Source organism: Streptomyces verrucosisporus (genome assembly GCF_017114865.1).
Lineage (GTDB): Bacteria > Actinomycetota > Actinomycetes > Streptomycetales > Streptomycetaceae > Streptomyces > Streptomyces fenghuangensis.
The window spans coordinates 1-57671 of record NZ_JADEYH010000029.1 but is presented as its reverse complement, the minus strand read 5'-3'; the positions used below and the strand labels follow the sequence as shown (position 1 = coordinate 57671).

Sequence of the window (57671 nt, the reverse complement as noted above, 5' to 3'; positions counted from 1 at the left end):
GAGTGGCTGATCAACCAGGGCTACCAGCCCGACTCCGGCGCCCACCCCCTGCGCGGCACCGTCCGCACCCACCTGGACGACCGCCTCGCCGATCTGATCCTCGACGGCGCGCTGCGCGCGGGCGACGCGGCGCGGGTGGGCATCGACGAACACGGCCTGACCTTCGAGGTCGCCGGCCGGCGCAGCTGAGGACGCCGTGGCCGGAGGACGGCGCAGGGCCGCCGCTCCGGCCACGGCGCCGGGCCGTCAGCGGCCGGTCACAGGGAGCGCTCCAGGCGCTCGGCCATCAGCCGGGTGAAGCGGGCCGGGTCGCCGGGCATGCCGCCCTCCGCCAGCAGCGCCATGCCGTGGACGAGTTCGGCCATGCCCTCCAGGTCCGGCGCGGAGGCGTTCTCCGCGTGCGCCTCGCGCAGGCCGGTGATCAGCGGGTGGCCGGGGTTGATCTCCAGGATGCGCTTGCCCTCGGGCACCTCCTGGCCCATGGCGCGGAACATGCTGCGCAGGCCGGGCGTCATGTCGTCGGCGTCCGAGACGACGCAGGCGGGCGAGACGGTCAGCCGGGAGGACAGCCGCACCTCCTTGACCTCGTCGCCGAGCCGCCCGGTCATCCACTCCAGCAGCCCGGCGTACTCCTCGCGCCGCCGCTCCCGCTCCGCCTCGGCCCGCTCCTTGTCATCCTCGGTGCCGAGCTCGGCCTCGCCCTTGGCGATGGAGAGCGGCTTCTTCCCCTGGAAGTCGGGCACCGCGTCGACCCACACCTCGTCGACCGGGTCGGTCAGGACGAGCACCTCAAGTCCCTTGTCCCGGAAGGCCTCCATGTGCGGCGAGCTCTCCACCGCGCTCCGGGACGGGCCGGTGAGGTAGTAGATGTGCTCCTGGCCCTCCTTCATCCGCTCCACGTACTCCTGGAGCGTCGTCGCCTTCTCCGCGTCGTGGGTGGAGTCGAAGGAGGAGGCCGCCAGGATCGCGTCGCGGTTGTCGGGGTCGTTGATCAGCCCCTCCTTGACGACCGCGCCGAACTCCCGCCAGAAGTCCGCGTACTTCTCCGGCCTGGCCGTCCTCATCTCCTTGAGGGTGGCCAGCACCTTCTTCGCCAGCCGCCGGCGCATCAGCTGGATGTGGCGGTCCTGCTGGAGGATCTCGCGGGAGATGTTCAGCGAGAGGTCCTGGGCGTCGACCACGCCCTTGACGAAGCGCAGGTAGGTCGGGACCAGCTCCTCGCACTCCTCCATGATCAGGACGCGCTTGACGTAGAGCTGCACGCCCCGCCGGTCCTGGGACAGGACGCCCTGCGGCGGCCGCGCGGGCAGGAAGAGCAGCGCCTGGTACTCGAAGGTGCCCTCCGCCTGGACGCGGATGGTCTCCAGCGGGTCGGTCCAGTCGTGGCTGATGTGCTTGTAGAGCTCGTGGTACTCCTCGTCGGAGACCTCGCCGCGGGGCCGGGCCCACAGGGCCTTGCGGGAGTTGATCGCCTCCGGCTCCGGCTTCCCGCCGTCCCCGCTCCCGCCGTCCGTGTCCTTCTCCGCCTCTTCGGCGCCCGCCTCGACCAGACGGATGGGCCAGGTGATGAAGTCGGAGTAGCGCTTGACGATCTCCCTGATCTTCCAGGGGGCCGTGTAGTCGAAGAGGCGGTCGTCGGTGTCCTCGGGCTTGAGCTTCAGGATGACGGAGGTGCCCTGGGGCGCGTCGCCGACCGTCTCGATCGTGTAGGTGCCCTCGCCGGTGGACGTCCAGCGGGTGCCCGAGGACTCCCCGGCGCGGCGGGTCAGCAGCGTGACCTCGTCGGCCACCATGAAGGCGGAGTAGAAGCCGACGCCGAACTGACCGATCAGCGCCTCCGCCGACGCCGGGTCACCCGCGTCCCCGGCCTTCTGGGCCTCCTCCAGCCTGCGGACGAACTCCGCGGTACCGGACTTGGCGATCGTCCCGATCAGCCCCACGACCTCCTCGCGCGACATCCCGATGCCGTTGTCGCGCACGGTCAGCGTGCGGGCGTCCTTGTCGGTCTCGATCTCGATGTGCAGGTCGGAGACATCGGCCCCCAGCGAGTCGTCGCGCAGCGCCTCGATGCGGAGCTTGTCGAGCGCGTCGGAGGAGTTGGAGACCAGCTCCCTCAGGAACACGTCCTTGTTCGAGTAGATCGAGTGAACCATCATCCGCAGGAGGCGGCTGGCCTCCACCTGGAACTCGAACGTCTCGGCCGTCATGGTCGTGGATTCCCCCACCAGTCGTCGTCCGTGCCCGGCCCCGTTCCCCGCGCCGCCGGGCGGCGCGGGGGCCTGCCGGGAAATGCCTTTCCCCGCGATGTTATGCCGGACGGGCCGCCGTCCCGGCGCGCACACCCGGGTTACGGCCCGCTCACACCGGCCAGGAGTCGGCCGGGTCGTCCAGCCAGGCCCGCTGCCCCCGCGGCGTGACGGTCGGACCGAACCGCTCGTACCCCGGCCTGCCCCGCTCCCGCCCCGGCGCCGTGCCGGTGTGCCGGCCGTCGTCCCACTGGGTGACGACGGGCACGTCGGCGTCGGCGTACCGGGCCCAGGCGTCCGGGTCCTGCGCCATCGACACGGCGACGCTGCGACCCGCTGCCATGTCGTAGGGCCAGATTAGCTCCGGCAGGAACGCCGACCTGGGCACGGCCGCGAAGGCCGGCGTCCAGTCCGAGGAGAGGACGCCGCCCGCCATGAGGGCGCGTGCCAGCTCCAGGCGGCCGGGTCGCTGCCCGGCCGTGCCGGTGCTTTCCGCGTCCCCCGCGTTCTGCGCGTTCTGCGCGTTCTGCGCGTTCTGCGCGTTCTCCACGCTCCCCGCGCTTTCGGTGTGCTCGGTGCTCATCGGCCGGTGACCGCCTTGGGCGGGTTGGGGACGCCGGGACCGCCGTCCGGGGTGGGCGGCTGGTGCGGGCCGGGGTACGGCTCCCCCGGCAGCTTGTCGCCGCCGCCGTCGCCGCTGCGCCGCGTCTGGTTCGTCATGTTCTCTCTCCTCGTTTTCGTGTGTTTCCGGGTCCGGCCCCGAAGGAGGCCGGGGGTCTATCGGGCGGGGATCTATGGGGCGGGGATCTATGGGGCGGGCGCGCGGTCCCGCTGCCGCAGGGCCTCCCACACCAGGGCGACGGCCCCGACTCCCCGGTCCTGTGGACCCTGCTGGACGAGTCAATCCTCCGGCGTCCCATCGGCGGACGCGGCGCGATCGCGGAACAGTTGGAGCACATCGCCGAGATGGGACGCAGCGGGCGAGTGCGCGTCCATGTGCTCCCCTTCTCCGCAGGTGCGCACGCACTGCTGGAAAGCATGGTCATCCTTATGCGGTTCACCGACGCCCCTCCGGTGGCCTACGTTGAAGGCCTGCGCACCGGGCGTGTCATGGATGGCCCGGACATGGTCGAGGCCTGCCAGTCGGCCTACGACCTCGCCCTGGGCGATGCCTTGTCGTCGGAGGATTCACTGGCCCTGCTGGAGACCGTGTCGGAGGAGTACAAGCGATGATCAACGAGCACAGCCTGACCTGGCGCAAGTCCAGCTACAGCGGGGCGAGCAACGGCGACTGCGTCGAGGTCGCCGAGGGGCTCCCCGGCGCGGTCCCCGTACGGAACAGCAAGAACCCGGGCGGCCCGGCGCTGGTCTTCCCGGCGCGGGCGTGGAGCGCGTTCACGGCGGGGATAAAGGGACGCGCGCGTCCCTGACTTCAAATCGCAGGCAGACGAACGCCGGGGGCGGGCCGATACGGCCCGCCCCCGGCCCGCGTCACTGCCCCATCCGCCCGTCGACGCACTCACGCAGCAGGTCCGCGTGCCCGCAGTGGCGGGCGTACTCCTCGACGCGGTGCACCGTCAGTTCCCGGACCGCGATCTCGTCCTTGCCCACGCGCTCGCCCAGGTCCGGGTACCGGGCCAGCGCGGCGTCGGTGGCGGCCTGTTCGCGTTCCAGGTCGGCGTACGCGGCGTCGACCACGGCCTGGTCCGCGACGGCTCCGTCGAAGTCCGCGTCCTTCTCGCCGTACAGCTTCGGCAGCGGCTCGCCGTCACCGATCCAGTTGCGCCAGTCCCGTTCCACCTCGGCGAGGTGTCGGAGCAGGCCGAGCAGCGACATCGTCGACGGCGGGACCGAGCGGCGGGCCAACTGCTCCGCGTTCAGCCCTTCGCACTTCATCCGCAGGGTGGTGCGGTAGTCCTCCAGGAACTCCCGCAGCGTCGCGAGCTCGCCCTCCGGGCCGGGGCCCTCTCTGTCGCGGGGGTCGTCGTCCGGGTCGGCCCACATGTCGGGGTGGACGGTCGCCTGGGTCCATCGCTCGGGTCTGTCGCTCATGCGCCCATGCTCGTCCGCGACAGCCCGCGCCCGCCACTGAGTTCCCCTGGAGTGGTGGCGTCGTGGCCTGCCCGCGGGTGCCGTTTCCGGCCCGCTTCCGGCGCTGTGTCTGTCCCTCACGCCGAAGACCCGCGGAACCGTGGGGACCGAGTTGCGCGAGCGGTATTGACGCCGCTCACCGGATCCGTACGATCCAGTTGCTCGGTACTTCGACCCTGGTTCGATATTACGAACAATCCAGGACCGCATCACTCCGGCATCCGGAAAGCCTCTGACGGGGCGGGCCGGAGTCGCTTGTCCAAGGATGACGAGGTCCCCATGCACGGACGTGGTCACGGGTGGTGATCACGAGCGTGGCCGTACCGGCCGGGCGTTCTCGCTCCGTGGCGCCGATCCGCCTCTGATCACGGACTCGCGACCATGCCCGTCGGCCCCGCCCACGAATGGCTTCCGCTCAGATTCCCAGGAAGGAATCCCCCATGGTTTCCATACGCAGTCGATTACCGCGTCTCCTCGCGGCCGCCGTACTGACGGTCACCGCCTGCGTCACCGCCTCCGCCTCCGCCTCCGCAGACTCAGTCGGCACGACCGCCGAGGCCGCGCCGGGCAGTCCGGCGCTCACTCCGCCGCTGGGCTGGAACAGCTGGAACAGCTTCGGATGCGGGATCACCGAGGCACAGGTCCGCCAGGCCGCCGACGCGATGGTGTCCTCGGGCATGCGCGACGCCGGCTATGAGTACGTGGTGGTCGACGACTGCTGGTTCGACCCGCAGCGTGACAGGAACGGCAACCTGCGGGCCAACCCGGCCAAGTTCCCCAGCGGGATGAAGGCGCTCGGGGACTACATCCACGGCAAGGGCCTGAAGTTCGGCATCTACCAGGCCCCCAACGAGAAGACGTGCGCCCAGGGCGTGGGCACCTACCCCGGCTCCACGGGCAGCAGGGGCCACGAGGCCCAGGACGCCGCCACGTTCGCCTCATGGGGCGTGGACTACCTCAAGTACGACTGGTGCTCCGGCAGCGGCACCCTCAGCGAGCAGATCGCGCGGTTCACCATCATGCGTGACGCCCTGCGCGCCACTGGCCGCCCGATCGTCTACAGCATCAACCCCAACAGCTTCCACGCCCCCACCGGCGACAAGTACGACTGGGGCGAGGTCGCCGACCTGTGGCGGACGACCGAGGACCTGCTCGACATCTGGCAGAACGGCAACACCAACAGCTACCCGATGGGCGTCGGCAACGTCCTCGACGTCACCGCCCCGCTCGCCGCGCAGTCGGGCCCGGGTCACTGGAACGACCCCGACATGCTGGTCGTCGGCCGCCCCGGCCTGTCCCTGACCGAGTCCCGCTCCCACTTCGCACTGTGGGCGCTCATGGGCGCCCCGCTCATGGCCGGCAACGACATCCGCACCATGTCCGCCGACGTGAGCGCCATCCTGCGCAACCCGCGCCTGCTCGCGGTGAACCAGGACCCGCTGGGCGCGGGCGGACGCCGAGTCCGCGACGACGGCGCCACCGAGGTGTTCGCCAAGCCCCTGGCCGACGGCTCCGTCGCGGTCGGCCTGCTCAACCGCGGCGGCAGCACCACGACCATCACCACCACGGTCGCACAGGTCGGCCTGTTCGGAGGGTCGTTCACCCTCACCGACCTGTGGACCGGCACCACGTCGAGCACATCCGGCCGGATCTCGGCCGGTGTCCCCGCGCACGGCGTCGCCGTGTTCAGGATGACCGGCGGCAGCCCGCTGGACTCCACCACCGCACGCCTGCGCGGTACCGGCTCCGGCCGCTGCCTCGACGTGGAAGACGCTTCCACCGCGGCCGGGACGGCGACGCTGATCTGGGACTGCCACACCGCCGCCAACCAGCTGTGGACCACCTGGGCCGGAGGCGAGATCCGCGTCTACGGCGACAAGTGCCTGGACGCCTCCGAGCGGGGCACCTCCAACGGCACGCCGGTCATCGTCTGGCCCTGCAACGGTCAGGACAACCAGAAGTGGACCATGCGGGCCGACGGGTCGATCCGCAACGTCCACGCCGGGCTGTGCCTGGACGCCGAACAGGCGGGAACCTCCAACGGGACACCTGTCATCCTGTGGACCTGCAACGGCCAGGACAACCAGAAATGGGCCGTGCTCCCGTAAGCCGCCACCGGGCCCCTCGCACGCGCTACGTGCCGTAGGTGTTCCTCCAGCGTGCGCGGTGTTCCCGGTCGCCCTGGCCGGCGCCGTTGACGCCGGCCAGGGCGGGCAGGGAGGCGCCGTTGTTCCACAGGCCCAGGTGGTCGCGGTGCACGGCGAGGATGCCGTGCTCCACCGCAAGCGCCTGGGACGGCCGGCTGAAGCGCGAGGTCGTCACGAAGACCGCCACCTCGGCCCCGAAGTGCACCTTCGCCCCCATCAGGTCGCGTATCTCGCGGCTGGCGATGGTGCGGCGCGGCGCGTACCGCTTGCACTGGACGACCATCGTGCGGCCGTCCGGCAGCCGTCCGACCACGTCCGCGCCGTTGTCGTGGGAGCCGCCCACGCGCCGTACTTCCGTGCAGCCGTCGCGGCGGCACAGCCCGGCCACCAGCTCCTCGAACTCGGTGCCGGACATCGCGTCCACCTCGGCCAGTGTGCGGTGTCCGGCCGCCACCGCGTCCGCCTGCCGCCACTGCCGGTCCCCGCCCCGGACGACCCGGTCGGTGCGCCACAGCCACCACGCCAGGCCGCCGAGCGCCGCGGCGACCGCGACCCCCAGGAGGTACGGCCAGACCGTCGACCAGGAGGCGACAAGCAGGAGCAGCACAGCCACGCCGCCGACGACCGCCGCCCTCTGCCTGGCCTCGCGCCTGCGCCGCGCCGCCGATCCGCGTCCGCGGCCCCCGCGCCCCTTACGGCCTCCGCTGCCTCCACGACGAGCAGCCATCCCGGCCCCCTCTCCCCCACGGTTCGCGCAGCAGTCTGGGCATCGGGGAGGCGGAACGGTAGGGCGCTCCTCGGCCATGGCCGGAAACCGTGCGCCGCCCGTCCGTCCGGGAGTTCGGTTCACCTCGCGAACGCACCGGTCACGCGCGTGTGGCGGCCTGGGCGGGTGTTTGTGTCCGGAGTCGTCGACAAGCGATCGACGTTTGAACCGCATGCACCTTTTTCGAAGTCCCGCGGTTTCAAGTATTGACCGCGCACTGTCATGTCTCTACGTTGTCGCCACCCGTTGAGAGCGCTCTCAGAGAAGGGGTGTTCATGAGATTCCGCAGACGTCTCGCCATGCTGTCGGCGGCCTCGGTGGCCGCGACGGGCCTGGCGGCGACCACCGGCGCCGGCGCGGCCCACGCCGCCACCATCGAGGTGGGCAAGGGCAGTTACAGCGATGTCCGCCCGGCGGGGAGGCAGGGCCCCTCCGACAGCGGCGGCCGGCCCGTCAAACCGAAGGTCACCGCGGCCGTGGCGGACAAGCCGGTGCCCACCAACGACTGGTGGTCCTCCCTGGCCTTCCAGCGGTTCTCCGCCAACCCGTGGTCGGAGAACATGTACGGCCACCCCCTGACCTACAAGGCCGTCTCCGGCGGCCTGGAGGTCGGCTACCCGACCGACCACCGGATCGTGGGCGAGGGCCGTCAGTACGAGTTCCCCCACGAGGCGGACCTGACCCTCGGCATCGCCGGCCTGAACTCCCCCGACGCCAAGGCGGACGGGTGGAGCGACTGGACCGTCACCCCCTACTGGTCCGACGGCTCCCGCACCCTGCGCGCCACCATCGGCCACGGCCTGCCGTACGTGTACGCCCAGGGCAGCGGCGGCGCCGCGCGGATCTCCGCCGCGAGCACCCCGGACGTCTTCGCCGACGACGGCAACGTGCTCGGCATCACCATCGGCGGCCACCACTACGCGCTGTTCGCCCCCTCCGGCAGCGACTGGACCGTCTCCGGCACCGACGTCCGCGCCGATCTGGGCTCGAAGGACTACTTCTCGCTCGCGGTCCTGCCCAGCAAGGACGCCCTGGCGACGTACGAGAAGTACGCCTTCAGCTTCGTCACCGACTCGAAGGTGGAGTGGAACTACGACGAGGGCGCCGGCGAGGTGACGGCGACCTACTCGCTGACCACCGACCCGCAGGAGGGCGACGAGACCGGCACCCTCCAGGCGCTCTACCGCCACCAGTGGCTCCACACCACCGACGACCTCACCGCCCACAGCTACGTCTCCTCGCGCGGTGAGATGAAGGTCCGCGAGGGGAGGTCCTTCACCACCGTCCAGAAGGTCAACGGCGTCCTGCCGGGACTGCCCGCCGCACCGGGCGTCGACAAGGCCAAGCTGAAGACGTACATCAACGACGTGCTGACGCAGGGCGACCCGTTCAGCGGCGCCATCGACACCTACTGGACCGGCAAGGCGCTCGGCAAGCTCGCCCAGCTGGTGCCGATCGCCGACCAGATCGGCGAGACCGCCGACCGCGACAAGCTCCTGGACCTGATCAAGGGACGCATGGAGGAGTGGTTCACCGTCGGCGGCCCGTCGGAGTTCTCCTACGACCGCGACTGGCGCACCCTCATCGGCTACCCCGCCTCCTACGGCAGCGACCAGGAGCTCAACGACCACCACTTCCACTACTCGTACTACGTGATGGCAGCCGCCATCGTGGCCCAGTACGACCCGCGGTGGGCCGCCGACTCCGAGTGGGGCGGCATGGTCAAGGAGCTGATCAGGGACGCCGCCAACTCCTCCAGGAACGACGAGAAGTACCCCTTCCTGCGCGGCTTCGACGTCTACGCCGGCCACAGCTGGGCCGCCGGGCACTCGGCCTTCGCCGCCGGCAACAACCAGGAGTCCTCCTCGGAGTCGATCAACCTCAGCGCGGGGCTGATCCTGTGGGGCTCGGCCATGGGTGACGACGCGCTGCGCGACCAGGGCGTCTACATGATGACGACCGAGTCGGAGTCGATCGCGCAGTACTGGTTCGACGCCGACCAGGAGGTCTACCCCGAGGACTTCGGCCACGACGTGGTCGGCATGGTCTGGAGCAGCGGCGGCGCCTACGCCACCTGGTGGACGGCCAATCCCGAGGAGATCCACGGCATCAACTTCCTTCCCGTGAGCGGTGGTTCGCTGCACCTGGCGCGCGAGAAGGAGATGCTGCGCCGCAGCGTGGCCGAGATGGAGGAGGAGAACGGCGGCCCGGCCGTGGAGTGGCGGGACGTCTTCTGGGAGGTCCAGGCGCTCTACGACCCGGCCGGGGCCATGCGGTACTGGAACCAGTGGAACGGCGGCTACGTCCCCGAGGCCGGCGAGACCAAGGCGCACACCTACCACTGGGTCGCCACGATGGACTCCATCGGCGCACCGGACATGACCGTCACCGCCAACACGCCCACCTCCGTGGCCTTCGAGAAGAACGGCACCAGGACCTACGCCGCGCACAACCACGGCGAGCAGGAGTGCTCGGTGACGTTCTCCGACGGCGGCGTCCTGAACGTCCCGGCGAAGTCCACCGCGTCCGGGGCGGGCGACGACACACCGCTCGGCACCCTCTGCGGCGGCGACGGCGGCACCCCGCCGCCGGACGACGACAGGCCCGGCGCGCCCGGCACCCCGGAGGCGAGCGACGTCACCGACGACTCGGTCACGCTGAGCTGGACCGCCGCGACCGACGACAACGGCGTCAGGAACTACGACGTCCTCCGCAACGGCTCGAAGGTCGCCACGGTCACCGGGACCACGTACACCGACACCGGACTGGCCTCCGGCACGGAGTACACCTACAGCGTCAGAGCCCGTGACACCGCGGGCCAGACCGGCCCTGCGAGCGGGACGGTGACCGTCACCACCACCGGCACCCCGCCCCCGCCGTACGTCGAGGCGGACACCTTCTACCTGCGGTCGGGCGGCGAACTGGCCACCGACGCGGCCCCGACGTCCTCCGCCGACACCATCGAGTCGGCCGGCGGGACGAACAACGACGGCACGCCGAAGAACCCGCTCGTCTACGAGGTGGAGAACGTCAGGGGCACGCTGAAGCCGGGCTCGGCGACGGCCTTCACCTTCAACGTGGACGCCGGCACCGCCGTCGGACACGCCCAGCAGGCGAGGGTCTCCTACGACCTGACCGGCGACGGGACGTTCGACCGGGTGGAGACGTTCCGCTACTTCGCCACCGACCCGATCCCCGGCTGGGAGGAGTACTCCTCGGCCCGTCAGGGGCTGCACTCCGCCTCGGGCGAGCTGGGCGACCTGGACGGCGGGACCGTCCGCGTCGAGGTCTGGAGCGCCCTGGGCAACGGCCCGTCCACCATCCAGGTGGGCTCGGGATCCGTCCTGACCATCCCCTTCGCCTGACCGTCTGACCGCCTGACGCTCACCGGCCGCCCGGTGGTGCGGCGCGTACCCCGCGCGCCGCACCGCCGGGCGGCTTCCGGCACCGGCTCACGGCCCTCCCGCCTCACGTGCCACCGGAGCCCGGTCGCCCCCGCATCCGGCGAGCAGGATGCGGGGGCGACCGGGCTCAACCGCTCCGCTGCCGGGGGCACATCGTGATCCTTACGGTATCCGTCCGAGCTGGTACCGCGGACCCGCCGGTGCGACGGTGGCCGGACCGTGCTCCCCACCGGCATCGGAGGCCCGCCATGTCCGGTCTGCCGTTCCTCGCCCCATGGCTGGTGCTGGTCTCCGTGCTCTGGGCGGTGCCGCCGCTCCTCTGCCCCCGGCAGCGGCGGACGGGCATCGTCATCGCCGCCTCGCACCTCATCGGGACGCTGGCGATCACATGGCCCTGGACCGAGAACTGGTACTGGGATTCCGGATGGTGGCTGATCCTCGTCTTCGGGCAGGGCGCCCTCGTCGCGCTGGGGCGGTTGGTCTTCGAGCTCAGCCCGCTCGGTGCCCGTCGCCATCGATGAGCCCTGCGGAGTGTTCACCGCGACCGGGCGAACCGGTGAAAGGAACCCGGTGGGCCGGGCGACGTGGCGGGGCCCGGGAGTCGTATCCAGCTCCCGGGCCCCTGGGGATGCCACCCAATTGCGCACGCCGGCGGCGTTTAAGAGGACGGATCAGTCATCATGCCGTCGTGTTCTGCCTTTGAACTACCGCACCGCGCAAGAGGTGCAGGCGAGAGTCGAACTCGCACCCGACGGCGTTCGTCCGTCCCCGGTCGATCCGGCGATCGGCGGCGATGCTGAGACTGGAGCGAGAGTCTGAGATTGACGGCGGCTGCCTCTGCCGTGTTGGGCTACCCCGGCCCGTCGGTGGTGGTGCCGTGCCGGGGGAAGGACTCGAACCTTCACTGTCACCGCTGCTTCAGGCTGAACTTCAGTGTCAGCTTGCGCTCCTCACGCGAACCGGTCCTCATTCCGGCCCGCGCCTGGTCGCGCACCCCCGCGCTCGCACGCGGGGGCGATCATGGATGCTACCCGCGGTCGGCGTCAGCCGAACAGGTAGCCGAACACCGCGTCGCCGACCCGCTGGTCGGTGACCTCGGCGCCGTTGGCCTCCTCGCGGGCGAACTTCACGGCCTGCTGGAGCTTCTCGACCCGCTCCACCAGTTCGTTGACCCGCCGCGCCGGAAGCGCTCCGGAGAACTTCACGGTCGTCCAGTACCCGATGGGCACGTCCTCGTAGTACACCTCGACCTGCGCCGGGTGCTTGTCCGTCGCCTCCGCCTTGACGTGGTTGCGGGGGACCTTCCTGGTGCGGATCGTACGGACCGGGTCCGTCTTCCACCAGTCCGTGGACGGGTCCTGCGACCAGGACTCGGCGGCGTCGAGCGTGGGAAGCTTCCTGACGAAGGTGTGCAGGTCGGTGAGCTGCTTCTCCAGGAACAGCAGATAACTCACCGGGACGTCGGCGACGATCGTCCGCCCGTCGACGGCGACGTCGGCGCGGGCCGTGCAGTTCGCCCAGTCCTTGGTGGCGGTCACGTCGAACAGCCGGGTCAGCGACGCGGACATCTCCCGCAGCACGTCCTCGGCCTGCACCTGCACCCGCGTGGACTCGGGCGGCAGCTGCTCGCCCTCCTCGTCCTTGGGCTGGTACGTGCGCGAGATGCCGGCCAGCAGAGCGGGCTTCTGCACCTTGTGGTGCGCCGCGGTGATGTCCTGGAGCGACTTGCTCTTGACACCCTTCTCGACCGCGATGATCTGGTTCAGCTTCGCCACGTCGGGCCCCCTTCGAACAGGCAGGAACGTACCCCACCGGCCCGAACACCCGCACGTCTTTATCGCCGCGCCCCGGGCTCCGGCCCCGCCCGGAACCGCCTGCAATCCCCTCCCCGTCGGCGTGGCGAGGCGGAGGGGCAGCAGGTGTTCGCGTGGTTGTTGCTGTGGCTGAGGCTGCTCGCCCAGCCGGTCAGAGTCCCCTCGTCACCACTCCCTGCGGCTCGCCGTTGACCGTTATCGCGGGGTCTGCCTCCACCACCCGCACCGACAGGTCGATCGGTGCGGGGCGGGCGTTGGCCGTCTCGGCTGCCGAGAGGTGCCGGACGTTGGAGGAGCCGTCGGCGAACGGGCGGACGGTGTGGGCCAGAAGGCGGGTCAGCTCGTCGTCGAGGCCGTGCTGCAGCGGGGTGCCATCGGGGCCGAAGGAGTCGATCTCGCGCTCGGCGAGCACCGCGCCGGTCTCCGCGTGGGTGGCGGTGAAGCGCAGGATGCCGCTCTCGTTGTAGCGGAACTTGATCTCGATCCTGTTCCGGCGGATGTCCTGTTCGCGGGTCGGGAGGCTCACCTCGATGTTGGCCAGAGGAAAGGCGCGGTCGCTGTCGGCCGGGTGACCGACTTCGCCCTCGATGACCGGCACGCGTACGAAGGAGGCGCCCGGCCTGTCCGGGTAGAAGTTGGCCGACCCCTCCGCGGGGAGCGTGGCGTTGCGCCGGATGATGGCGCGGAAACCCTTCTGCTCGCCCGCGCTCACGGCCGTTCCCAGGTCGTAGCTGGTCACCAGGGAGAAGTCGCTGTCGTCGCCGAGTTCACCGTCGAGGGAGGCCGCGTAGATGGCTGCGCCTCGGGCGACGGCTGTCATGGGACGGCACAGGCCGCTGTCGACGATGCGGTCGTGGCCGAGGAGCTCGCCCAGTGCGTGGCGTACCTGGGGAATCTGCGAAGTGCCGCCGATCATCAGGACGGAGTCGATGTCGTCCGAGGTGATGGCCAGGTCTTCCAGAGCTTGCTGGACCGGCTCCAGGGCGCGGGTGATGAGCGGGGTGATCGCCTCGGTGTACTCGGCCGCGGTGATCTTGACCTCGCGCTTCGAAAGCGAGGGGGCGAGCCCGATCGGGAGGTCGAAGAAGATCGCGCCGTCCATCGGTACGGAGGACAGGGCGATCTTCGTCAGTTCGACCGACCGGCGCCATCTGCGTCGTTCGGCTTTGGTGAGCCGGTCCGCGGTCAAGCCGATCTTGCGCTGGATCAGCTGTGCCAGCGCGTTGTCGAACTCCAGGCCTCCCAATGAGGTGATGCCGCGGGAGGTCTGCTCCTCGAAGAGGCCCTCGCCGTATTCGAGGACGGTGACGTCGATGGTGCCGCCGCCCCAGTCGAAAACGAGGAAACGGCCGGGGATCGGGATGTCGTGGGCGTACGAGATCGCGGCCGCGGTGGGCTCATTCAGCAAGGCCCGGACCTTCACTCCGCCGAGCGCCGCCGCGGCACGGGTGCGATAGCGGGCGCCGCCTGTCGCCTTGGCGGGGACGGTGACGACCGCGTCGGAGAGGTCGAGCAGCTGGGCGGAGATGCCTTCCTTCATTCGGCTGAAGAGAGAGGCGGCCGCGACCGTGCTGTGGAACTTCTCCGAGCCGACCCAGACGTGGTGCTCCTCGAGCTGGGCCGCGATCTCGAGGCCGTCGATGTCGCCGTCCTTGTCGGCACTGGAGCGCGTGCCGAGCATGCGCTTCACGGCGTCGAGCGGTTCGCTGGTGCCGGTCTTCGCCTCCCAGCCGAAGCAGAGGGTGCGCTGGAGATCGCGGACGGACAGCACGGAGGGGAAGAGCTGCTCGAACTCCGGCTGACGCCACTGGGCGGGCACGTTGTCGCCGTCGACCGGCAGCACTTCGGCGGTGTGCCCGTTCCAGTGGGCCACTACGGAGTTGCTGGTGCCGAAGTCGATACCGAAAGTCATCGCGTTCCCCTTTGCGTCGTGCCAAGTCGTCCGATCACTGCGGCACGCAGCATCTGCCTGTAGGTCAACACCGGAGCCGAGTCCTCCACGCCTGTTGCGACATCGGAGTCGGCCGTTCCCCGCGCAGGAGCTTCCTGCCCGGCAACGGCCCGCACCCAGCCGCGTTCGACGAGCTTCCCGGACTCCTTGTCGATGTAGGCCGGTGCGATGAGCTCGAAGGTGACCGATCCTCGTTCCATCACGCCGGGCTGGTCCTCCACTACGTTGAACAGCGACTGATCGCCGGTGTCGCCGACGATCTGCAGGCCGGCCTTCGATGCCTCGTGGTCGAGGCGGTTCAACACCATCTTCAAGGTCTTCGCATCCAGCGCCTGCCTGTGCAGGACGGCCAGCTGCGCCAAGTGCATCTGACGCGTGCGGATGCTCTCCAGCACGCCCTTGCGCACTGCTTCGGTGAACTGGGGAAGCACTCTGCGCATCAGCTCGGCCCGGAGGGCTGAGACCAGATCGGCCTCGGTCTCCTTGTCTGCCAGAGCTGCGCCCAGTTTCTCTGTCGCCGCCTCCAACTCTCTCTCCACCACGGGCTGAAGCGTCTCGTTGACCGACTTCAGGATCGCGGCGGCGTCCAGGGTCCCCGGGGCGAATTCGGGCAGGTGGCTTTCGGCGAACCGCCAGGGAGCGGTCTCGGCCGCCCTGCGTTCACCACGGTTCCGCACGCTTCCGTTGTTCGGCCCGCGCCCCCGCTTCTGCCGGGATCCGCCACGGGGGCCGGAACCACTGTCGCCCTTACCGGCGCTATTGCTCACGATGTGCTGCTCTCTGGGTCTTCAAGGGCTGCGGTCTCTTCAGCAGCCGGGGAAAGGCGCTCTGTCACCCTGGTGATTATTTCTCGGGCCGCCTCGGTGCGAGACCACGCGCGGTCGCTGTCCGTGGGTGGCTCGGTGAGCCTTCGCATAGGCTCGGGCGGGAGTTCCAGCCGGTGGCTCGTACCGGCGGGGTCTTTCCAGCGGTGCGGGGCGAGTGGGACGGCGAACCGGAGCACCTCCTGCTGCCTTCGCTCGGCTTTCTCGATCACGTCCTTGGCGCGGTTGATCCGGACACGGCCGCTGTCGTCGAGCTCCTTTCGCAGGGCGCGCCAGGTCTTCTTCCAGTCGTCCGCCCCGTCGGGCACGCCGAGCACGAGGTACGGGTTGAGCGGCTGATCGCGTTCCCCGAGCGTCCGGCCTTCCAGGAAGCTCCGGTTCTTCCGCAGTGCTGCCACGGCGCCTCCGCCGAGCTGGTCCCGCACGGGGGACCGGCCCTCGGCGTCCCGCTCCAGCAGTTCGAGGGACTCCGACGTATCAAGGCCTGCGCACAGGTAGGCCTGGACGTTCCGGGCCTCCCAGCGCACCGGCTGAGGGTGGTGCCGAAGCCTCACGGCCATGGTAAGCGCCGCTTTCCTGCGCTGTTCCGCCGTCTCGTCGTCCCCGCGGAGGAGGGCACGGTGCATCTGCCGCACGGCTCTGATCAGGGTCCGCACGCCGATCCAGCCGTTGAACCTCTTGCTGCTCGCGCTGTGCACGCCAGGGCTGATCCGCTCCAGAAGAACCCACAGCCGCTCGTCGGTGACGAGATCGTCCGGGACCCCCTCGGTCCGCTTCACCTCGCGCAGGGTGTCGAGGAGCTTCTGCGTCGGCGGCAGGAGGTCGGTCCACTCCTCGGTGATGGCCTGGGCGTCGTTGGCCTGCAGCCTCACCAACAGGCGCCAGTCCTGCGGCCAGTCGCGGCCTGGGGGCGTCCCCGGGCCTGCCTCCCGGCGCTCCCGTTCCAGGGGCCAGGCCAACAGGTCCATCTCCTCGTCGGTGAGGGACACCGGGTCCAGGCGGGCGCGGAAGTAGGCGGCACGGGATGTGCCGTCGTGTTCGGGGACCGCGCCGATCCACTCCTCGTCGACGTAGTCGTCGAGAAGCGGTCGGGGAAGTTTCGTCAGAAGTGCCCTCTGCCGGGGGGTCGGCAGGTTGGTCTCCATCAGGCGGTGCTCATCCTGGTAGATCTGCCACATGCTGTCCGGCTCCTCCAGGAGCGGCAGCGGTTTGTCCTCCATCAGGGCGCGGGCTCGGGCGTAGAGCCGCTCGTCGAAGACCTTCAGTCCGTGGTCCTGCGCCATGACGAGCAGGGAGACACCCGCGACCGGGTCGTCCTTCCGGGACGCCGCGTCGGCCGCGGCCCGCGTCAGCTCCTGCGCGGAGAGTGTTCCGGCCTGCGCCTTCAGCGCGTCGGGCAGCATGGGTTCGGCGAAGGATCGGGCGCGCTCCCATGTCTGCCGGTCGGTGAACCCATCCGGGACCGGCTGGGACACGGCCGGCTCCAGCCGCGCCTGCGGCGGCACGGCCCGAGCAGGGCCGCCGACGGTTTCCGTGCCTTGTGGGGCTTTCTCCGCGGTCCGCCCCTGGGCGCGGGACTGTTGGAGGGCGAGGCGGCGGGCGATCTCGCGTTGCCGCAGTTCCTCCCGGCGGGCCTGCTCGTCCTGGCCCGCTCCCAGCGGGCTTCCTGCCATCATCAGAGCTCCTCCGCGAAGGTGTGCACCTGTTCGATCACCGCGGCAGGAGTCCGGTCCAGGCTGTAGGAGTCGGCGAAGGCGATCCTGGCGGCGAGGCCGCCACCGCGGATCTCGTCGCGCAGGGCCTGGAGACGTTCGTTCCCGCACTCCTCGCCGGCGGACTCCAGCGGATGCTTGACGGCGACCGCGACGGGTTCGCCGGTGAAGTCCGAGGTGAAGAGCGCCACCGGTCCGACGGCGGTCTCCTTCAGGCTGACGGTGGACTCCTCGTCCGCCCAGCCCTTCAGCAGGACGGCGTGCTCGTCCGGATCGATCCGTGGTCTCCGGCCGCGCAGGGCGTCGGTCAGGTCGCGTGCGAGCCGCCAGTCGTACAGCGGGTGGAGGCGCATGTTCGAGTAGTCCCGCAGGCAGGCGTAGCAGGAGCTGCGGCAGTTCCGCGCGTGATGGCCGCCCTCCAGCTCGCGCACGTAGCGGTCGACCGCCTGGAGGAACTCCTCGATGTGTTCCTCCGAGCCGAGGTGGGTGCTGAAGCCCGCGCCGTTGTCGAGGCTGTCCGCCAGGTAGGCCATGACGGGAGCGGCCACCGGGGCGTCCGAGCCGTGGATGCCACTGAGGAGTTCCTCCGGCTGTACGTCCAGGTGCGGAGCGGCGGCCCGGCGCAGCAGGGCCGCCAGCGAGTACCAGGCGGCACGTCGGCCGTGGTACGCCTCGGGGAAGCCGTCGGTCTGCCGGGACTTCGAGATGTCGAAGCGCAGGCCCCGGCTTGTGTCGAGGGCGCCCTTGGCCCCGATGAAGAGCATGTCGGTGTGCTGAGTGGCGCCGAGTGCGATCTCAAGGTCGGCTTCCGCCCTGGGATTGTCCAGGGCGAGGTATCCGCGCCACGGAACGGTGTTCTTGGCGAACCGGAAGAGTTTTCCGGCGTTGGTGTTGACGATGTATCGGTCGCCGCTGCCGGTGTGGACGACCATCCAGTCGTCGGCTGTGCGGTGGATGCGCGGAGCGGTCTTCTCCAGGTCGGTGGCGGTCCGTGCGCTGGTGGCGTTGGAGCCGACCTCGCGGTAGCCGTCGTAGTCCCGTGCTTCGTGGGCGGCCCGGAAACCCGCGGGTTCCCGGAAGGGGACGGCTCTGTAGTACTTGCTCTCCGCGCCGCAGGCGGGGCATGTACCGGCGCTCCCGGTTTCCGGGTCGACGACGGCCTGCGGGTCCACGTGGGAGCAGATCCGGCACATGGCGACCAGGTGTTCCGGTCCGAACGGTTCCTCCGCGGCCTGTACTCCGCGACCGCTCGGCACGAGGGAGACCACTCCGCTGGAGCGGAGCAGACGGCCGTCCTGCGGGGTTTCACTGCCCGGTGCGAACTTGCTGAGGGCGACGGCCAGGTCGCGGTTGACGGAGTCGGCCGGCGGCCAGGGGAAGGTCTTCTTCGGGATGCTCCGGTAGAGGAGGCGGGAGCGGGTGGGGAAGCCGAACATGGGCAGCAGGCCCACCTCCGCCAGACGCTGGCTGAGGTCGGGGTGGCCGACCGGCCTGGCTGCCGCCTCGTCGACCTGCTCGAGGAGTTCGCCGATGGCGGCCACCGGGTCGATGGCGGCGGTGCTCTGCGGTGTTCCGGCCTGGAGGGCGGCGGCAGCGGCTCTGATGCGGTCCGGGTGCTCGGTGATCCAGCGGTGGACGGCACCGCGGTGGGCCGGCCAGTCGGCGGCGAGACCGAACTGACCGTGGACGTTGGTTGTCATGTCCGGCCTCTTGCGGCGGTCCTCCGGCTGCAGGGGCTCGAATGCCTGGCGCAGGACCTCTCCCAGCAGGACCCGCCGGAAGACGGAGACCATGCCGAGAACCAGATAGGGCGGCGGGGTCGGATCGTTGGTGATGGCTTCCGGGCGGGCGAAGTAGTGCTCGTCGTGGCTGCGGCCGCGGCAGACGGTGAGGGCCACGGCGACCGGGCTGTTGCGCCGTCCGGCGCGTCCCACCCGTTGCTGGTAGTTGAAGCGTGTGGGTGGCATGTTGGCCATGATCACGGTGTTGAGGGGGCCGATGTCGACACCGGCCTCCATGGTCGTGGTCACGGAGAGCAGTTCCAGGCCGTCCGCCTGCGGGACGTCGTTGTCGCCGAGGAAGACGTCCTGGAAGAGGCTCTGCCGGCGCTGGGCCTCCAGCCGGTCCGTCTGGCCGGTCAGCTCCGCGGTGCGCAGGGGGAAGTCACCGGTGCGGTGCGCGGCCTTCCACGCGTAGTAGTCGTCTTCGAGGACTCCGCTGTACTGCTGGGGCTCGGTGGGCAGCGGGGTCAGGCACTTGGTGCACAGCCCCGCGCCCGGATGGAGGTGCGGCCGGTGGCAGGAAGGGCATGTCCAGGTCTTGTTCTCGCCGGGGCGGAGCGCCGCCTTCTCCGGCTTGATGACGTAGTCGACCACGGCGTCCCTCCAGACGCCGAGCACCCGGTCCTCGACCGCCCGCACATCGGTGCCCTGGCGCTCGGCGACCTGCTTCCAGAAACGCTTCAGAGGCGCGGGCGGCCCCTGCAGGGAGGCGCGTATCCGGGTGAAGCGCCGCATCAGGCCGAGGATCCGCAGACTGGCACGCGCCACGGCCTGATCGCTGTCCGGGCCGATCTCCACGGGCGAGCGGTCGTCGCGCAGGCAGAGCCAGCCGAGCCCGAGTGATTCGAAGTCACGGCCGCCGCCGGAGAAGAGGCTGCCGATGGTCTCGAGGCGGAGGCGGGAGCGGAGGCGGTTGAGCAGTTCCTCCTGTGCCTGGGTCTCCACCACCGCTTCCCGGTCCCGCTCCCAGTTGTAGAGCGCGGTCCAGGACTGTCCGGCCGAGGTCTGCTGGAGCGAGGCCGCGGGACCGGCGGGGTTGGTTCCGTACTTCAGCAGCATGCCTTCGAGGTCGGAGGCGAGGTCGTCCAGCGAGGGCAGTTCGGAGAACTTCCGCTCCAGGTCGGGCAGGAGTTCCGGTTCCGCGTCGAGGTCGTCGGCGAGGATCGCCTTCAGTCGCCCCCAGTCCGCCGGGTTGCGGTCCCGCAGCCGTTCCATGGCTGCGCGGGCACCCGCGCGATCGACCGGCTCCCCGGCGTAGTGGGCCTTCACCAGTTGCAGGTCTCCGAACGGATCCCCCTGGCTCTCGACGGCCTGGGCGCTGAGCAGACGGAGGAGGTCCTGGTGGTGGCGCAGGGCGAGACCGCTGGCGAGCTCGGAGGCGTCGTCACGGCTGTCGGAGAAGGCGATCGCCTTGCGCCGGCCGTCGGGAAGGTGACCGAGGGCTTCGGTCACCAGCACCTGGTTGATCTTGTAGAAACCGGTGCGCATCCGCCGGACCGGCGCGTTGCGCAGCCGGTCGGGGGATTCCAGCGGGATGAAACGGCCGTCTCTGTCGTACCTGATCTCCCAGTCGTCGCCGCAGGCGGGGCACCGGGTGGGGAAGGCCTGCAGACGGGCCGGGTCGTAGACCGGCTTCCTGCCCTCCTTGTCCAGGGGCACAAAGATGTGGAACGACCATCCGGTGTACTGGACGTCCCGGTTCTCCAGGCGGCCGGTGGCGGGCTGGTAGGCGCTGCGGCGGAACTCGAAGCCGACCTGCGGCCCGCCGTCGGACAGGCCCGCATGCCAGCCGGGGTCGTCGAGACCGAGTCCCTGGGTGCGCGGCCAGTACACGACGTAGTTCGCCGCCGTGGGTGCGCCACTGGTCTCGTCGGGGAGCAGGTCCAGGTCCGGGAAGTCGGTGTGGAGGGCACCGGTGAACCTGCGCCGCCGGGTGTCCTTGGGACTGGCGTACCCGCCGAGCATGAGGTCGCCGCAGGCCTGACAGGAGAGGAGTTCCAGTACACGGGCGCCGCAGGTGCAGCGGGAGGTGGGTTCGGCGTAGAGCCGGCCGACCCGGCGTCCGGGACCGTGCTTCACGGGGACATCGGGGCAGTTCGGGTCGGAGCAGGCCCAGATGCCCTCGATGTTCCGGAAGAAGAAGTGCGCGCGGAGCTGGGGCAGGCCGGGGTCCTGGGCGGAGCCGAGTGTGCGCAGCACGCCGTGGAGGGCGTCCTGACGCTGTTCCTCGGGGACGTCCGGGAAGAGGCTCTCCGCCAGTTCGGGGGCGGGCAGGGCGCGGGGCCTGCCGCCGGGGGTGAGCGCGCGCTGGAGCGCCGGGCCGAGGCCGGTCTCCCGCGCCAGTGCGATGGCTTCGTCCTGGCCGACGGGGGCCTTAGCGGCCTGTGCGAGGCGTTCGGTGTGTGCGGCCAGGTCGCTCCCGCCGCGGATCTCCTTCGCCTTTCCGGAGATGATCAAGCGCCGGGAGCCGGGCAGGGCGAAGAACCCGTCGAGGAAGTCGTCGTCCCGGCCGGCCTCCAGGGAGGCGGAGGCGGCGAGCACGCGCAACTTCTCGGGACTCTTGTCCAGGCCGAGGCGGTGACGGAGATTGCGCAGCAGATAGGCCACCTCGGTGCCGGCCGTGCCGCGGTACATGTGGAGTTCGTCGAGGATCAGGGTGAGGCGGGCGCCGGGGGTCTCCTCCAGCCACTTCCTCGTGGCGCTGAAGATGTGCTCCTCCTGTTTGCGGAGCAGCATGATGTTCAGCATCGAGTAGTTGGTGATCATGATGTCCGGCGGCGCGGCCTGCATGTCCCAGCGGGTGTGCATCTCCGCTCCGCCGAGGCGCGGGATGAAGGGCCGCAGTTCCTCGTCGAGTTTCTCGTCGGCCTTGCGCTGTCGTTCCTGGACCTCCCGCAGGTACTGCCGCAGACGGAAGTTCGCCGGGTCGGAGTCGCGGCTGCCGGATACGGGGGTGGCTCCGGTGTAGCGGCCGAAGTAGAAGCGGTGTCCGTTGCGCTTGCGGTCCAGCCATGCGTGGGCCTCGCGGCTGTCCAGCGACTTCCGGAGCCGGACCAACTGGTCGTCGGCGAGGGCGTTGGTGGGGTAGAGGATCAGCACGCGCACGGCGGCGGGGTGCCCGTGCTCGTTCTGCCGGCTGGGCACATGGTCGCCGTCTGTCTGCCACCATTCCCGCTGCGCCGCACGGGTGCCCTGCCAGTGGGCGGACTCGGCGACCAGGTCGGCGAGGACCGGCAGCAGGAAGGATTCGGTCTTGCCGGAGCCGGTGCCCGCGGTGACCACGAAGTCCTTGCCCTCGCAGGCGGCGACCAGGGCGTCGTGCTGGTGCCGGTAGAGGCTGGTCACGCCGTCGGGGAGGGTGAACCGGGCGAACTCGGCCGCGTCGGGGTGCGCCCCTGCTTCGGCGAAGGACTCCGCGATGCCGATGCCCTGGGAGGCATACTGCGGGCGCAGTTCGATCAGCGGGTCGCGCCAGGCCCCGTTGTCCCGGTCCAGGAGATTGCGCCGTTCCTCCATGACGGAACGGTCTTCGACGCCGAACGGGGTGTCGTAGTAGCGGAAGAGCGCGCTGCGCAGGTCGTCGAAAGTGCCCATGACGTCCTGGACCTCAGTGTTCGTCACCGCCGTTGTCCGCTTTTCGGCGCTCACTTGGTCCTCCCGCCGGTGGCCGCGACCGGTCGCGGCATGATCTCCAGATTCTGCCGCAGCGAGGCCGCGATCGCCTCGGCGAGCGTCCTGGGCACGTTGTCGTACGCGCGGGTCTGTCTCTGCTTTCCCGCCGAGGGCGGGAAACCGCTGCACAGGACGGCCGCGCGCTCGTGCAGGGCGGGCAGGGGTGCGTACCGGTCGACGAAGAGCCTGCCGACGCCGGCCCGGCCTCTGCCGGATTCCGGCCTCCAGCGCATCGCACCGGTGCGGTGGCGGGCGAGTTCCAGGTAGATGCCCGTCTCGCGGTCCACCGTGTGGAAGACGCCGTCGCGGCGGACGCGGGTCAGGCGTGCGTAGTCGGCTCCGCGCCACCGGTACAGGCCGTCCTCGTCGTCCCCCGCCGCGGGGACGAACCGCTGGAGGCGCGGCTCGTACTTCTCCAGCGTGCCGATGGTGCTCCCACCGGGCGGCGCGGACTCGGGGCCCGGTGCCGCCTGCGGAAGCAGCTCCGCCAACCGCAGGGCGGCGCAGGGTACGTGGCGGACTCCGAGGAGCTCCGCGGCTTCCCGCGGGCTTCGCGGATCCTCGTACTGGAACAGGAGGGTGTCGGGCAGCGGGGCCTCACCGTCCTCCGGCCGGTGGGGGACGGCGATCAGCTCCATCCACTCTCGTGCCGCCTCCTCGACACGCGTGCTGATCCGCGCGGTGCGTGCGCCGGTCAGCAGCGCGAGGCCGTCCGTGTGGGGCAGCCGGGTCAGCACCGGTGGGGCCACCGACCAGCGGTCGGCGCGCAGGTCCACGTCGATGAAGCCGAGGGCTGCGGCCTTGCGCATCCAGTCCCAGTCGGCGTACTCGCTCAGCTCCAGACCCCATGCCCGGGCCTGGCCGCGGACGCCGTCGCGCAGTGCGGAGGCCCTGCCGCTGCGGCTCTCGCTCAGCCAGCGCAGGAGGATCCCGCCGAACTCGCTGCTGCTCGTCGATTCCGTCATCGGTCCAGCTCCTTGGCTGCCTGCACGTACGCGGCCCACGAGGGGTCGACGGACGCATGCTGGGCGTTGAGGACGGCGCGGGCCCATGCCCGCGGGTTGCCCGCGCTCTCCGGCTTCGGCGTTGCGGGGTTCACCGGACGGCCCTTCCAGTACCCGCTCCGGCGCTCCAGGAGCCAGCCGCCGATACCGTGGAAGTCGGCCTCGAAACGGAGCGGGGCGGGGGTGTCGGGAAGACGTTCGGTCCACCAGTCCGGTTGCCCCGGCGCTTCCAGGGTCCACAGCCGTCCATCGGCCGCCGCGAACAGCACCTCGTCCGCGTCCCGGCGGCACAACTCCATGACGCCTGCCGCGTCCTGGCCGGTGGCGCTCGCGCAGTCGGCACCGGTGACGCCGGTCGGCAGGGTCTGTTCGTCGAGGAGGGAGGGCGATGCCGACGCCTCGCCGTCCACGACGGTGAAGCCGCAGACCTTGGTCGTCCTCGGCTCGACGACGGCCTGGTCCGCGGTGGCGAAGCCGATCTCCGCGCCTGCGCAGCTCACCGTGTGGCGGCCGGGCTCCAGCCGGAGCACGGCCAGGGGGACGGGGCGGCCCGCGGCGATCGTCTTCCCGAGCTCGGGCCGTTCCTTCCCGTCGACCAGGAGTGTGCCCGCGCTCTCCGCGGCGTCCGGGAGGACCACCTGGGGCTCGCCTCCCCGCAGGTACAGGTGGGGGTCGAGCGAGGGGGCGAGCTTCAGCCCGCCCTCGAGGCGGAGCTTGAACTGGGCCGGGGGCTGCAGGAGGCCGACCGCGCCCTGGACTTCCTTCAGCGCCCGGCGCAGGGTGACCGCGTCGTCGAAGACGACGGGCTTGTGCAGGGACCAGCCCTGCGGCACCCAGGCCAGTTTGCCGGTGTCGGCGCTCCGGCCCGTGGTCGCGGCCCTGTCCAGCAGCCGCTGCACGTCCCGCTGCGCGGCCGGGGCGGCGAGCACCACGTGTGCCTCTCCCGGGCGGAAACCGTCGGTGCCGGCCCAGACGCCGAGCACGTCGTCCCGCGCGAGCACCAGGACGGAGCAGGAGGGGCGGCTGAGCACCAGGCCGTCCCCGTCGCGGCGGACGCCTCTGGCGAGGGTGTCCGCGCTCGGGGCGGGCAGGCCCGTCACCTCGTAGTAGGCGGTGTCGCCGAGCTGCTCGAGGACGACGCCGCCCTTGAGATCGATGCGCTCCTTCCGCTCCGCGGACCGCAGGCGCGCCACCCAGCCCAGACGCCCCGCGTCCAGCCGCACCAGGAGTTCGGCCCGCGTGACACCGGTGGGCACCAGTTCGTCCGAGCCGTCCCAGGCGGCGGCGTAGTTGCCGATCAGCCTGGCGAGGAAGGGGCGGAACTCCTCCTCCTGCAGAGCGCCGCGGAAACCCTTGGAGAAGTGCCGTTCCATGCCCCGGATCTCGATGTGGGCCAGCAGCGCCTCCCCCGGCAGGGGCCAGGTCGCGCCGTGCTCCCGCAGCGACCGGAAGAGCTTCGGCATGAAGGACCGGTCCGTGCCGCTGAGGAGTGCCTGGGACTGGGCGAACCCGATCATGCTGCGGTTGGAGGGCAGGTCGGCGGGGGCGGGGATGGTGCACACGCCCCGCGCGCCCTTCTGGCTGTGCTGCCAGGAGGCCAGCACCCGCCACATGCGGGAGACGGGTTCGTAGTGGTGGCTGCCCAGTCGCTTCTCGTCGCCGGTCAGCAGTTCGGAGAAGCGGGCATGGTAGGCGGTGGCCCGGTGGTTGCCGTCGTTCACCATCCGGCACGCGGCCATCACCGAGCAGGCCAGCAACGGCAGGAAGGCGGGCACGCCGTCCTTGTCCTGCTGCCGCCTGCGCCAGCGGTAGTCCTCCAGCGCACTGTACGGTTCCGCGGTTCCCAGCCGCAGGAACCTGCCCACGCACTGGGCGAGGGGCTCCTCCAAGCCGTATCCGTGCCTGAGCTCCTGTTCCACGTCGTCGTCGACGTAGAACAGCGTCGGGTGGCCGGTGTGCTGCCGCCCGAAGAACTCCTCGGCCAGCACTTCCTGCCACGCCTGGTAAGAATGATCCACTCTGTCCCCAAAAGAGATGTTCCGGTGCCCTCTTCGTGATCTCCCCGGCACGGAACGGTTTTGCCCGTCATCCTGAACCCGCCGCCGACGACGGGCCGCTGCCGAACGCCCTCTCGGACTCAGCCCTCGACTGCCGCCCGGCGTAACCCCGCAGCGCGCGACTCGCGGAGACGTCTCACTCTTCCCCACCCTTTCCACACGCGTCCGTGGCTGTTGCTCGCACAATCACCCGGAAGATATGGCCAGAGCTTCACCAAGAGTGACGCACTCGCGGTTCTCACGGCATTCGCCGCGATCGCCCGGACGCATCAATCGACGCCCCTATCCAGAGGCTACCTGTGCGGATGATGTGAGTGAGATGCGGAGTCCGTCAATCGCGTTGCCGTCGAGTGGTGCGCTCTGAGTGCGCGCGTCGAACCGCTGCGACACTCGCCGCCCGCACCCGGTCGGCGATCACCCGGCGCTTGCTGTCCCACCCGGCCGAACTCCTCGACGCGCGATGCCCACTACGCCACGAGACCCGGCGCGGCGACCCCCCTCTTCATACGCGGTTCCCTGCCGAAGAAAGCGCGGTACTTTTCGACCGTCCCGATCTCCTTGAGTATCTTCTTCACCCATGCCTGGGTGTAGACGTACTGGTCGAAGGCTTCGTTGTACGAGCAGTACCTGGCGACGGTGGCATACGGGTCGCCGGAACCCTTGGCCGGGCGAACACCCAGCCGCTTCCACATCTCCACATGCTCCCCGGAAGCGCTGAAGTGGAAGGGCAGTTGCTTCTCGACACGGGCCGCGACCTGCGCCGGACGCATCCTGTCCAGATCCGCCACTTCGACATGGCGATCCCTGGTGATGACGGTTCCCTTGCGCCCGGCCTCGACCATGGTGCGTCGCTCGTCCTCGGTCAGGTCGTCGAGCTTGACGAAGTTGACCGCCAGGTCTGCGTCCGTCCTGGAGCCTGTGATGGGCACAAGCCGTACTCGGTAGTCGTATCTGGGGTCGTCAAGAACGGACCGATCGATGCCCGCCTCGTACCTGGCCACCAGGTCGCGAGTCTTCCTGGGTAGTTTCCTGGCGGCCTTCCGCATCTCCTCGTATCCGTCCGCAGTCAACGCCTGGACGGATAGCGGGAAGCGGAGCCGGTCGGCCAGGCTGTGACTCGCACCGAAGTAACCGGTCATCTCCTGCTCATAGTTGATGACGTAGGCTTGTGCCTTCCCGCCTGTGGCGATCCTCAGGTTGGGCTCGTAGCGGTGTTCCACCTTGTTACGCAGAGCAACGAAGAGTTCCGCATTGACGCGCACCGTGTCACCGCTGTCGGGGAAGCGCTCCTTCAGGCACTTCTCGAGATCCCAGGCCTTGGGTTCGCCGTCGATAATGCGGTAGCGACCGGTTCGGGGATCCCGGTAGTGGTAGTCGACCCCGTCCTTGTGGAATTCCGAGTGGAGCAGGTAGTGCCATGCCTTGTGCATGTGGGTGAGGAAATCGCTGTAGTCGCCGCTGGAGCAGTTCCATTCATCGATCGCTTTGAGGGCGTGACGCTGGGACTCCATGAGGATGTGGTACCACCGGGGATGGGCCATGAGGAGCGTCGCTCACTTTCGTCCGGGGATGGAGAAATCGATTCGCGAAGTGGTAGGGCCGTCTGCAGAAGACACGATGTGGGCTGCCTCCCGCCACCTGCGGCCGTCCGCCTCGGGCCATGAGCTCAGGCAGCGATCGAAAGAGCGCCGACCGGGAAGGTTCCGGCGTCAGGTGGCGGGCGCTACGGGCCTGTTCAGCTCCACCGGCCCCGGATCTTCCGGCCGAGTTCGCTGTGCGGGTCCAGGAGCGCGCCCGCGACGCGGCCGGCGGAGTCCTTCACACCACCGCTGAAGTTGAGCCGACCGGTGGAGCCGACGCTGGCGCAGACGCCGTCCCAGTAGGCGGGTTCGCGCTCCCAGCGGACGTCGGCGAGCAGGTGCGTGATCCTCTCGTAGCCCATGGCGTCGCCGGGGCCGCACCAGGGGGTTGCGCGGTGCAGCAGGATGCCGAGGCCCGCCATCACGGCCGGGGCGGTGATGGCGCCGCGCCGGGCGAAGTCGGGGAAGTGGTCGCCGATCAGGCGGGAGACCAGGCGGACGACGACCGCCTCGGCCTCGTCGGCGTCGGTGTGGGGCGGCAGGTCCTCCTCGCGGACGTGGGTCGCCGTGTACTGCACGCCCTTGCCGCCGAAGACGGTGGTGGTGATCAGCGCCCGCAGCGCGGACAGCGTCACGACCTCCTTGTCGGCCTTGGTGAGCTGCCGCTTGCCGGTGTTGACCAGCCTGCCGAACGGCACCCGCCGGCCGTCGTCCGACTCGACCTCCAGCTTCTCGCCGACGGTGTGGGCGAGGCGGGTGGCGAGGTCGCGCTGGTCCATGGACATGGCCAGGTTCTTGGCGACGTCGACGCCCTTGACGTTGCGGTCGTAGAAGATCTGCCGTGCGTCCGCCGGGGAGAGCTCCAGGTAGAGCTCGAAGGGGATGCGGACCCGACCGCCGAGCTCGGTGTAGGTGAGGCCGAAGGCTTCCGGGTCCTGGTAGATGTCGTGCCAGGCGGTGGTCTGGGTCTCGCCGTCGATGGCGATCACCATGGCGTCCGGGGCGAGGGTCAGCGTCCGCAGGCCGGATCCGGGGACCAGTTCGTCGCTCATCGCGGCGATCTCGCCCGCGTGCCAGAGCGTGACCGGGGGCGTGGACCAGGCGGCGCCGTGCTTGCCGAGGATGCCGGCGGCGATGTACTCGGCGTAGGCCGGGATGTTCTTCCCCTTCTGGGACTTCAGCGTCCGCTGCACGGTCGCGCGCAGTTCGGCGCGGCGCCGGTCGTGTCCGGACGCGGTCCTCAGGGCGCGCGGGTCCTCCTCCCGGCGCGGTGAGGGCACCAGGCGTACGAGCGTCGCCAGGGACATGGTGCCGATGACCGCGTCCTCGCGGAACGGCATGACGGTGAGAGGGATTCCCTCCGGGGTGCCGCTCGGCATGGTCAGGCGCATGGGTGCCCCCTGGGTGGCTGGGTGGTGGTCGGTCGGCCCTCGCCCAGCCCCGGGGCGCCGTACGTTTCCCGGCGTCCCGCCGGGAGGGGACGGGGCGGTACGGCGGGGGCCGGGCGTCCGAGGACATGGCTGTGGCAAGGGAAGTGGCGCTTCGCGTCGGGGAGTTCCGCTCACCTCCGGAAGCATCCACATCAAAGCACGACAGCGAAAGCACTGTCCAACAGCTTCTATGAGTTGACGCTTGCTGTATGGTGTGACCACGCCGACCATCGGAGCCAGGACCGACCCATGCCGCAGCCATCCGCACCATCCGCCCAGGTGACGGCCGCCGAGATCTCCCGCATCGCGGGCGTCACGCGCGCCACCGTCAGCAACTGGCGCCGCCGGCACGAGAGCTTCCCCGCCCCCTCGGGCGGCACGGACAGCAGCCCGCTGTACGACCTGGAGGAGGTCCGCGCCTGGCTCGCCTCGCGCGGGCAGCACACGGCCGCCACGCCCAGCGGGGAGCTGCGCACCACCCTGCGCCTGCGCGAACCGGCCGGTGCGGGCACCTCCGATCTGCTCCTGCTGGTCCTGGCGGCCGCCCGCCGCCCCGCCGGCGACCTCGCCGGCCTGCTCGCGCTGCCCGACGCCGACCTGGTGGAGCGGGCGAACGACGCGGCGGCCGGGGTCGCGGACGTGGTGCCGGGCACCGAACCCGTCCGGTTCACCGCCGCCGACACCACCGTCCTGCGTGCCCTGCTGCTCTGCGTCCGCGACGAGAGCGCGCAGACGGCGCTGGGCGTACTGGCGGAGCGGGAGCTGGAGGACAGCGCCGCCAGCGGCGCCTACCGCACCCCGGCACCGCTCGCCGACCTGTTGGCCCGTCTGGTCCCCGGCTCCCCGGCCCGCGTCCTCGACCCCGCCTGCGGCAGCGGCACCCTGCTGTCGGCCGCCGCCACACGCGGCGCGCGCGAGCTGTACGGGCAGGACAGCCTCCCCGTCCAGGCACGGCGCACCGCCGTCGGCCTGACCCTGACGGCCGGTCAGGGAACGGACGTCACCGTGCGCACGGGCGACAGCCTGCGCGCCGACGCCTTCCCGGACCTCACCGTCGACGCCGTGCTGTGCAACCCGCCCTACGGCGACCGGGACTGGGGCCACGACGAGCTGGCCTACGACCCGCGCTGGGCGTACGGCTTCCCGCCCCGCGCCGAGTCCGAACTGGCCTGGGTCCAGCACGCGCTGGCCCACCTCTCCCCCGGCGGTCACGCCGTGCTGCTCCTGCCGCCGGCCACGGCCGGCCGCGCGTCGGGCCGCCGCGTACGGGCGGAACTGGTACGCAGCGGGGCGCTGCGCGCGGTGATCGCGCTGCCGGCCGGCGCGTCGGTGCCGCTGCACGTCGGACTCCAGGTGTGGGTGCTGCGACGGCCCGAGCCGGGCGGCCCGGAGCGCAGGTCGGTGCTGTTCGTGGACACGGCGGCGGATACAACGATCGGTACGGCGACCGCGCGGACGCGGGGCGGCGGCCGGTCCGCCGCCCTGGACTGGGAGGGGATCACGGCGCGCGCCCTGGACGCGTGGCGGGCGTTCACCGAGAGCCCCGACACGTTCGAGGGCGAGCCAGGCGTCGCGCACGCGGTCGGCCTGGTGGACCTGCTGGACGACGTGGTGGATCTGACGCCGGCGCGGCTGGTGCGGGCGTCACGGTCGGAGATCGACCCGGTGGCGCTGTCGGCCGAGACCGACGCCGCGCGCCGCGGCCTCGTCGAGGCCGCGCGGTCCCTGGCGCGGACGGCGGGCCGCGAGGGCTGGAGCGCTGCGGGCGCCACGGCCCGCGAGTGGCGGACGGCGACGGCCTCCGACCTCGCCCGCGGCGGAGCGCTCACCCTGCTGCGGTCGCAGCCGGACAGCGCACGCACCCGGGCACAGGCCGCGAACGGTGAAACCGGGGAAGGCGGTGGGGGTGGGCGGCCCGAGGCGCGGGCGGTGCTCACCGCCTCGGACATCGCCACCGGGTCGGGTCCCACGGGCGATCCGGCGGGGCTGCACGACGACACCGCGCCCGTGATCGCCGCCGGGGACGTCCTCGTCCGGGCGATCGCGAGCGCGGACGGCCCGATGGCCCGGGTCGCGGGCCAGGAGGACGCCGGGGCGCTGCCCGGTCCCCACGTCCACCTCTTCCGGCCGGACCCGGCACGCCTGGATGCCTGGTTCCTCGCCGGGTTCCTGGGCGCGGAGGAGAACATCGCGGGCGCGTCGACGGGAAGCACGATCCTGACCGTCAACCCCGGCCGGCTGCGCGTGCCCCTGCTGCCGCTGGAGGAACAGCGGCACTACGGGGAGGCGTTCCGGCACGTGCACGAGCTCCGGGCACAGGCGCGGCGGGCGACCCTGCTGGCGCAGGAGACGGCAGGGCTGCTGGCGAGCGGACTCACCGGCGGGCAGCTGCTGCCGTCGCGGGCGGCGAACGAAGTACGCGACCAGGGTGACGATTCGCCCCATTAGGCACGCGGCTTCCCACACATGGACCACACTTGTCGGGCCGTCCCGGCCGGCCGATCGACTCGGTCCGGCCCGGGCGGCGGGGTCGGGACATTTCGGAAGGATTCCGGGGATTCAGTTGAACAGCAGCAAGCACACGGAGTTGGCGAACCACGCGTGGTCCGTCGCCGACCTCCTGCGGGGGGACTACAAGCAGTCCGACTACGGCAAGGTCATCCTGCCGTTCACGGTGCTGCGGCGACTGGAGTGTGTGCTGGAGCCGACCCGTGAGAAGGTCACCGAGATCGCGGAGCAGTACAAGGACGGCGACATCGACCCGGACCGCTTCCTGCGCCGGGCCTCGGGCCACGCCTTCTACAACCGGTCCGGCCTGACCCTGAAGAAGATCGCCGCCGACCCGCAGAACGCGGCGAAGAACCTCACGGTGTACGTGGGCGCGTTCTCCGACAACGCCCGCGGCGTGCTGGACCGCTTCGAGTTCGCCCAGCAGATCAAGCGGCTGGACGGCGCCGGGCTGCTCTACCAGGTCATCGGCAAGTTCACCGACCTGGACCTGCGCCCCGGGACCGTGCCCAACCACAACATGGGCTACATCTTCGAGGAGCTGATTCGCCGCTTCGCCGAGCAGTCCAACGAGACGGCCGGTGAGCACTTCACGCCGCGTGAGGTCATCCAGCTCATGGTGCGCCTGCTGGTCGCACCGGACGGCGACGCGCTCCAGCTCCCGGGCGCGGTGCGCACCGTCCTCGACCCGGCCTGCGGCACGGGCGGCATGCTCTCCGCGATGGACGACCTGATCACCGAGCTGAACCCGGACGCCACGGTGGAGGTGTTCGGCCAGGAGCTCAACCCCGAGTCCTGGGCGATCTGCCGGTCCGACCTGATGATCAAGGGCCAGGACCCGGAGAACATCGCCTTCGGCAACTCCTTCTCCGACGACGGCCACGCCCGCAAGACCTTCGACTACATGCTGGCCAACCCTCCGTTCGGCGTGGAGTGGAAGAAGGTCAAGGACGAGGTCGAGGCCGAGCACAAGGCGCTCGGCGAGGCCGGCCGCTTCGGCGCGGGCCTGCCGCGGATCAACGACGGCTCGCTGCTGTTCCTCCAGCACATGATCTCGAAGATGAAGCCGGTGGACGTGGACGGCGGGGGCGGATCGCGCCTGGCGATCGTCTTCAACGGCTCGCCGCTGTTCACCGGCGCGGCCGGCTCGGGCGAGTCGGAGATCCGCCGCTGGATCCTGGAGAACGACTGGCTGGAGGGCATCGTCGCCCTGCCGGACCAGCTCTTCTACAACACCGGCATCTCCACCTACTTCTGGATCCTGACCAACCGCAAGAGTCCGGACCACAAGGGCAAGGTCGTACTGCTAGACGCCCGTGAGCAGTGGCAGAAGATGCGCAAGTCGCTCGGCGACAAGCGCAAGCAGCTCGGCGCGGACCACATCGCCACGGTGGTCAAGCTGTACGGCGAGGTCCTGGCCGTGGCGGGCGACGCGAACCACCCGCTGCACGGCAAGGTGAAGATCTTCCGCAACGAGGACTTCGGCTACCAGCGGATCACGGTCGAGCGCCCGCTGAAGCTGCGGTTCGAGATCACGGAGGAAGCGCTGGCGGCGCTGGAGGCGTCCAAGCCGATCCAAAGGCTTGAGCAGGCTCCGCTCCTGGCCGACGCCTTCAAGTCCCTGACGGGCACGCGCTGGGACACCAAGCAGGAGGCCTGGATCACCCTGAAGGACGCGGTCGTCCAGGCCGGCGGGAAGTGGCCCACCGGCGCCCCGTTCTACAAGGCGCTGCGCGAGATCATCGGCGTCCGGGACCCTGAGGGCGAGGTTCAGCTCGTCAAGGGCAAGACCGAGCCGGACACGGAACTGCGGGACTACGAGAACGTCCCGCTGGGCGAGGACGTCGAGGAGTACCTGGCACGCGAGGTCCACCCGCACGTCCCGGATGCGTGGATCGACCACAGCAAGACCAAGATCGGCTACGAGATCCCATTCACGCGGCACTTCTACGTCTACGAGCCGCCGCGGCCATTGGCGGAGATCGACGCGGAACTGAAGGTGCTAGAAGCGGGGATTCAGCGACTTCTCGCGGAGGTGACAGAGTGAGCGAGGCAACCAAGCTGAAGTACTGCCTCGTCGCATCCGATGCGGGAACGTGGGGAAGCGACCCCGATGACACGGATACTGTTATCCCTGTGCTGCGCTCCACGGAGATCGGCCTCGACGGCTCCGTCGATACCCAGGCGCCAGCGCTGCGCTCCCTGACCTCGGCCGAGCGAGTTCGCACGCGGCTACATAAGGGCGACATTCTCGTGGTGCGCTCCAGCGGTAGCGATTTGCACCTCGGAAAATCCGGGTACGTGAACACGTCTGCCGCAGGTCACTCATTTTCCAACTTCTTGCAGCGTCTGCGTTTCGCTCCTGAACACAGCCCACGGTTCGGGTGGTACTTCCTCAACTCCCTCCACGCCAAGCAGCAGATTCGGAAGCTCAGCTCCACTACTACGGGCCTTCAGAACCTCAGCGCAAGTCTCATCGCTGAACTGGAGATGCCCACACCTTCCCCGGAAGAGCAGCGCCGCATCGCCGACTTCCTCGACACCGAGACCGCCCACATCGACCGGTTGATGAAGGCACGCCGTGCGCAGGTAACAAATCTCGCTGAGCGAGATTATGCCTCAATTTCCGAGGCTCTCATCCCTGGTTCTCTCCTCAAGGGAGCGGGGAAGGGAATCTTCCCATGGCTTCCGAAACTGCCCGAGGATCGCCCTCTGGTGAGATTGGGATACGTTTGCCGAATTCAGAACGGAATCACGGTCGACGGCAAGCGTGACGTGACTGGAGACGTGGTAACACGCCCTTACCTGCGGGTCGCTAATGTACAAGCAGGACACGTATCTCTCGATTCCGTGGCAGAGATTACAGTGCCTCGTGCAGCTGCAGAACGCAGCACACTCCGCGTCGGCGATGTACTCATGACTGAAGGCGGCGACCTCGACAAGTTGGGTAGGGGCACAGTCTGGAACGGCGAACTACCTAACTGTCTGCACCAAAATCATGTCTTCGCTCTGCGCCCCGATAAAACCGTCCTCGACGGTCACTATCTGGCGCTAATGACTCAAACCGTGCACGGCCGCTGCTATTTCGAGAGCACAGGAACGAAAACAACAAACCTAGCCTCAACCAATAGCAGCAAGATCCTTAACTTCCCCATCCCGTTGCCTTCCCTGAAGATTCAGCGCACTCTTGTCAGCCAGGTACATGAGAAACTTCAGACGACCGCAAAGATCCGTTCGCTACTCAACCGGCAACTCACCCTAATGGCCGAGCGCCGCCAGGCCCTGATCACCGCCGCCGTCACCGGCCAGTTCGACGTGAGCACCGCCTCCGGCCGAGGAGTTGACGTGACATGACCGCCCCTTCCGTCCCCTTCCTCGCCCGCCTCCGGATTCGGGACTACAAGTCAGTCGCCCACTGCGACATCCGGCTCGGTGCTTTCAACGTCCTGTTCGGGCTGAACGCCGCCGGTAAATCCAACGTGCTCGACGCGGTGCGCTTCCTGCGGGACGCCCTCTCGCTCGGCCCTGCCGAAGCAGCAAAGGAGCGGGGCGGCTGGGAGGCGGTTCTGCGGCGCGTGCCCACGGCTGCCGACGCGTGCACCATCGCGCTGGAGTTCCGGATCGAGGCGTCGTTTCCGGATCTGCCCGAACCGGTCGATGCCATGGCGGAAGGAAGCTACGAGGTCTCCTTCAGCAGGCGCGGCGCCGTGCTGGAGCGGTGCGAGATCACCTTTCCCGGTGGTGAGGCAGCGGACGCAGGTTTCTTCGCCGAGGGCGGCCTGGTGTCCGAACCGGAAACCGGGCAGCCGCTCGGCAAGGTGCGCCCCGGCGCGCTGTACCTCCCCCTCGCCGGAACGGCGGAACCATATGACCGGCTGTACTCCGCGCTCACCTCGATGTTCTTCCACACACCCGACCTCGCCGCTCTCCGCGATGCCCGCCCTCCGACCGGCGTCGACACCCTCGCCGAGGACGGGGGCCAGCTCGGCGAGGTCATCGCCCGTATGGCCGACTGGGAGCGGGACCGCGTCTCCGCCTACATGGGCGCCATCGTTCCGCGTCTGACCTCCGTCGGTCCGGAATCGGTCGACGCCCCCTACATCGCGGCCACGATGACCATGGACACCGACGACGGAAGCGGTCCCGTCCGCTTCGGTGCCGAGTCGATGTCGGAGGGCACGATCCGGGCCCTCGGCCAGCTCGCCGCGTTGTACCAGCCGCCGGCGCGCGACGGCCGTATCCCGCTGGTGGCGATCGAGGAACCGGAACTCGCTCTGCACCCGCTCGCCGCCGGCGTGCTCTTCGACGCGCTCACGGAGGCGAGTGAGACCGTGCAGATCCTGGCGACCAGCCAGAGCGCCGAGCTGTTCGACCGCAAGGAGGCCGACCTCGATTCCCTCCTCGTGGCGGTGGCGCGCGACGGGGTCACATCGATCGGGCCGGTCGACGCGGTGGGCCGTTCCGTCGTCGCGGACGGCCTGGCGACGGTCGGCGAGCTGCTGCGCTCGAACCAGCTCAACCCGGACCTGGGGGAGGACAGCCGTTGAGCAGCGCACCGGGGCGGACGACGATCGCCTCCATCGTCGAGGGCGAGGGTGAGCTGACGGCGCTCCCCGTCCTCGTGCGGCGGATGCTGTACCAGGAGCAGATCTGGGACGCGGACGTACGCCGGCCCTTCCTCGTCGGGCGGGGCCGGCTGGTGAAGCAGGGCGGTCTGGAGGCCGCGATCGAGGTGGTCGCGCGTGGCCTTCCCAGTCCGTGCGAGGGAGGCGTCCTGGTCGTGATCGACGCCGACGACGACTGCCCGGCGACATTCGGCCCGGAACTGCTGCGCCGAGCCGAAGCCGTACGGCCGGGACTGCGCGTCTCGGTCGTCCTCGCCAACCGCGAGTTCGAGTCATGATTCCTGGCCGCCGCACCATCGCTCGGCGGCCGGGCCGGTCTGCCCGAGGGGCTGGAGGTGCCGGAGGACAGCGAGACACGGCGGGACTGCAAGGGATGGCTGTCCCATCAGCGAGCCGACCGGGGCAGGTACCGGCCGCGTGTCGACCAGGCGGCCCTCGCGGACGCCTTCGACCTGGACCTCGCCGGGAAGAACTCGCGTTCCTTCCGGAAGTTCGCCCAGGACGTCAACTATCTGATCACGGGGACCAGGGGGAAGTAGGAATGCCCGTACACGACGAGTCGTCCTTCGGCTCCGCCATCGTCGCCACGCTCCGCGAGCGCGGCTGGCGGGAGGCGAACGCCGAGGACTACCAGGCCGATCTCGGCCTGAACACCAACGAGCTGTTCACCTTCATCGGCGCCACTCAGCCCGAAGAGTGGGACGAGCTGCTCACCGTCTACGGCGGCAACCCCAACGAGGCTCAGCGCGGTTTCGCGCAGCGCCTGGACCGGGCCATCGCCGACGACGGGCTGCTCCACGTCCTGCGCAACGGTGTGAAGGACCGCGGGGTCCTGCTCCGCGTCGCCTACTTCAAGCCCAACCTCATCTCCGCCGACTCCGTCCTCGACGGCTACCGGGCCAACCGCCTCACCGTCGTCCGCGAGCTGCCCTACGCCACCAAGCAGGCCGACTGGGGTCACCGCCTGGATCTGACCCTGTTCCTCAACGGCATCCCCGTCGCCACGGCCGAGCTGAAGAACCCGCTCACCGGTCAGGGCGTCGAGCAGGCCAAGGAGCAGTACCGGACCGACCGCGACCCGACCGAGCTGATCTTCACGCGCCGCGTGATCGCCAACTTCGCGGTCGACCCGGACCTGGTGTTCGTCACCACCCAGCTGCGCGGCAAGAGCACCCGGTTCCTGCCGTTCAACACCGGCTCCAACGGTCCCGGCCGGCCCGGCGGCGCCGGCAACCCGGCCCCGACCGTCCCCGGCACGTACGCCACGTCCTACCTCTGGGAGCAGGTCTGGCAGCGGGACAACTGGCTCGACCTCCTCCAGCGTTTCGTGCACCAGCAGAAGCAGAGGACACCCGGCGGCGGAACCACCAAGTCGACGATCTTCCCCCGCTTCCACCAGTGGGACGTGGTCCGCAAGCTCACCGCGCACGCGTCCGTGCACGGCGCCGGTCAGAACTATCTGGTCATGGCTTCGGCCGGGTCTGGGAAGTCGAACACCATCGGCTGGCTGGCCCACCGCCTGAGCGATCTGCACGCCGACACCGATCCGGCCGCCCTCGACTCCGACGCCCTCGCCGAGGGCCGCATCAAGCCCGGCGAGCCCGTCTTCGACAAGGTCATCGTCATCACCGACCGCCGCGCCCTGGACGCGCAGCTCTCGGCGACGGTCGGCAGCTTCTCCCAGACCGACGGCCTGGTGGTGAAGGTCGACGAGAAGCACGGGGCGAAGAGCGAGCAGCTGGCCCGCGCCCTCTCCCGGGACACCGGGAAGATCGTCACGGTCACCCTGCACTCGTTCCCGGCGCTGCTGAACTACATCAAGGACAACCCGACCGAGATCAAGGGCACCCGCTTCGCGATCGTCGTGGACGAGGCGCACTCCTCCCAGTCCGGCGACGCCGCCACCGCCGTGAAGTCCGCCCTGCGCGACCTCGGCCTGGACGCCGACTCGGACGACGAGGGCGCGACCGAGGTCACCGTGGAGGGCAAGCTGAAGGCGAAGGCGGTCGAGCGCTCCCGGGCCGCCAACCTCTCCTACTTCGCCTTCACCGCCACCCCCAAGGCCAAGACGCTCGAACTCTTCGGCACGGCGGGCGCGGAGAACGGCAGGACCGTCTACCGGCCCTTCCACACCTACTCCATGCGTCAGGCCATCGAAGAGGGCTTCATCCTCGATCCCCTGCGCAACTACGTCACCTACAACACCTACTGGAAGCTGGCGAACCTCAACCGCGACGAGAAGGAGGTGGACCCCTCCAAGGCGAACAGCCTGCTCGCCCGGTTCGCGCTCATGCATGAGCACACGGTCTCCCAGCACGCCCAGGTGATCGTGGAGCACTTCGTCGCCCACACCCGCGGCCGGCTCGGCGGGCGCGCCAAGGCCATGGTCGTCACGGCCTCCCGCCAGTCCGCCGTGGAGATGGCCCGCGCCATCAGGAGCTACATCGCCGACCGCGAGTACGACACCAAGTACCCGGACCTCGGCGTCCTGGTCGCCTTCTCCGGCTCCCTGACCATCGACGGAGAGGAGACCACCGAGAGCAAGGAGAACGGCGGTCTGCCGGAGAGCGGGCTGCCCAAGGCGTTCGCCTACACCCGCGCCGACGACAGGGCCGCGAAGGCCGGCGGCAAGGGGCAGCGCGAATACCGGATCCTGGTCGTCGCCGAGAAGTACCAGACCGGCTTCGACCAGCCGCTCCTGACGACGATGTACGTCAACAAGACACTGACCGGCATCGCCGCCGTGCAGACGCTCTCGCGCCTCAACCGCACCGCCGACCGCAAGTCGCAGGCGGACCTGGCCGTCCTGGACTTCGTCAACGACGCCGAGGACATCCAGGACGCCTTCCGCCCGTACTTCCAGGAGGCGCACACCCTGCCCTCCGACCCGAACCTCCTCTACACGGCCCAGAGCCGGGTCATGTCCGCACCGATCGTCTCGGAGCAGGACATGGACGCGTTCGTCGCCGCGTACTTCGAGGCGCAGGAGAAGGCCGGCGGCTCCCAGGCCAAGTGGGAGAAGCTGCACGCCGAGCTGTACCGGCTGCTCTCCCCCGCGGTCACCCGCTTCAGCGCCCTCCTGGAGAGCGAGGAAGAGGACGACGTCGAGACGGCCGAGGAGTTCCGGGCCCACCTCAACGACTACGTCCGCAAGTACGGTTTCCTCGCGCAGATCGTCCCCTACCAGGACGCCGACCTGGAGCGGCTGTACCTGTACGGGCGCTACCTGCTCAACCGGCTGCCCCGTCTGGCGGACGGCGGTGTCGACATAGGCGAGGTCGACCTCAGCCACCTGCGCGTGGAGAAGACCGGCGAGCACGACAAGTCCCTCGTGCCCGAGGGACCGGCCGAGCTCAGGGGGTTCGGTGACGGAGCCGGCGGCGGCAAGGAGGCCGAGAAGTCACTGCTGTCGGAGCTGATCGAGAGGTTCAACGCGAAGTTCGGCACGGAGTTCACCGAGGAGGACGTCCTCCCGGCCTTCAACGCCACGAAGAAGGACCCGAAGGTCCGGGCCGCCGCCCTCGTCAACGACGAGGAGAACTTCGGCGTCGTCTTCGACAAGAAGTTCGAGGAGAACATGATGGACCACGTCTCCACGATCGACACGCTCGGCAAGCGGTACTTCGGCACCGACCGGGATTTCAAGTCCAACCTCGACCGCAGCGCCCGCCGCGCGGCCTGGCGGATGATCCGCCGGGAGGAGGGCCTGGACGACTTCTGACGGCGACCCGGGGGACCGGAACCGAGCGGGTGCCGGTACTCCGGGGCGCGCGCAGCGTGCTCCGGGAAGACTGGCGGGACGGGCTGGACGCGGTGATCACCTTGCGGGGAGACTGGCCGCGGTCGAAGGGGCTCGGGGAACGGGCGAGCGCGAGTGCAGGACGCGGGGCGGGGAACAGGTGCCGGACAGACCGATCGCGGGCCGCTACGAGCTGCTGGAGCGGCTCGGCAACGGCGGCATGGGGGACGTGTGGCGGGGCTATGACGCGGTCCTTGACCGACCCGTCGCCGTGAAGCGGATCCGGCCGCAGGCCGTCGCCGCCACCCCACGACTGGCCGAGGAGCTGGAGCGGCGCTTCCGCCGCGAGGCGCGGATCACCGCCCGCATCCAGCATCCGGGTGTGCCGCAGGTGTACGACGCCGTCCTCGACAGCACCTACGAGCATCTGTTCCTCGTCATGGAACTGGTGGAGGGCGTCCCCCTCACCCGGTACGTGCACGAGGAGCGGCCCCTGCCGGTCAGCTGGGCGGTGGCGGTGGCCGCGCAGGTCGCCACCGTGCTGTCGTACGCGCACGACGTGCCCGTGGTGCACCGCGACATCAAGCCGTCCAACATCCTGGTCGCGCGGGACGGCACGGTGAAGGTCCTCGACTTCGGCGTCGCGGCGATCCTGCGAACCGACGTCACCAGGCTGACGGCCTCCGGCCGGCCCATCGGCACCCACCGGTACATGTCGCCCGAGCAGGTGCGCGGCACCCGCGTCACCCCGCGCACCGACCTCTACGCCCTGGGCTGCGTGCTCCACGAACTGCTGTGCGGCAAGCCGCTGTTCAGCGCACGCAGCGATTTCGAGCTGATGGACCGGCACGTCCGGGCCACGCCCACCCCGCTGCGGCGGCTGCGGGCCGACGTGCCGGAGGAGCTGGAGGCACTGGTCCTGCACCTGCTCCGCAAGTCCCCGGAGAGCCGGCCGGTGGACGTGCAGGAGGTGTACGAGCGGCTGACGCCCTTCCTGCCGGCCCCCGGTGAGTCCTCCGCCCTGGGGGAGGCCAGGCCGCCCGGTACGCCGGACCCGACCGGGCTCTACCGTCGCCCCTACGCGCCCCGCGCCCGGGCCGGGAGCCGCCCCCGGACCGCTCAGGACACGGCGGCGCCCGGCCAGGTCGCCGAGTACGTGGTCTCGCCGCCCGAGCGGGAGCGGCTGCGGGCCCAGCTGCGGGAGGTCGACGAGCACTACATCGCCCTCATGGAGGAGGAGCGCTACACGCAGGCCGCCGAGGTCGCGGGCGAGATGATCGAGCCGCTGGCCAGGGCCCTGGGCGCCGAGAACAGGGCCGTCCTGCGGCTGCGGCAGCGCCGGGCGGTCAGCCGGCAGCTGGCGGGCGACCACCGGGCGGCTCTGCCGGAGTTCGAGGCGCTGGCCGAGGCGTACGGCCGTATCAACGGCCCCACCGGCGAGGACGCCCGCGACTGCCGCGCCCAGGCCGCCCGCTGCCGGGGCGAGCTCGGTCAGGTGACCGAGGCCCTGGCGGAGCTGCGCGCCGTCCTGGAGGTGGAGCGGGCCGTCGAGAGCGACGTCAGCGACGTGGCCGTGGAGCTGCGCCGTGACATCGGCATGCTGCTGCTGAGCCAGGGCGACCCGCGGGGGGCCCGGGCAGCTCTGAAGGCCCTTTACGAGGACGTCGTGCTCGTCCACGGGCCGGGCCACGAGGTGGCCGTCGAGGCCGCCGAGATCCTGGCCATGCTCCGCCGGGAACTCGACGGCGAGTGACCGACGGGGCATGACCGGCACAGCCCAGCCGGGGAGAGCCGGTCGGTGGACGAACACCGAACGGCCTGCGGCCGTGCCGGGGGCGGCCCTAAGATCCCGTCACATGCCGCACCTCGCCCTCGACAAGGCCTTCTGTCAGCAGTTGGAGAAGCTCGAGAAGCATGTCAGAAACGGCGTGTTCGACGCCTGGGAGAAGTTCGAGCGGCTCACCCTCGACCAGCTCTTCAAGGACCCGGGCCTGAAACTGGAATCCCTCAAGGGCGCCAAGGACCGGCAGATCCGGACCATCCGGATCACCCAGGGATACCGGGGCGTGGTCCTCGCGCCCGAGACCGGGGACACCTTCGTGCTGCTCCGGGTCGGCCGGCACGACGAGGCCACCGAGTGGGCGGCGAAGCAGAAGGCGACCATCAACGCCGTCACCGGCGCGGTGGAGCTCCGCGAGATAGCCACCCTGGAGGAGCTGACACCCGCCTACGAGCGCGTCGCGCCCGCCGAGGAGCGGCGGCTCTTCGCGAAGGTCTCCGACGGGGAGATGGCGGCGCTCGGCATCGACGCCACCACCCTCGCGCAGGCACGCGTGCTGACCAGTCTGGAACAGCTCGACGTTTTCGGCCGGTTCTTCCCACCGGACCAGTACAGGGTGCTGGAGCACCTGGCCCTCGGTGCGAGCGTCGAGCAGACGTGGCAGGAGGTCGTCGTGCCGGTGCTGGCCGACGCGGCCTCCCAGGAGCCCGTCGACACCACCGACTACGCGACCGCCATCGCGCACACCCGCACCCGGATCGCCGTCGTCACGGACGCCGACGAACTGCGCGACATCCTCGACAAGCCGTTCGCGGCCTGGCGGATCTTCCTGCACCCCGCCCAGCACAAGGTCGCCTACCGCCCGTCGTACTCCGGCCCCGCACAGATCACGGGTGGGCCCGGCACCGGGAAGTCCGTCGTCGCCCTCCACCGGGTGCGGCATCTGCTGCGGCACCTGCGCGACGGCGACCGCATCCTGCTCACCACCTTCACCAACGCCCTCGTGGACTCCCTCACCGAAGGGCTCGGCCTGCTCGTCGACGATCCGGACCTGCGCGACCGGGTCGACGTCATGACCGTCGACGCCTTCGCCGGACGCGTGGTCAACACCTCGCGCCGGCCGATCACCGGGTACGAGGAGAGCGCCCGGTGGGAACGGGCCGCGGAGGCCACCGGCTTCACCGGCACCCCGCAGTTCCTCGCCCAGGAGTACAAGCACGTCGTCCTCGCCCATGACATCCGCGACCAGGAGGGGTACGAACGCTGCGAGCGCCGGGGCCGCGGCAGCGCGCTGCCCGCCTCCGCGCGGCCGCTGGTGTGGCGGACGGTGGAGGAGTTCACACGGCGCCTGGACGAGGACGGGCTGCGCACCTATCTCGGCACCTGCGTGGAGGCCGCCGACCTGCTGGCCGGGCAGGGGCCGTGCTACCGGCACATCGTCGTCGACGAGGCCCAGGACCTCCACCCGGCCCAGTGGCGAATGCTCCGCGCGGCCGCGCCCCGGCGCCCCGACGCCCTGTTCATCGCGGGCGACCCGCACCAGCGGATCTACGACAACAAGGTGTCGCTGAAGTCCCTCGGCATCAACATCACCGGCCGTTCGGCCAAGCTGCGCAAGAACTACCGCTCCACCCAGGAGATCCTCAGCTGGGCGACGGGGATCCTGCTCGGCCGCCCCTACGCCGAACTGGCCGACAGCGGACGGCACGACACCCTGGTCGGGTACAGCTCCGCCCTGCACGGCTCCGGGCCGCGCGTCCACACGGCCCAGACTGAGGAGGCCGAACTCGACGCCCTGGTCGAGCAGGTGCGTGTGTGGGTGGACGGCGGCGCCGTGTACGGGGAGATCGGGGTCTGCGGGCGGTTCAACAAGACCTGCGAGAAGGTCCGGGACCGCCTGGTCGCGGCGGGCGTCCCCGCCAGCCGGGTCCGCGCGGGAGCCGCCCGCACCGATGACGCGGTCAACGTGGGCACCATGCACACCTTCAAGGGGCTCGAGTACCGCTACACCGCCGTCGTCGGCGTCAACGACCTTGCCCTGCCGAACCCTTCGGCCATCACCCCGGAGGAGGTCGACCGGCTCCAGCACGAGGCCGACCTCGCCGCGGAACGCTGCCTGCTGTTCGTCGCCTGCACCCGGGCCCGGGACGGCCTGTACGTCTCGTGGACCGGGCGGCCGAGCCCGTTCCTGGTGGAGGCCGGCTGCGAGGCCGGGTAGTCGGCACGGCCTGCTCGCCGTCTCCGAGGCGAGCACACACGAGCAAGTCAAGGCCGTTTGACGAAGCTTTCACCGCGTGAAAAGGTGTAGCCGCTTCGGCTCGCGAAGGGCGGTGCGGCGAAGAACGTCGCGGCGCGAAGGGGTGGGCGGGCGGTGGCGAGGGGCGCGGCTTCGACAGCCCACGGTCTTGCCGGGGGCACCGGCGACCGGAATCCCTCTCCCTGCCCGCAGCGGTGCGAGGCGCCCTCGGTGGGGCGCCTCGCGGAAGGGGTGTGTGATGGCCGACGAGAAGACTCCCGACGAAGAGGGGAAGGCCTCCGTCGAGGGAGCGGCTGAGGGAATGGCCGAGAAGACCGGGCGGTGGGCCGCCGAACTCGCGGAGAGGGTCATGGTGAAGGGCGCGGGACCGGTCACCGGGTCGGTGACCTGGGCCGAGGACCGCCTCTCACGCCGACAGGGCGCCGACTACAGAGCGCCCGGCGACGAGGAGCGCCGCTCCCCCGAGGACATGAAGGACGACATCGACGCGGTCATCGCCCGCCTCATCAAGGAGTCCGTGGCAGCGGCCGGGACGCAGGGGTTCGTCACCGGACTCGGGGGGCTCCTCACCGCGGGCGTGACGATCCCCGCGAACGTGGCCGCCTCCATCGCCGTCAACATGCGGATGGTCGGTGCCATCGCACACCTTCGGGGCTGGGACGTTCACGACCCGCACGGGCGGACCGTCGCGATGATGCTCGCGATCGGGATGAGCGCGCAGAACGTCCTGGCGGCCTTCGGGGTGAAGGTCAGCCAGAAGTTCGGCGAGCAGATGATCAAAAAGATCCCGATGACGGTGATCCATGCCATCAACAAGAAGGCCGGGTTCCACCTCGTCGCGAAGTACGGAACCAAGCGCGCCGCGATCACGCTCGCCAAGGGGATCCCGATCCTGGGAGGCATCGTCGGAGGCGCTGTGGACGCGGGATCGACCGCCGTCATCGGACGGACCGCGGACAAGGCCCTGCGCGGCGACACCCTGCAGGTCGAGCCCGAGGACAAGGACGAAAACGGGGACAGGGAAACGAAGTAACGAACCGGGCGGTCGCCGCTCACCGCTCCCCCAGCGCGTACTCCGCCCAGACGGTCTTGCCCGGCCCGTCCCGGCGCGGGGGCCAGTCCCAGCGCGCGGCCAGCTCCGACACCAGGAGCAGGCCCCGGCCCGATTCCCCCGGGTGCTCGGCGTCCGGGGCGGCGGGGCGCACCGGCAGGCGTTCGGCGCGGGTGTCGGTGACCTCGACGCGCACGCACCGGCCGCCGGCCGGTGCGTGCAGGCGGAGGTGGAAGTCCCGGCCGGGTACGTGCCCGTGCCGTACGGCGTTCGCGGTGAGCTCCGCGGCGATCAGCACGATCTCGTCGTGCGCGGTGGTGCCGTACGGGATCCCCCAGGCGTCGAGGCGGACGGCGACCAGGTGCCGGGCGAGACGGGCCCCTCTGGGCGTGGAGGTGAAGCGCATCCCGAAGACGCGCCCGCCGGGGCCGGTGAGTCGGGTGGGACGGGTGGTGTCAACGGGGCTGCCGGGCTTGCTCGTCATGGCCACCACGGTCCCCGTGGTGGCGCGGCGCGACCAGTGGTGACGCGGCTCGCGGGCCGCTTGTACGCGCGGTACGCGTGCGAGTACGAGCCATGCGGCGTGACCGCCTCCCGGGTAGGCGCGTTGGCCCGGTGAGGTGATGTTCGATGACGGAGCGTACGGACGGGGAGACCGCCCCGAGTGGTGGGGCGGTCGTGAACTTCGGTGACGGCTGGGAAGGCGACGACGGGCCCGGGCGGCGGCCGGAGGACGAGAGCGGGCGAGGTGTCGTCACCGCGTTCGGGCGGACCATGAAGGCCCTGCGGTCGCGGCAGGGGCTGGAGCGCGAGGAGTTCGGCAAACGGATCGGGTACTCGGCCTCGACGGTCGCCTCGTTCGAGCAGGGACGGAGGATTCCATCACCCCGGACGATCGAGCGGGCGGACGAGGTACTGGGCGCCGACGGGCTGCTGGCTCTGTGGAAGGAGGAGGTGGAGCGGGCCCAGTACCCGCTCTTCTTCCAGGGGATGGCGGCGCTGGAGAAGGAGGCCATCGAGCTGGTCATGTACGACACGCTCGTGGTCAACGGCCTGCTCCAGACCGAGGAGTACATGCGTGCGCTGCTCGGTATGAGGCGCCCGCCGCTGGACCCGGAGACCATCGAACTGCGCGTCGCCGCACGGCTGGCCCGCCAGGAACTCCTGGACCGGCGGCCCGCGCCGCTGCTCAGTTTCGTGATGGACGAGCCGGTGCTGCGACGCCCGTACGGTGGGAAGGACGTGCTGCGCGGACAATTGGAGCACCTGCTCACGGTCGGCCAGAAGCGGAACGTCGAACTTCAGGTCATGCCACTCGGCTGCGAGGACAACGCGGGCGTGAACGGGCCGTTCACGGTCGTCACACGCAAGGACGGCAAGAAGTTCCTGTACGCCGAGGCGCAGGGAATCGGCTCTCTTCAGACTGACCCGGAACAGGCGGTTCTCGCACACGCGCGCTATGGGATCATCCGGTCTCAGGCTCTCAGTCCGCGAGAGTCGCTGGAGTTCATCGAAGGGGTGCTGGGATCACTATGACCAACACTGAGTCCTCGACCGTCGCCTCCGGCCTCGTCTGGTTCAAGAGCAGCTACAGCGGGACCGAGGGCGGTCAGTGCGTGGAGGTCGCGGCCGGCACGGCCGCCGTGCACGTCCGGGACTCCAAGGCCGCTGCCGGGCCGGTCCTCACGGTGTCGCGCGAGGCCTGGACGGAGTTCGTCGGGCTGGCCTCCCCGCAGCGGGACGTCTGACACCCGACAGGCCGTCGGAGCCCTGCCGCCCCTCCCCGGACGGCAGGGCTCCGGCGTGCACCGCCGGGCTTCCGGCCGGCTTGCTCACAGACGCGGCGAGTTCATCTCCTTCAGCGCCGCGTCGGCGGCTTGAACCACCAGCGGCCAGCTCGGCGAAGCCAGATATGCGGCATCCGGCGCGTCACCGAGGTCTTGGAGCAGCGGTTCCAGGAGGGAGGAGAGGCGCTGCATGGCTTCGACCTCTTCCCGGGACCCGAGAACTTCTCCGAAGGCCGCCTGCGGGTTCTCCAGGACGTGGATGTCGTCGAAGAGGACACTGACCACAAGCGACAGGTCGTCCCCGAAATCATCCGACAGCGGCTCTCCGTCGACCCACACCCGCCGCTGGTGCTCGGCGTCGGCGAGGGACCTCAGAGCCGCCGTCACCTGTAAGCGCGCGCCGGGAAACTCCACACCTTCGTCGCCCACTTCGATCAGTCCTCCAGGGGGTGAGCGCCGCCGAGCCCGGTGTGCCCGTGAAAGCGAGAACCCCGCCGCCTCGACGAGGCTGCGGGGTTCTGTGCTGTGTCCGAGGGGGGACTTGAACCCCCACGCCCGATAAAGGGCACTAGCACCTCAAGCTAGCGCGTCTGCCATTCCGCCACCCGGACCGGTGTGCGACCAGCGGCCTTCCGGCCGCGGCGACGGGGAACACCATACCAAGTTTTCGCGGTGCCTCTCACATGCATAAGCCGTGGTCCGGTGGGGTGCTGGGCGACCGGGGCCGGGCCGGTTCGGGGGCAGGCCGGGGCCGGTTCAGAGGTGGACCGGGCTGCCGGTCAGGTGCCGGGCGGGCCGTCGGCGGGCGGCTCGGGGTGGAAGGCGGCGACGATCCTGTCGACGGTCTCCTCCAGCGGCGCGGCGCGCGGCAGGGGCGGCGGGCTGCCCGCTACCGCGCGCCCGGCCAGACCGGTGTCGGTGTGCGGCAGGTGGAGGTCGGCCACCGACAGGCCGGTGCGGCGCCGCTCGGCGGCGACCGCCGTCAGCCAGGCGGACAGCGCCGCCTTGGAGGCGCTGTAGGCGGCCATCCTCGGCTGCGGGCGGACGGCGACCACGCCGGTGGTGGCGGCCAGGGTGCCGGGCGGGTGAAGCAGGGGCAGCGCGGCGGACAGCACCGCGATGGGCGCCAGGGTGTTGACGGCGAACAGGTGCTCGGTGACGGCCGCGCCCGTCTCCTCGGCCGGGCCGAAGGCGACCGCGCCGATCGCCACCAGTACGCCGTCCAGGCCGCCCATCGCCTCGGCGGCCAGGCGGGGCAGGGCGGCCATGCCGTCCAGGTCGTAGGCGTCGCAGGGGGCGGAGCCGGCGCCCAGGCGCCGCGCCGCCGACGCCAGCCGCTCCCGGTCCCGTCCGGCGAGGAAGAGCGCGTCGCCCCGGCGGGCCAGGGCGTCGGCGGTGGCGCCGCCGAGGACTCCGGTGGCGCCGACGACCAGCAGGCGCGGGGGCGCGTTCGATGCGTCGGGTACGTCCGGCATGTCCCCATTGTGGGTTCCGCCGCCGGGTCCGGCAGCCCGGCGGCCCCCGCGCCCCCTCGCGCGTACGGAGGGCCGGTCGGCGGGTGAGCGTACGGCACAAGCTGGGCAGCAGCACAATGGGACGGCCGCGGCGGCAGGCGCCGCGGCCGTGAAGCGCCGACCGAGGCAGGGCTGATCTTCCATGGGCCGAGTCACCGAACGCCGCCGCGTCATCCGTCTGCGCGACGGTGCGGTGAGCGAGCGCCCGGACACCCTGGTGGCCGAGGAGCCGCTGGAGATCCGCCTGAACGGCAAGCCGCTGGCGGTCACCATGCGCACGCCCGGCGACGACTTCGCCCTGGCCGCCGGCTTCCTGGTCAGCGAGGGCGTGCTGGGCGGCCCGGAGGAGCTGGCGAACATCGTCTACTGCGCCGGCGCCACCGAGCAGGCCGACGGCACCACGCGCAACAGCTACAACGTCGTCGACGTGCGCCTGGCCCCCGGGGTGACCGTTCCCGACATCACCCTGGAGCGCAACGTCTACACCACCTCCTCGTGCGGGCTGTGCGGCAAGGCCAGCCTGGACGCGGTGCGCACCACCTCCCGCTGGCCCATCACGGGGGATCTCCCCCCGCTGGAGCCGGAGGTGCTGGCCGCGCTGCCCGACCGGCTGCGCGCGGCCCAGCGGGTGTTCGACCGCACCGGCGGCCTGCACGCGGCCGCCCTGTTCTCCCCCGAGGGGGAGTTGCTGGACCTGCGCGAGGACGTCGGCCGCCACAACGCCGTCGACAAGCTCGTCGGACGCGCCCTGACCCAAGGCGAGCTGCCGCTGTCGCGCGCGGTGCTGCTGGTGTCGGGGCGGGCCTCGTTCGAGCTGGCGCAGAAGGCGGTGATGGCCGGGGTGCCCGTGCTGGCGGCCGTCTCCGCGCCGTCCTCCCTGGCCGTCGATCTGGCCGCCGAGACGGGGCTGACCCTGGTCGGCTTCCTGCGGGGGGCGTCGATGAACGTCTACGCCGGCGAGCACCGCGTCGCCCTCGGTGCCCGGCGGGCCTGACGGCGGCGGCACGGGCGGGCGGGTGGGACAGGCCCGGGAACCGGCGCCCCGGCGGCCACGTCCCACCGCACAAGAGGGGATCCGCACGGGAGATCCGGTGGAGAGAACCGGGATGAACGGTGACGGCCCGGCACGGGCGTCCCGAAGTGCCCGTATTTACCCCGCCGGGCCGCATCACCTCCCTTCCCGGGCGTGCCGCGGATCCGATACGGTCACCTCGCTGTGAGTCCCCCATGGCACAGCGCGACGAGGAGCGGCACGTGCGCGAGTTCACCGTCCCGGCCCTGGCGACGGAACCTCAGATCGGAGGGCTGGCCGACGCCGTCTTCGACCGTGCCGACGCCGACCCCCACCAGGTGGTGATGGCGCGCAAGGACGCCTCCGGCACCTGGCGGGACGTGACCGCCGCGGAGTTCCGCGACCAGGTGCTGGCGCTGGCCAAGGGGCTGCTCGCCGAGGGCGTGCGCTTCGGCGACCGGGTGGCGATCATGTCGCGCACCCGCTACGAGTGGACGGTGTTCGACTTCGCCCTGTGGTCCGTCGGCGCCCAGCCGGTGCCGGTCTACCCCACCTCCTCGGCCGAGCAGGTCCACTGGATGCTGCACGACGCGGAGGTGACGGCCGCCGTCGTGGAGCACGAGGACCACGCGATGACCGTCGGCTCGGTCGTCGACCGGCTGCCGCGCCTGAAGCGGCTGTGGCAGCTCGACGCGGACGCCGAGGGGGCCCTGGCCGCCGCCGGGGCGCACCTCCACGCCGACGTGGTGCACCGCCACCGGCTCGCGCTGACCCCGGACACCCCCGCCACCGTCCTGTACACCTCCGGCACCACCGGCCGTCCCAAGGGCTGTGTGCTGACCCACGGCAACTTCATGGCCGAGTGCGACAACATCGTCCGGCGCTACGAGGCCCTCTTCCCCGACGGGGACGGCAAGCAGGCCTCCACCCTGCTCTTCCTCCCCCTCGCGCACGTCTTCGGGCGGATGATCGAGGTCGGGGCGGTGCGCGCGGGCGTCAGGCTCGGCCACCAGCCGGGCATGACCGCCGCCGCCCTCCTGCCCGACCTGGCGGCCTTCCGGCCCACCTTCGTGCTGGCGGTGCCCTACGTCTTCGAGCGGATCTTCCACGCCGCGCGGCGCAGGGCCGAGGCGGAGGGGAGGCTGGAGGTGTTCGACAAGGCGGTGGACGTCGCCGTCCGCTACGCCGAGGCGATGGAGGAGAAGGCCTTCGGGACCGGGCGCGGCCCGGGTGCGGCCCTGCGGATGCAGCACGGCTTCTTCGACAGGACCGTCTACTCCCGGCTGCGCGCCGCCCTCGGCGGCCGCTGCCGGTACGCGATGTCGGGCGGCTCGGCGATGGAGCGGCGCCTGGGACTGTTCTACGACGGCGCCGGCATCCGCGTCTTCGAGGGGTACGGGCTGACGGAGACCACCGCCGCGGCCACCGCCAATCCGCCCGAGCGGACCCGTTTCGGCACCGTCGGCGTCCCCGTCCCGGGCACCACGGTGCACATCGCCGAGGACGGCGAGGTGTGGCTGCGCGGCGGCCAGGTCTTCTCCGGCTACCTGAACAACGCCCGCGCCACCAGCGAGGTGCTGCACAACGGCTGGTTCGCCACCGGCGACCTCGGTTCCCTGGACGAGGACGGCTATCTGACGCTCACCGGCCGGAAGAAGGACGTCCTGGTGACCTCCGGCGGCAAGACCGTCTCGCCGACGCTGCTGGAGGACCGGGTGCGGGCGCACCCGCTGGTGGCGCAGTGCGTCGTGGTCGGCAACGACCGGCCCTACGTCGCCGCGCTGGTCACCCTGGACGAGGACGCCGTGCACCACTGGCTGACCATGCGCAACAAGCCGGACCTGGGCCCGGCGGAGCTGGTGCGCGACCCCGAGCTGGAGGCCGAGGTCAGACGGGCGGTGGTGGCCGCCAACACCCAGGTCTCCCAGGCCGAGTCGATTCGCACCTTCCGGATACTGGGGTCGCGGTTCACCGAGGAGGAGGGGCTGCTCACCCCCTCGCTGAAGCTGCGGCGCAAGGTCGTGGAGAAGACCTACTCGGTCGAGATCGACGCCCTCTACCAGGGCTGAGCGGGGCGGCTGGACCGGGCGGGCCGGGTGGGCCGGGTCCGGAGCCGTACGGCGGGGTGCGGAGGGGTATGGCGGAGTGCGACGGGGTGCGGCGAGGCGGGAATGACAACGCTGCCATGATCGTTGGAGCCCCGGGTACACGTGTCGCCAACCGACTGACAAGGACCGATCGCTCGTGAGCAACGTTCCCAACATCATCCTCAACAACGGCGTCCGGATGCCGCAGCTCGGCTTCGGCGTGTGGCAGGTGCCGGACGAGGAGGCCACCGCCGCCGTCGGGCACGCACTCGCCTCGGGCTACCGCAGCATCGACACGGCCGCGATCTACGAGAACGAGAAAGGCACCGGGAAGGCGATCGCCGAGTCCGGGCTGCCACGCGAAGAGCTCTTCGTGACCACCAAGGTCTGGAACAGCGACCACGGCCGCGACGCCGCGCTGCGCGCCTTCGACGCCTCGCTGGAGCGGCTGGGCCTGGACTACGTCGACCTCTACCTCATCCACTGGCCCGCGCCGGGGCAGGACCGGTACGTCGAGACCTGGAAGGCGCTGGAGGAGATCCACGCCGACGGGCGCGCCAAGGCCATCGGCGTGTCCAACTTCAAGCCCACCCACCTACGGCGGCTGATGGAGGAGACCGAGGTCGTCCCCGCCGTCAACCAGATCGAGCTGCACCCCAACCTCCCGCAGGCCGAGTCCCGCGCCTTCCACGCCGAGCACGGCATCGCCACCGAGGCCTGGTCGCCGCTGGGTCAGGGCAGGGGGCTGCTGGAGGACCCGGTGATCGCCGAGATCGCCCGCAGGCACGGCCGCACCCCCGCCCAGGTGGTGCTGCGCTGGCACCTGCAGACGGGGAACGTGGTGATCCCCAAGTCCGCCACTCCCTCCCGGATCGAGGAGAACATCGACGTCTTCTCCTTCGTCCTGGACGACGACGACATGACGGGCCTGTCCACCCTGGACAACGGCACCCGGCTGGGCCCCGACCCCGACGAGATGGGCTGAGGCGGGACCGGAGCCGGTACGGTACGCGCGCGGCGCGCCCACCGGGGCGCGCCGCGCGTGCGCGTCTCCTGCCCCCTCCCCCGGCGGCGCGGGACGAGGAGAGCGGTCCGCGGGCGGCGGCCGTACCGCCCGGAGATCCGGTCCGACCCGGACCAATCCGCGGCCCCGGCGGCCACGAACACCGGGTGAGGACCGTCTCGCGGGAGGAACACATGCCACACGCGCCACAGCCGGTGAAGGCGCCGCAGGTGCCACGGGCGCCGCACGCCGGAGGTGCGGCCGGGTGAAGGAGACCGTGCGCATCACCGGGCCCGCCGGCGAGCCGGACCCCACCCTGGACGAACTGCTGGTCGAGGTCGCCCGCGGCGACCAGGACGCCTTCGCCTCCGTGTACGACGCGGTGTGCGGCCCCGTGCTGGGGCTGGTGCGCAGCGTGCTGCGCGACCCGGCCCAGTCGGAGGAGGTCGCCCAGGAGGTGCTGGTGGAGGTGTGGCGGACCGCCGCGCGCTTCCGGCCCGACAGGGGCGGCGCCATGGCCTGGGTGATGACCCTCGCCCACCGGCGGGCCGTGGACCGGGTGCGCTCCGCGCAGGCCGCCTCCGACCGCGAGTACCGGGCCGCGCTGCTGGACCACACCCCGGCGTTCGACTCCGTCACCGAGCAGGTCGAGGCCCGGCTGGAGCGCGAGCAGGTGCGCCGCTGCATGGGCGGGCTCACCGAGGTGCAGCGCCAGTCGGTGACCCTGGCCTACTACCGGGGGCTGACCTACCGGGAGGTCGCCGAACTGCTGTCACTGCCGCTGGGCACCGCCAAGACGCGGCTGCGCGACGGCCTCATCCGACTCCGCGACTGCCTGGGGGTGGCCTCGTGAGCGTCGCCGACCTGCACACCCTGACCGGCGCCTACGCCGTCGACGCGCTGGACGGGCCCGAGCGCGAGGACTTCGAGCGGCACCTGGCCGTCTGCGCCCCGTGCCGCGATGAGGTCCGGGAGCTGACCGCGACCGCCGCCCGGCTGGGGCCGGCGGCCTCGGCCGCGCCGCCGCCCGGCATGCGCGAGGAGGTCCTGCGCCGTGTCGCGACGGTGCGCCAGGAGCCGCCCCGCGCCCGGCCGCCGGCCGGCTTCCCGGGCTCCCCCGTCTCCCCCGCCAGCACGGTCGGCGGGGCCGGGCGGCCGCGGCGGCGGACGCGTCTGGTGCTCGCCGCCTGCCTGGCCTCCGCCGTGGCCCTGGGCGGGGTCGCGGCGTGGCAGTACGACCGGGCCCGCGACGCCCGGCAGTCGGCCGAGCAGGCCCAGCGGCGGGCGGACGAGCTGACCGGGCTGCTGGCCGCGCCGGACGCGCGGATCGCCGCCGGTGAGCTGCCCGGCGGGGGGAGCGCCACCGTGGTGGTCTCCCGCAGCCGCGACCGGGCCGCGTTCCTGGCCGCGCGGCTGCCCGAGCCGCCCGCCGGCAAGGTCTACCAGCTGTGGTTCGACGACGAGGGCGCCATGCGGCCGGCCGGTGTGGTGGACGCCTCGGGCGGACGGGCGGCGGTCATGATGGACGGGCCCGTCGCGGGCGCGGACGGCATGGGCGTGACCGTGGAGCCGGAGGGCGGCTCGGCGCAGCCCACCTCCGAGCCGCTGGCGGTGATGGAGTTCCCGGCCGCGTGAGGGCGGGGAGGCGGCGAGGTGAGGAGGCGGGAAGGCGAGGAGGCGGAGATGAGCGTGTCGGTGGTGCTGTTCACCGGTGACCTGCGGCTGCACGACCACCCGCCGCTGCGCGCCGCCCTGGCCGGGGCGGACGAGGTGGTGCCGCTGTTCGTGATGGACTCCGGCATCCGGGCGGCGGGCTTCGGCACGCCCAACCGCCTGGCGTTCCTGGCCGACTGCCTGGCCGACCTCGACGGGCGGCTGCGCGAGCGCGGCGGGCGCCTGGTGGTGCGCGGCGGCGCGGTGGCCCGGGAGGTGCGCCGGGTGGTCGAGGAGACCGGGGCCGGCTGTGTGCACCTGTCGGCCGGGAGCAGCCGCTACGCGCGGCGGCGCGAGGAGGACCTGCGCCGCGTCCTGGCCGGCACGGGGTGCGCGCTGGAGGTCCACGACGCGGTCACCACCGTCCTCGCGCCCGGTGCGGTGACCCCCACGGGGCGCGGCCGGGACCACTTCGCGGTGTTCACCCCGTATCTGCGGCGCTGGACGGCTGCGGGGGCGCGCGCCCCGCTGGCCGCGCCCCGGTCCGTTCCCGTGCCCGCCGGCGTGCGCGGCGAGGAGGTGCCCTCCCGGGCCCGCGTGGAAGGCGTCTCGCCGGGGCTGGCGGCGGGCGGCGAGAGCGAGGCCCGCAGGCGGCTTTCCCGCTGGTCGGCCCGGAGGCTGGACTCCTACGCGGAGCTGGGCGACGACCTGGCGGCGGACGCCACCTCCCGGCTCTCGCCCCATCTCCACTTCGGCTGCCTGTCGCCCGCGGAGGTGGTGCACCGGGCCCGGCGGCGCGGCGGCGCGGGCGCGGACGCCTTCGTACGGCAGCTGGCCTGGCGGGACTTCCACCACCAGGTGCTGGCCGCGCGGCCCGACGCCGCCGTGCGCGACTACCGGCCGCACGGCGACCGCTGGCACGACGACGAGCGGGAGGTCGCCGCCTGGCGCGAGGGCCGCACCGGCTTCCCCCTCGTGGACGCCGCCATGCGGCAGTTGCGGCACGAGGGCTGGATGCCGGGGCGGGGACGGCTGCTGGCCGGGAGCTTCCTGGCCAAGACGCTCTACGCGGACTGGCGGGTGGGCGCGGCCCACTTCCTGGACCTGCTGGTGGACGGCGACATCGCCGCCAACCAGCTCAACTGGCAGTGGGTGGCCGGCACCGGCAACGACACCCGCCCGGGCCGAGTCCTCAACCCCCTTTCCCAGGCGCGGCGTTTCGATCCGAGGGGCGACTACGTGCGCCGCTGGGTGCCCGAACTGGCCGGAGTCGAGGGCGCGGCCGTCCACACGCCCTGGACGCTGCCCGCACCGGAGCGTGCCCGCACGGGCTACCCACCGCCGATCGTGGATCCGGCCGACACCGCCTCCCGCTTCAGGCGGGCCCGCGGGCTGAGCTGATCCCGGACTCAACGGCCGCTCAGGAGAGGGCGCCTGACCAGGCGTCCGGTCCGGCCTCCGGTCAGGAGGGCGGCTGGGCGGCGTGTCGGCCCGGAGTCGGCGGCGCGGGCGTACTGCCCTCGGTGGCGGGTGCGGCCGCCGGAGCGGTGGCCCTGTACCTGCTGGCCGGAAGCCTGGCCCCGCCCGGGGACGCACAGACCGCCGGTGGCGGCGCACCCGAGGAAGGACCGGAGCCCGGGACGAGCGGCGATCGCACCCCGTTCGACCGGCGCGGGTTCGTCCTCGCCGCCACCGGCACCGCCGCCGCCACCGCCGGCTCCGGGCTGCTCGCCCGCGCCCTGACCACGTCGGGTACCGCCCGGGCCGCCGCCTCCCGCGAATCGGTGGCCCTGCCCGCCCCGGCCTCCAAGGCCCCGCCGGTGCCGCCCGGCGCGGACCTTCGGCTGCCCGGCATGAAGCCCTTCCTCACCCCCAACGAGGCCTTCTACCGCGTGGACACCGCACTGACCGTCCCCCGCCTCGACGCCGGAGCATGGCGGCTGCGCCTGCACGGCCTCGGGGTGGCCCGCCCGCTGGCCCTGGACTTCCGCGAGCTGCTGGAACGCCCGCTCGTCGAGCGCGACATCACCCTCACCTGCGTGTCCAACCAGGTCGGCGGCCCCTACGTCGGCACCGCCCGATGGCTGGGCGTGCCCCTGGCCGGGCTGCTGCGCGAGGCCGGGGTCAGGCCGCCCTCCCGGGGCGGCCTGCTGACCAGCTGGTGTCCCGCTCGGTGGACGGCATGACGCTGGGCACCCCGGTGGAGACGGTCATGGACGGCCGGGACGCGCTGCTGGCGGTCGGGATGAACGGCGAGCCGCTCCCCTTCGACCACGGCTTCCCCGTGCGCATGGTGGTGCCCGGCCTGTACGGCTACGTCTCGGCCTGCAAGTGGCTGACGGAGCTGGAACTGACCACCTTCGACGCCTACGACGCGTACTGGGTCCGCCGCGACTGGGCGGCCAGGGCACCGGTCAAGACCCAGTCGCGCATCGACACCCCCAAGCCCCTCGCCTCCCTGAAGGCGGGGACCGTGGCCGTCGGCGGCGTGGCCTGGGCCCAGCACACCGGGATCGACCGCGTCGAGGTGCGCGTCGACGACGGGCCCTGGCGCTCCGCCCGCCTGGCCTCGGAGGACAGCGCGGACACCTGGCGCCAGTGGACGTGGCGGTGGAACGCCACGCCCGGCTCGCACCGGCTGGAGGTCCGCGCCACCGACCGCGGCGGGCGCGTGCAGACCGCTGAGCGCGCCGGGACCCTTCCCGACGGCGCGACCGGACGGCACTCGGTGGTGGTCGACGTGACCTGACCCACCGCCGCGCCGCCGCGCCGCCGCGCGCCCCCGAGACCGGCCGAGTCCGTCCGGCCGGAGCGCCCGAACCAGTCCGTCCGAACCGACCAGCCCGAACGAACCGACCAGCCCGAACGAAGCCACCCGAACGGGGCCGTCCGGCCCGCGTAACCGAACCGACAGGAGAGCCACACCACATGAGCGCCATCCGTACCCGCCGCATCCGCCGCATCGCCCTCGCCGTCACCGCCGCGGTGGCCCTGCCGCTGTCGGTGACCGCCTGCTCCTCCGAGGACGGCGGCGACGGCGCGGCCGGCTCGCGGTCCGCCTCGCCGGCCGGGTCCATGCCCGCCGACGGGGCGCGGGAGGAGTCCGAGGACATGGCCGCGACCGACACCTCCAAGCCGTTCGGCCCCGGCTGCCAGGCCGTCCCCGAGGACGGCGAGGGCAGCTTCGACGGCATGGCCGACGACCCGGTGGCCACCGCCGCGTCCAACAACCCCGCACTGTCCACCCTGGTGAGCGCGGTGCGGAAGGCCGGTCTGGTCGACACCCTCAACAGTGCCGAGAACATCACGGTGTTCGCGCCCACCGACGACGCCTTCGCCAAGATCCCGGAGAAGGACCTCAACGCCGTCCTGGAGGACGGCTCCTACCCGACGCTGCTGGAGAAGAAGTAACTGACCGTCTCCGGCTCCGGGGGCTCCTACACGGTCAACGACGACTCCGAGGTGGTCTGCGGCAACGTGCCGACCGCCAACGCGACCGTCTACATCGTCGACACCGTGCTGATGCCCAAGTGACCTTCTGAGAAAGGGGCCCGGTCCACGATCCCAGTGGCCCCCGCCGCGTACCGGCACGGGGGTCACCGGTCCCGTGCCGCCCCGCGCGCCGCTCCCTCTCCCGGCGCGCGGGGCGGCCTTTTCCGCTGCCGTGAATCCACAGCCGTGAATCCACAGCCCAGGACCGGTGCCGCCCCTGTGATCACGCGTGAAGGTCTCGTGCCTGCTTCCCTCTGGTGTCCGATATGCGACACCCGCATACCGCGAAACGTCTAGCTTGACAGGCGCACGCCACCCTCATGGAACACGGGCGTGCCGTTCACCCCAACCCTCTTCCCCCCCCCACAACAGAGGAGAACGAATGCGCCACAGCCGTGGTATCACGACCGGTGCGGCACTGGCCGCCACCGCACTCGCCCTGACCGCCCTGCCCTCCCTCGCCGGCGCGGTCACGTCGTCCCCCACCGACGCCCCCGCCAGGACCGCCGCCGGGACCGCCCTCACCGCCGACGCCCTCCGCGCCGCCGAGGAGATGCCCGCAGGCGCTCTGAAGGCCATGCAGCGCGACTTCGGCATAACCGCCGAGCAGGCCCGCGAGCGCGTCGCGAACGAGCACCGCGCCGGCGAGATCGCCCCCGCGCTCGCCGAGGACCTCGCCGACAG

General features: G+C 71.1%; 40 protein-coding genes, 1 tRNA gene and 4 pseudogenes (1 of these 45 running past the window's edge). 27 read left to right on the top strand and 18 right to left on the bottom strand.

All coding sequences use genetic code 11. The annotated features are described in order from the left end of the window. Positions 1 to 189 carry the 3' portion of an AAA family ATPase gene (locus IQ279_RS23665; RefSeq protein ID WP_206351241.1) on the top strand. The gene continues 2217 nt to the left of window position 1, outside the view, so the window shows 189 of its 2406 coding nt (coding positions 2218-2406); its start codon lies beyond the left edge, outside the window; it ends in the stop codon at positions 187 to 189. A gap of 68 nt (positions 190 to 257) precedes the next feature. Here the strand turns inward: IQ279_RS23665 and htpG are convergent, their stop codons facing one another. The 3 genes and pseudogenes from htpG to IQ279_RS23650 all read right to left on the bottom strand — a co-directional run bounded on the left by htpG (position 258) and on the right by IQ279_RS23650 (position 2966). After that, positions 258 to 2207, bottom strand: a complete 1950-nt coding sequence (htpG, locus tag IQ279_RS23660) for a molecular chaperone HtpG (protein ID WP_206351240.1) — start codon at positions 2205 to 2207, stop codon at positions 258 to 260. Between the two features lie 250 nt (positions 2208 to 2457). Then, a pseudogene (locus IQ279_RS23655) lies at positions 2458 to 2682 on the bottom strand (methyltransferase domain-containing protein); the annotation flags it as partial. A gap of 143 nt (positions 2683 to 2825) precedes the next feature. Then, positions 2826 to 2966 (bottom strand): hypothetical protein, encoded by a 141-nt coding sequence (locus tag IQ279_RS23650; protein WP_206351239.1) that lies wholly within the window; start codon positions 2964 to 2966, stop codon positions 2826 to 2828. 21 nt (positions 2967 to 2987) lie between these two features. Between IQ279_RS23650 and IQ279_RS23645 the strand changes: the two genes are divergently transcribed. Together IQ279_RS23645 and IQ279_RS23640 are read left to right on the top strand one after the other, a co-directional pair. Further along, entirely contained in the window at positions 2988 to 3479 is a 492-nt protein-coding gene (locus tag IQ279_RS23645) for a DUF5753 domain-containing protein (protein WP_206351238.1), read from the top strand. After that, positions 3476 to 3676, top strand: a complete 201-nt coding sequence (locus tag IQ279_RS23640) for a DUF397 domain-containing protein (protein WP_206351237.1) — start codon at positions 3476 to 3478, stop codon at positions 3674 to 3676. Before IQ279_RS23645 ends, IQ279_RS23640 begins: the two co-directional genes overlap by 4 nt. Positions 3677 to 3737: 61 nt before the next feature. Here IQ279_RS23640 and IQ279_RS23635 read toward each other — a convergent pair whose 3' ends face one another. Then, the gene (locus IQ279_RS23635; protein ID WP_206351236.1) at positions 3738 to 4298 is read right to left on the bottom strand and encodes a DinB family protein; all 561 of its coding nucleotides are present in this window, start codon (positions 4296 to 4298) and stop codon (positions 3738 to 3740) included. Between the two features lie 479 nt (positions 4299 to 4777). Between IQ279_RS23635 and IQ279_RS23630 the strand changes: the two genes are divergently transcribed. Next, a complete protein-coding gene (locus IQ279_RS23630) occupies positions 4778 to 6445 on the top strand; it encodes a glycoside hydrolase family 27 protein (protein ID WP_206351234.1) in 1668 nt (555 codons plus the stop codon). A gap of 25 nt (positions 6446 to 6470) precedes the next feature. On the opposite strand, the gene IQ279_RS23625 is transcribed toward IQ279_RS23630, so the two are convergent. Continuing rightward, entirely contained in the window at positions 6471 to 7097 is a 627-nt protein-coding gene (locus IQ279_RS23625) for a restriction endonuclease (protein WP_307792503.1), read from the bottom strand. Positions 7098 to 7525: 428 nt separating this feature from the next. Between IQ279_RS23625 and IQ279_RS23620 the strand changes: the two genes are divergently transcribed. Together IQ279_RS23620 and IQ279_RS23615 are read left to right on the top strand one after the other, a co-directional pair. After that, positions 7526 to 10615, top strand: coding sequence for a glycosyl hydrolase (locus tag IQ279_RS23620; RefSeq protein ID WP_206351230.1), 3090 nt, complete (start codon positions 7526 to 7528; stop codon positions 10613 to 10615). 287 nt (positions 10616 to 10902) lie between these two features. Continuing rightward, positions 10903 to 11175 (top strand): hypothetical protein, encoded by a 273-nt coding sequence (locus tag IQ279_RS23615; protein ID WP_206351228.1) that lies wholly within the window; start codon positions 10903 to 10905, stop codon positions 11173 to 11175. A gap of 522 nt (positions 11176 to 11697) precedes the next feature. Here IQ279_RS23615 and IQ279_RS23610 read toward each other — a convergent pair. From IQ279_RS23610 to IQ279_RS23570, 9 genes are all read right to left on the bottom strand, one after another. Further along, positions 11698 to 12429, bottom strand: a complete 732-nt coding sequence (locus IQ279_RS23610; RefSeq protein WP_206351226.1) for a DUF7873 family protein — start codon at positions 12427 to 12429, stop codon at positions 11698 to 11700. A 190-nt stretch (positions 12430 to 12619) separates the two neighbouring features. After that, positions 12620 to 14380 (bottom strand): Hsp70 family protein, encoded by a 1761-nt coding sequence (locus tag IQ279_RS23605; protein ID WP_206351224.1) that lies wholly within the window; start codon positions 14378 to 14380, stop codon positions 12620 to 12622. Beyond that, positions 14377 to 15096 (bottom strand): hypothetical protein, encoded by a 720-nt coding sequence (locus IQ279_RS23600; RefSeq protein WP_206351222.1) that lies wholly within the window; start codon positions 15094 to 15096, stop codon positions 14377 to 14379. Before IQ279_RS23600 ends, IQ279_RS23605 begins: the two co-directional genes overlap by 4 nt. 86 nt (positions 15097 to 15182) lie before the next feature. After that, positions 15183 to 16919, bottom strand: coding sequence for a hypothetical protein (locus IQ279_RS23595; RefSeq protein WP_206351220.1), 1737 nt, complete (start codon positions 16917 to 16919; stop codon positions 15183 to 15185). Further along, complete coding sequence (locus IQ279_RS23590) at positions 16919 to 22357, bottom strand: DEAD/DEAH box helicase (protein WP_307792502.1); 5439 nt, start codon at positions 22355 to 22357, stop codon at positions 16919 to 16921. Before IQ279_RS23590 ends, IQ279_RS23595 begins: the two co-directional genes overlap by 1 nt. Before the next feature lie 23 nt (positions 22358 to 22380). After that, a complete protein-coding gene (locus IQ279_RS23585) occupies positions 22381 to 23373 on the bottom strand; it encodes a hypothetical protein (protein ID WP_206351219.1) in 993 nt (330 codons plus the stop codon). Continuing rightward, the gene (locus tag IQ279_RS23580; RefSeq protein ID WP_206351217.1) at positions 23370 to 25430 is read right to left on the bottom strand and encodes a hypothetical protein; all 2061 of its coding nucleotides are present in this window, start codon (positions 25428 to 25430) and stop codon (positions 23370 to 23372) included. The genes IQ279_RS23585 and IQ279_RS23580 overlap by 4 nt, the downstream gene beginning before the upstream one ends. A 506-nt stretch (positions 25431 to 25936) precedes the next feature. Continuing rightward, on the bottom strand, positions 25937 to 26980 hold the full coding sequence (locus IQ279_RS23575) for a DUF3644 domain-containing protein (RefSeq protein WP_241028616.1): 1044 nt from the start codon (positions 26978 to 26980) through the stop codon (positions 25937 to 25939). Between the two features lie 224 nt (positions 26981 to 27204). Next, entirely contained in the window at positions 27205 to 28440 is a 1236-nt protein-coding gene (locus tag IQ279_RS23570) for a DNA sulfur modification protein DndB (RefSeq protein ID WP_206351213.1), read from the bottom strand. A gap of 288 nt (positions 28441 to 28728) precedes the next feature. Here IQ279_RS23570 and IQ279_RS23565 point away from each other — a divergent pair, with 288 nt between their 5' ends. The 10 genes from IQ279_RS23565 to IQ279_RS23525 all read left to right on the top strand — a co-directional run bounded on the left by IQ279_RS23565 (position 28729) and on the right by IQ279_RS23525 (position 44421). Further along, entirely contained in the window at positions 28729 to 30927 is a 2199-nt protein-coding gene (locus IQ279_RS23565; protein WP_241028615.1) for an N-6 DNA methylase, read from the top strand. Positions 30928 to 31042: 115 nt separating this feature from the next. Next, complete coding sequence (locus tag IQ279_RS23560; protein ID WP_206351211.1) at positions 31043 to 33034, top strand: type I restriction-modification system subunit M; 1992 nt, start codon at positions 31043 to 31045, stop codon at positions 33032 to 33034. Beyond that, entirely contained in the window at positions 33031 to 34341 is a 1311-nt protein-coding gene (locus IQ279_RS23555) for a restriction endonuclease subunit S (RefSeq protein WP_206351209.1), read from the top strand. Before IQ279_RS23560 ends, IQ279_RS23555 begins: the two co-directional genes overlap by 4 nt. After that, on the top strand, positions 34338 to 35534 hold the full coding sequence (locus IQ279_RS23550; RefSeq protein WP_206351207.1) for an AAA family ATPase: 1197 nt from the start codon (positions 34338 to 34340) through the stop codon (positions 35532 to 35534). Before IQ279_RS23555 ends, IQ279_RS23550 begins: the two co-directional genes overlap by 4 nt. Then, the gene (locus IQ279_RS28245) at positions 35531 to 35890 is read left to right on the top strand and encodes a zinc-binding metallopeptidase family protein (RefSeq protein WP_241028614.1); all 360 of its coding nucleotides are present in this window, start codon (positions 35531 to 35533) and stop codon (positions 35888 to 35890) included. Before IQ279_RS23550 ends, IQ279_RS28245 begins: the two co-directional genes overlap by 4 nt. Positions 35891 to 35947: 57 nt before the next feature. Then, a complete protein-coding gene (locus IQ279_RS28240; RefSeq protein ID WP_241028613.1) occupies positions 35948 to 36151 on the top strand; it encodes a hypothetical protein in 204 nt (67 codons plus the stop codon). Between the two features lie 2 nt (positions 36152 to 36153). Next, positions 36154 to 39333 carry a type I restriction endonuclease subunit R gene (locus IQ279_RS23540; RefSeq protein ID WP_206351205.1) on the top strand — a complete coding sequence of 1060 codons (3180 nt, stop codon included), beginning with the start codon at positions 36154 to 36156 and terminating at the stop codon, positions 39331 to 39333. 178 nt (positions 39334 to 39511) lie between these two features. Further along, a complete protein-coding gene (locus IQ279_RS23535) occupies positions 39512 to 41104 on the top strand; it encodes a serine/threonine-protein kinase (RefSeq protein ID WP_206351203.1) in 1593 nt (530 codons plus the stop codon). Positions 41105 to 41207: 103 nt separating this feature from the next. Further along, positions 41208 to 43349 carry a UvrD-helicase domain-containing protein gene (locus IQ279_RS23530; RefSeq protein ID WP_206351202.1) on the top strand — a complete coding sequence of 714 codons (2142 nt, stop codon included), beginning with the start codon at positions 41208 to 41210 and terminating at the stop codon, positions 43347 to 43349. A gap of 277 nt (positions 43350 to 43626) precedes the next feature. Next, positions 43627 to 44421, top strand: a complete 795-nt coding sequence (locus IQ279_RS23525; protein WP_206351201.1) for an EcsC family protein — start codon at positions 43627 to 43629, stop codon at positions 44419 to 44421. Between the two features lie 19 nt (positions 44422 to 44440). On the opposite strand, the gene IQ279_RS23520 is transcribed toward IQ279_RS23525, so the two are convergent. After that, a complete protein-coding gene (locus IQ279_RS23520; protein WP_206351200.1) occupies positions 44441 to 44923 on the bottom strand; it encodes an ATP-binding protein in 483 nt (160 codons plus the stop codon). Positions 44924 to 45069: 146 nt separating this feature from the next. Between IQ279_RS23520 and IQ279_RS23515 the strand changes: the two genes are divergently transcribed. Both IQ279_RS23515 and IQ279_RS23510 read left to right on the top strand, forming a co-directional pair. Next, positions 45070 to 45975, top strand: a complete 906-nt coding sequence (locus tag IQ279_RS23515; RefSeq protein WP_206351199.1) for a helix-turn-helix domain-containing protein — start codon at positions 45070 to 45072, stop codon at positions 45973 to 45975. After that, a complete protein-coding gene (locus IQ279_RS23510; RefSeq protein WP_206351198.1) occupies positions 45972 to 46187 on the top strand; it encodes a DUF397 domain-containing protein in 216 nt (71 codons plus the stop codon). The genes IQ279_RS23515 and IQ279_RS23510 overlap by 4 nt, the downstream gene beginning before the upstream one ends. 84 nt (positions 46188 to 46271) lie before the next feature. On the opposite strand, the gene IQ279_RS23505 is transcribed toward IQ279_RS23510, so the two are convergent. The 3 genes from IQ279_RS23505 to IQ279_RS23495 form a co-directional block, all read right to left on the bottom strand. Then, positions 46272 to 46655: an SCO4402 family protein gene (locus IQ279_RS23505; RefSeq protein ID WP_307792501.1), complete on the bottom strand. Its 384-nt coding sequence runs from the start codon at positions 46653 to 46655 to the stop codon at positions 46272 to 46274. Positions 46656 to 46752: 97 nt separating this feature from the next. Further along, positions 46753 to 46837: transfer RNA gene (locus tag IQ279_RS23500), tRNA-Leu, on the bottom strand. A 168-nt stretch (positions 46838 to 47005) separates the two neighbouring features. Then, positions 47006 to 47701 carry an SDR family NAD(P)-dependent oxidoreductase gene (locus IQ279_RS23495; RefSeq protein WP_206351197.1) on the bottom strand — a complete coding sequence of 232 codons (696 nt, stop codon included), beginning with the start codon at positions 47699 to 47701 and terminating at the stop codon, positions 47006 to 47008. 181 nt (positions 47702 to 47882) lie between these two features. Between IQ279_RS23495 and fdhD the strand changes: the two genes are divergently transcribed. The 9 genes and pseudogenes from fdhD to IQ279_RS23450 form a co-directional block, all read left to right on the top strand. After that, complete coding sequence (fdhD, locus tag IQ279_RS23490) at positions 47883 to 48734, top strand: formate dehydrogenase accessory sulfurtransferase FdhD (RefSeq protein ID WP_206351196.1); 852 nt, start codon at positions 47883 to 47885, stop codon at positions 48732 to 48734. A gap of 260 nt (positions 48735 to 48994) precedes the next feature. Then, complete coding sequence (locus IQ279_RS23485; RefSeq protein ID WP_206351243.1) at positions 48995 to 50821, top strand: AMP-dependent synthetase/ligase; 1827 nt, start codon at positions 48995 to 48997, stop codon at positions 50819 to 50821. A 175-nt stretch (positions 50822 to 50996) separates the two neighbouring features. Further along, on the top strand, positions 50997 to 51824 hold the full coding sequence (locus IQ279_RS23480) for an aldo/keto reductase (RefSeq protein ID WP_307792500.1): 828 nt from the start codon (positions 50997 to 50999) through the stop codon (positions 51822 to 51824). A 283-nt stretch (positions 51825 to 52107) separates the two neighbouring features. Continuing rightward, positions 52108 to 52695, top strand: a complete 588-nt coding sequence (locus IQ279_RS23475) for a sigma-70 family RNA polymerase sigma factor (RefSeq protein ID WP_206351195.1) — start codon at positions 52108 to 52110, stop codon at positions 52693 to 52695. Then, on the top strand, positions 52692 to 53477 hold the full coding sequence (locus tag IQ279_RS23470; RefSeq protein WP_206351194.1) for an anti-sigma factor: 786 nt from the start codon (positions 52692 to 52694) through the stop codon (positions 53475 to 53477). Before IQ279_RS23475 ends, IQ279_RS23470 begins: the two co-directional genes overlap by 4 nt. Positions 53478 to 53525: 48 nt before the next feature. Next, positions 53526 to 54896 (top strand): cryptochrome/photolyase family protein, encoded by a 1371-nt coding sequence (locus tag IQ279_RS23465; protein ID WP_206351192.1) that lies wholly within the window; start codon positions 53526 to 53528, stop codon positions 54894 to 54896. Positions 54897 to 54973: 77 nt separating this feature from the next. Further along, positions 54974 to 56244 (top strand): annotated as a pseudogene (locus IQ279_RS23460) (molybdopterin-dependent oxidoreductase); the annotation flags it as partial. A 188-nt stretch (positions 56245 to 56432) separates the two neighbouring features. Continuing rightward, positions 56433 to 57029: pseudogene (locus IQ279_RS23455) on the top strand (fasciclin domain-containing protein). Positions 57030 to 57369: 340 nt separating this feature from the next. Next, positions 57370 to 57671 (top strand): annotated as a pseudogene (locus IQ279_RS23450) (S1 family peptidase); the annotation flags it as partial.

Coding starts and splice junctions, on each gene's coding strand:
- IQ279_RS23510 (WP_206351198.1), top strand. CDS start 45,972: ATGACCAACACTGAGTCCTCGACCGTCGCCTCCGGCCTCGTCTGGTTC.
- IQ279_RS23595 (WP_206351220.1), bottom strand. CDS start 16,919: ATGATGGCAGGAAGCCCGCTGGGAGCGGGCCAGGACGAGCAGGCCCGC.
- IQ279_RS23605 (WP_206351224.1), bottom strand. CDS start 14,380: ATGACTTTCGGTATCGACTTCGGCACCAGCAACTCCGTAGTGGCCCAC.
- IQ279_RS23630 (WP_206351234.1), top strand. CDS start 4,778: ATGGTTTCCATACGCAGTCGATTACCGCGTCTCCTCGCGGCCGCCGTA.
- IQ279_RS23620 (WP_206351230.1), top strand. CDS start 7,526: ATGAGATTCCGCAGACGTCTCGCCATGCTGTCGGCGGCCTCGGTGGCC.
- IQ279_RS23575 (WP_241028616.1), bottom strand. CDS start 26,980: ATGGAGTCCCAGCGTCACGCCCTCAAAGCGATCGATGAATGGAACTGC.
- fdhD (WP_206351196.1), top strand. CDS start 47,883: ATGGGCCGAGTCACCGAACGCCGCCGCGTCATCCGTCTGCGCGACGGT.
- IQ279_RS23640 (WP_206351237.1), top strand. CDS start 3,476: ATGATCAACGAGCACAGCCTGACCTGGCGCAAGTCCAGCTACAGCGGG.
- IQ279_RS23615 (WP_206351228.1), top strand. CDS start 10,903: ATGTCCGGTCTGCCGTTCCTCGCCCCATGGCTGGTGCTGGTCTCCGTG.
- IQ279_RS23515 (WP_206351199.1), top strand. CDS start 45,070: ATGACGGAGCGTACGGACGGGGAGACCGCCCCGAGTGGTGGGGCGGTC.
- IQ279_RS23465 (WP_206351192.1), top strand. CDS start 53,526: ATGAGCGTGTCGGTGGTGCTGTTCACCGGTGACCTGCGGCTGCACGAC.
- IQ279_RS23520 (WP_206351200.1), bottom strand. CDS start 44,923: ATGACGAGCAAGCCCGGCAGCCCCGTTGACACCACCCGTCCCACCCGA.
- IQ279_RS23570 (WP_206351213.1), bottom strand. CDS start 28,440: ATGCGCCTGACCATGCCGAGCGGCACCCCGGAGGGAATCCCTCTCACC.
- htpG (WP_206351240.1), bottom strand. CDS start 2,207: ATGACGGCCGAGACGTTCGAGTTCCAGGTGGAGGCCAGCCGCCTCCTG.
- IQ279_RS23635 (WP_206351236.1), bottom strand. CDS start 4,298: ATGAGCGACAGACCCGAGCGATGGACCCAGGCGACCGTCCACCCCGAC.
- IQ279_RS23585 (WP_206351219.1), bottom strand. CDS start 23,373: ATGACGGAATCGACGAGCAGCAGCGAGTTCGGCGGGATCCTCCTGCGC.
- IQ279_RS23650 (WP_206351239.1), bottom strand. CDS start 2,966: ATGACGAACCAGACGCGGCGCAGCGGCGACGGCGGCGGCGACAAGCTG.
- IQ279_RS23565 (WP_241028615.1), top strand. CDS start 28,729: ATGCCGCAGCCATCCGCACCATCCGCCCAGGTGACGGCCGCCGAGATC.
- IQ279_RS23540 (WP_206351205.1), top strand. CDS start 36,154: ATGCCCGTACACGACGAGTCGTCCTTCGGCTCCGCCATCGTCGCCACG.
- IQ279_RS23530 (WP_206351202.1), top strand. CDS start 41,208: ATGCCGCACCTCGCCCTCGACAAGGCCTTCTGTCAGCAGTTGGAGAAG.
- IQ279_RS23495 (WP_206351197.1), bottom strand. CDS start 47,701: ATGCCGGACGTACCCGACGCATCGAACGCGCCCCCGCGCCTGCTGGTC.
- IQ279_RS23550 (WP_206351207.1), top strand. CDS start 34,338: ATGACCGCCCCTTCCGTCCCCTTCCTCGCCCGCCTCCGGATTCGGGAC.
- IQ279_RS23525 (WP_206351201.1), top strand. CDS start 43,627: ATGGCCGACGAGAAGACTCCCGACGAAGAGGGGAAGGCCTCCGTCGAG.